This is a genomic window from Frateuria sp. sgz306004 (assembly GCF_057750885.1).
Map to the genome: position 1 here is coordinate 1 of NZ_JBYLFE010000013.1, position 45134 is coordinate 45134.

The 45134-nt window shown below is 64.2% G+C and carries 29 protein-coding genes; 11 read left to right on the forward strand and 18 right to left on the reverse strand.

The window, feature by feature from the left end:
* Window positions 1-241 precede the first annotated feature (241 nt).
* From AC3G2C_RS19490 to speA, 5 genes are all read right to left on the reverse strand, one after another.
* Window positions 242-4258, reverse strand: coding sequence for an autotransporter outer membrane beta-barrel domain-containing protein (locus AC3G2C_RS19490; RefSeq protein WP_488386289.1), 4017 nt, complete (start codon window positions 4256-4258; stop codon window positions 242-244).
* Window positions 4259-4655: 397 nt separating this feature from the next.
* A complete protein-coding gene (locus AC3G2C_RS19495; RefSeq protein ID WP_488386290.1) occupies window positions 4656-5516 on the reverse strand; it encodes an NAD(P)-dependent oxidoreductase in 861 nt (286 codons plus the stop codon).
* 16 nt (window positions 5517-5532) lie between these two features.
* Window positions 5533-6711 carry a DUF3734 domain-containing protein gene (locus AC3G2C_RS19500; protein ID WP_488386291.1) on the reverse strand — a complete coding sequence of 393 codons (1179 nt, stop codon included), beginning with the start codon at window positions 6709-6711 and terminating at the stop codon, window positions 5533-5535.
* A gap of 6 nt (window positions 6712-6717) precedes the next feature.
* Window positions 6718-7503 (reverse strand): 3-hydroxybutyrate dehydrogenase, encoded by a 786-nt coding sequence (locus AC3G2C_RS19505; RefSeq protein WP_488386292.1) that lies wholly within the window; start codon window positions 7501-7503, stop codon window positions 6718-6720.
* A gap of 197 nt (window positions 7504-7700) precedes the next feature.
* Complete coding sequence (gene speA, locus AC3G2C_RS19510; RefSeq protein ID WP_488386293.1) at window positions 7701-9590, reverse strand: biosynthetic arginine decarboxylase; 1890 nt, start codon at window positions 9588-9590, stop codon at window positions 7701-7703.
* Window positions 9591-9869: 279 nt separating this feature from the next.
* Here speA and speE point away from each other — a divergent pair, with 279 nt between their 5' ends.
* Complete coding sequence (gene speE, locus AC3G2C_RS19515; protein WP_488386294.1) at window positions 9870-10724, forward strand: polyamine aminopropyltransferase; 855 nt, start codon at window positions 9870-9872, stop codon at window positions 10722-10724.
* 55 nt (window positions 10725-10779) lie between these two features.
* Here speE and AC3G2C_RS19520 read toward each other — a convergent pair whose 3' ends face one another.
* Entirely contained in the window at window positions 10780-10980 is a 201-nt protein-coding gene (locus tag AC3G2C_RS19520) for an antitermination protein NusB (RefSeq protein WP_488386295.1), read from the reverse strand.
* Window positions 10981-11205: 225 nt separating this feature from the next.
* Between AC3G2C_RS19520 and AC3G2C_RS19525 the strand changes: the two genes are divergently transcribed.
* The 5 genes from AC3G2C_RS19525 (at window position 11206) to AC3G2C_RS19545 (ending at window position 15884) form a co-directional block, all read left to right on the forward strand.
* Window positions 11206-12168: a hypothetical protein gene (locus AC3G2C_RS19525; protein ID WP_488386296.1), complete on the forward strand. Its 963-nt coding sequence runs from the start codon at window positions 11206-11208 to the stop codon at window positions 12166-12168.
* A 67-nt stretch (window positions 12169-12235) separates the two neighbouring features.
* Window positions 12236-12868: a nucleotide-binding protein gene (locus tag AC3G2C_RS19530; protein ID WP_488386297.1), complete on the forward strand. Its 633-nt coding sequence runs from the start codon at window positions 12236-12238 to the stop codon at window positions 12866-12868.
* 39 nt (window positions 12869-12907) lie between these two features.
* Window positions 12908-13381, forward strand: a complete 474-nt coding sequence (locus tag AC3G2C_RS19535; RefSeq protein WP_488386298.1) for a SixA phosphatase family protein — start codon at window positions 12908-12910, stop codon at window positions 13379-13381.
* Window positions 13382-13396: 15 nt separating this feature from the next.
* On the forward strand, window positions 13397-13993 hold the full coding sequence (locus AC3G2C_RS19540) for a YceI family protein (RefSeq protein WP_488386299.1): 597 nt from the start codon (window positions 13397-13399) through the stop codon (window positions 13991-13993).
* 49 nt (window positions 13994-14042) lie between these two features.
* A complete protein-coding gene (locus AC3G2C_RS19545; RefSeq protein WP_488386300.1) occupies window positions 14043-15884 on the forward strand; it encodes a phospholipase D-like domain-containing protein in 1842 nt (613 codons plus the stop codon).
* A 205-nt stretch (window positions 15885-16089) separates the two neighbouring features.
* Here AC3G2C_RS19545 and AC3G2C_RS19550 read toward each other — a convergent pair whose 3' ends face one another.
* On the reverse strand, window positions 16090-16593 hold the full coding sequence (locus tag AC3G2C_RS19550) for an energy transducer TonB family protein (protein WP_488386301.1): 504 nt from the start codon (window positions 16591-16593) through the stop codon (window positions 16090-16092).
* Between the two features lie 31 nt (window positions 16594-16624).
* On the reverse strand, window positions 16625-17908 hold the full coding sequence (locus AC3G2C_RS19555; RefSeq protein ID WP_488386302.1) for an acetyl-CoA C-acetyltransferase: 1284 nt from the start codon (window positions 17906-17908) through the stop codon (window positions 16625-16627).
* Window positions 17909-18025: 117 nt separating this feature from the next.
* On the opposite strand from AC3G2C_RS19555, the gene AC3G2C_RS19560 reads away from it, so the two are divergent.
* Both AC3G2C_RS19560 and AC3G2C_RS19565 read left to right on the forward strand, forming a co-directional pair.
* A complete protein-coding gene (locus tag AC3G2C_RS19560) occupies window positions 18026-19153 on the forward strand; it encodes a hypothetical protein (protein WP_488386303.1) in 1128 nt (375 codons plus the stop codon).
* A gap of 132 nt (window positions 19154-19285) precedes the next feature.
* On the forward strand, window positions 19286-21751 hold the full coding sequence (locus AC3G2C_RS19565; RefSeq protein WP_488386304.1) for a sensor domain-containing protein: 2466 nt from the start codon (window positions 19286-19288) through the stop codon (window positions 21749-21751).
* A gap of 7 nt (window positions 21752-21758) precedes the next feature.
* On the opposite strand, the gene AC3G2C_RS19570 is transcribed toward AC3G2C_RS19565, so the two are convergent.
* From AC3G2C_RS19570 to AC3G2C_RS19615, 10 genes are all read right to left on the reverse strand, one after another.
* Window positions 21759-22214, reverse strand: coding sequence for a GNAT family N-acetyltransferase (locus AC3G2C_RS19570; RefSeq protein ID WP_488386305.1), 456 nt, complete (start codon window positions 22212-22214; stop codon window positions 21759-21761).
* A 6-nt stretch (window positions 22215-22220) separates the two neighbouring features.
* Complete coding sequence (gene ntrC, locus AC3G2C_RS19575; protein ID WP_488386306.1) at window positions 22221-23621, reverse strand: nitrogen regulation protein NR(I); 1401 nt, start codon at window positions 23619-23621, stop codon at window positions 22221-22223.
* Window positions 23614-24624, reverse strand: a complete 1011-nt coding sequence (locus AC3G2C_RS19580) for a two-component system sensor histidine kinase NtrB (protein WP_488386307.1) — start codon at window positions 24622-24624, stop codon at window positions 23614-23616. Before AC3G2C_RS19580 ends, ntrC begins: the two co-directional genes overlap by 8 nt.
* 57 nt (window positions 24625-24681) lie before the next feature.
* The gene (locus AC3G2C_RS19585) at window positions 24682-25608 is read right to left on the reverse strand and encodes a M14 family metallopeptidase (RefSeq protein WP_488386308.1); all 927 of its coding nucleotides are present in this window, start codon (window positions 25606-25608) and stop codon (window positions 24682-24684) included.
* A 168-nt stretch (window positions 25609-25776) separates the two neighbouring features.
* On the reverse strand, window positions 25777-26157 hold the full coding sequence (locus AC3G2C_RS19590) for an RcnB family protein (RefSeq protein ID WP_488386309.1): 381 nt from the start codon (window positions 26155-26157) through the stop codon (window positions 25777-25779).
* 289 nt (window positions 26158-26446) lie between these two features.
* Entirely contained in the window at window positions 26447-26770 is a 324-nt protein-coding gene (locus tag AC3G2C_RS19595; protein WP_488386310.1) for an antibiotic biosynthesis monooxygenase family protein, read from the reverse strand.
* 95 nt (window positions 26771-26865) lie between these two features.
* On the reverse strand, window positions 26866-29151 hold the full coding sequence (locus AC3G2C_RS19600; RefSeq protein ID WP_488386311.1) for an FdhF/YdeP family oxidoreductase: 2286 nt from the start codon (window positions 29149-29151) through the stop codon (window positions 26866-26868).
* A 134-nt stretch (window positions 29152-29285) separates the two neighbouring features.
* Window positions 29286-29726 (reverse strand): glutaredoxin family protein, encoded by a 441-nt coding sequence (locus tag AC3G2C_RS19605; RefSeq protein WP_488386312.1) that lies wholly within the window; start codon window positions 29724-29726, stop codon window positions 29286-29288.
* 107 nt (window positions 29727-29833) lie between these two features.
* Entirely contained in the window at window positions 29834-30016 is a 183-nt protein-coding gene (locus AC3G2C_RS19610) for a hypothetical protein (protein ID WP_488386313.1), read from the reverse strand.
* A 134-nt stretch (window positions 30017-30150) separates the two neighbouring features.
* Window positions 30151-30741, reverse strand: coding sequence for a hypothetical protein (locus AC3G2C_RS19615; protein ID WP_488386314.1), 591 nt, complete (start codon window positions 30739-30741; stop codon window positions 30151-30153).
* Between the two features lie 208 nt (window positions 30742-30949).
* On the opposite strand from AC3G2C_RS19615, the gene AC3G2C_RS19620 reads away from it, so the two are divergent.
* The 3 genes from AC3G2C_RS19620 (at window position 30950) to pbpC (ending at window position 44587) form a co-directional block, all read left to right on the forward strand.
* Complete coding sequence (locus tag AC3G2C_RS19620; RefSeq protein WP_488386315.1) at window positions 30950-35836, forward strand: autotransporter outer membrane beta-barrel domain-containing protein; 4887 nt, start codon at window positions 30950-30952, stop codon at window positions 35834-35836.
* Window positions 35837-36129: 293 nt separating this feature from the next.
* On the forward strand, window positions 36130-42150 hold the full coding sequence (locus tag AC3G2C_RS19625; RefSeq protein WP_488386316.1) for an alpha-2-macroglobulin family protein: 6021 nt from the start codon (window positions 36130-36132) through the stop codon (window positions 42148-42150).
* A 43-nt stretch (window positions 42151-42193) separates the two neighbouring features.
* Window positions 42194-44587: a penicillin-binding protein 1C gene (gene pbpC, locus AC3G2C_RS19630; RefSeq protein WP_488386317.1), complete on the forward strand. Its 2394-nt coding sequence runs from the start codon at window positions 42194-42196 to the stop codon at window positions 44585-44587.
* The last annotated feature ends 547 nt before the right edge of the window (window positions 44588-45134 follow it).

Here is a 45134-nt window from a genome sequence, read left to right on the forward strand (position 1 = left end):
CGCGTTCTACAACCACCGGCGTCCGCACCAAGCGCTGGGGATGAAGACACCCGCTGAGGCTTATGCTTTAGCGGCCTGACCTGCGCAGGAACTGCTGGGTCATTACACGTGTCGAAAGACACGGCCCTTCTGTTGATGGCAATCGATATTCAACGAGATCGGCGCCTGGAATGACGCGACCATCCCGGTCGTTCCAGGCTTTCCGGAGCGTGCGAGGCCAAGCCACGCTCCGGCCTTCGGATCAGAACTGCCAACGCAAGCCCAGGTTCGCGCTCCAGCCCTGCTGGCCCGAATTGCCCGCGCGACCTTGGTAATCGGCTTGGCCGAACACCGAGACTGTAGACGTGAGCGAACCGGTCACACCCGCCCCAACCTGCCAGGCTTGTCCCCACGTGCCCGTGGCAAAGCTGTCGCTGATGCCATAGCTGCTCAGGGTCACGCGACTGCGGGAATCGGCGCTACCCAGGTAGTTCACCCGCACCCACGGCGACCAATGCTGGTTCGCCGCGGTCGTAAAGGTTTTGCCCATCATTACGCCAACGCGGCCCAGCCATGCGCCCGTATGCCCAGGGGAAACGGTGAGGTGATCCGCGTCGCTGAAGCTATCGCTTCGCAGCGACTGATAGACCACCTGCGCCTGCGGCTCGATGCGCAAACCGTTGGCAAGCTGGATCGGATAGCCACTTTCCAGCGCATAGGTCCACCCATGCGTCTTCATACGCGCCATTTCGCTACCGCGATACGGCGTTTCCACACGCGTGTCGTAATAGCTGCGCGCCACGGTACCGTCCATGTAGAAACCTGTCGCATGCACGTACGTGCCCGTGAGCGCACCGGTACCCGCACGTACGCGCATCGCGCTGGCGCCATCGATAGCCCGCGGTGCAATGCGGGACGTACCCGTGCCAGCGTAAAGCCCCAGGCGCCAGGTTGCGTTATCGCTATCCTTACGCAGCCAGGTGCCACCGAGCTGGATGCCGCGATCCTTCTGCTCAAAGCCAAACCCCAGATCCGCAACGCTCCGATCGCTGTGGTATTGGTAGTTACCACCAAACGTGCGCGCGAAGAATTCATCGGCCACCGAAGGATCGCCTGCATGGTCGCCGTGGACTTCACCAAGGCGATCGTGAAGGCTCGCCACGCTACGCAAGCCATACGACAACAACGCCGTCGATACACTCAAGTACGACGGCACCTGCGGTACCACGACGTTGCGTATGGGTGCGGGCGGCGTCACTTCCTCAGGCTCGGGATTCTCTGGCGTTGGCGTTGGCGTTGGCGTTGGCGTTGGCGTTGGTGTTGGTTTGGGCGTCGGTGCTGGCTCAGGAGAACCAGGGTTCTCCACGTCCGGGGGAGGCACTGGTCCGGGTGGAAAAGAAGGTCCTTCCGGCAACAAGGCAACAGGCTGCAGGCGGTAGTCCCAATAGCCATCGTAACCTCCCACAACTGCGCGGTTTTCTTGGCTACTCGCGCCAGGCTGATAGGCCACCAGCTCGTAGCGCCATGCTCCTGCCGCTAGATAACCGCCCTGTAGAACAAATGACGAAGCATCCGCGCGTCCTGCTACTTGCGCCAAGGACACACTGTAGTCCGACGACGCATCTGCGACCGCATTCCCTGCCTGGTGAGTAAACCAAGGCACGGGCACGACAACGAGCGCAGTGGTGCCCTCTACATTGCCATCGACCAGCACCTGGTCACTCCACATCGCATCTCGAGGTCCACTCAGCAAGGCATTGAGCGCGATCACTCCTCCGTGGCTGACCAAATCGCCACGAACATACAGCGCTCGGGGCCTCTCCACCGGGTAAGGCTCTGTAAACACCACATGCCCCTGCAGGTCCAGTCGCGATCGCTCACCCCTTAGATCGCCTCCGGAGTTCGCGATATCGGAGTCGCCGGTTACATTCCACACGCTACTTGAGTCAATGGAAACGCTACCGAGATTCTGCGCCGCACCCGTCCATTCAGAGTCATTGGTGAGACCAATATCCACATGCCCCGGATATACAGAGCGCGCGTCACCTAACAAAGAGACATTGCCATAGGCTTCTAAACTGACCAGCGCGGCGTACGGATCGATGACGGCAGGCTCTGGATCCTCCCCTTCGGACGCTCGCGTCATGATGACGTTATCAAGAAGTACACCGTTGCCACCTGTGATCTTCGCCCCGCCGCCTATATAGAGCCGGTTAACGCCAGCATCAACGTGAATCGCGGCATCTTCGATCGACGTTACGGAACCGCCATACATGCTGAAACTATTGATCTCGCGCGACGAGGTTGAGTAGGGACCAAATGCAATGCCATAACGGGACCCGACGATATCTGTGTCCCTGATTGAGGCACTGCTATTCCTTAGAACGAGGCCATCCGATCCTTCGCCACTGGTCTTAACGGCCGCTCCCATTGCCAAGACGAACGAGTCATCCACGCCCACTAAACCGTGAGACCCCACGCCAGTCGTCTGGATAGTGCTTCCCTCATTGAGGAGAACCCTCCCTGCATTCCGAGCAAAGGCGCCAAATGCCCCGTCTCCAGATGTACTTGCCGATGCATAAAAGGTGCTGACATTGCCGCCAAGGCTCGCGACAAGACCATGAGCCTCGCCTCCAAACGTAGCCACGCTAGCGCCGTCATACAGGACGATCCGTCCCTTCTCCGCGTTCACACCCCACGATGCGTTGCCGCCTTTGTCGTAACCACCACGCGTTTGTATCTTGGTTCCCTCCGCAGCAATGAGACTCATCGCATCACTCGCGTCCAGGCCAATAGATCCGCCTCCATTGGTGGCAACATTTCCCCCAAAGAGATCAATCCTTGCCGACCCCACCGCAAGAACAGCGGAACTTTCATCTGCGGTCGTCTCGGCAGAGACATCGTGGGCGACTATTTGGGCGAGCTCGCCAATGGCAAACATCGCTCTAGAATGAACGCCGTTCGTTCTTATTGAAACGTCGCTCAAACGAACTTCACCACCGATATCAGCTTGCGCCCCTGCCGAGTAGAGGCCGTTCGTAACCACAGACACGTGGTCTGCATGGACACTGGTACCTCGGGCGTTTGCGTAGAGGCCTTTTGAATTATGGTTAAGGGTCTCGATAGCGCTGTCTCTTAACCACACACTGGCACCTTCTCCAATGGCTTGCACACCGTTTGAGGAACTGCCATTTGTCGTAATGCTTATGGCTTCGGCCGAAACGCTCGACCCCATGCCCAAGGCGCGCAATCCGTCAGACCGCTCATGCGTGACCACCTCTCCGCCAATTATCGATATGGCGCTGCCATACGCCGCTTCAATAGCATGAGACGATGCGCCAAAGGTGGTGATCGACGTGTTGCGCGCGACCACTTTCGAGCCTTCACTTGTAGCCAAAAGGCCACGCGAAGCATCACCCAAAGTCGTTATTGAGCTTGCGAGCAAATCGATTTCGGAAGTACCCGACAGGGAAAACACTCCTGAAGAATTCCACCCCACAGTGCGAACAGCTATGCCAGTTGCGGAGATATGTGATCCATCACCAAACGCTCTCAACCCGTCACTGTAGGATCCATGGGTGATCACCGAACCACCTAGAAGATCGATTCGCGCACCATAGTAGACGCTCGCTCCATAGGAACTCTGTCCATACATTTCAACGGCAGTGTTGTTCGCTCTCAGAATTGCCGACCCGTTGCCTTCGCCATCGCCTAAACCGTTGGCCCAAAGGCCAACCGAGCGATCGCCGTAAGCCTGCACGCGGCCCTGATTCATCGTAATTGCCCCGCCGTCTTCAACGACTATGGCGTATGCCTGCAGGCCTTGAGACTTGATCAGCAGATCGTTCGCTACCAGCTGCGATCCAAAAGAATGTGCTGATAAGCCCGAAGATCGGGAGCCTTCCGTTGAAACACTCCCTCCCGCCAGTTGTGCATATCCACCACCGGTGACATCGACTCCCGCCGCCCACACACCCGACGTCGTCAACACCAAGTTCTGCCCTAATAATTTTGAACCAGGGTCCAGAACTTTAATTGCCAGTTCGCCGTCGCGACTTGTCGTGACGGAGTCGCCACTCAGAACCGCATTTTGGCCGCCTCGTACAAATACCGTAGTCGTATAGTCCGCAGCCCAAGCCGTGGATGGGCTGGAAGCCAACGCCACAGCGATTACCGGCGAAGACACCAACGCCACGCGGCCATGGCTCTTGGCAAGTTCTGACGCGACCACCCAGGTCGACGTCACTTTGTTCCAGACAAGTCGAAAAATACGATTCACTCGGCACTCTCCATGCGATCGTCGCCATGCCTTCGCAAATCGAACCACGCTGGGTGCAGCGTCGATGACGGGAAGAACACGTTGCGAACAGGTAAATCGCAAATTATTGCGGATGGGGCGCCGGCGTGATCGGCGGAGTGCTGGTCATGAGGCCTATTTGTGTCAGCGCCTTTATCGTCTTCTTCTGTAGGTCTTCGCTATGTACGGCTGAGAATGACAAAGGCCGCACATAGAAGTGCGGCCTTTGCTTGGATCAACGAGTATCGCTGTACTCAGAATTGCATCTCATGAAGCCGTTGCGGCCGCGACGCGCAGATGCCGGATGCGCACGACGGCTTCAAGTCGCTGGATTCCTGCGATCGCAGGAATAACGAGCAGCGACTTGTTCAGGCCCTTCTTAGCTCTTGCGCTTGAGGCGGATCAATCCCGAGATGTCGTCGTCACCATAACCCTGGCTCATCAGTTCGGCGTAGTCGGCGAGCGAGCGCTCGATGACGCTGCGGTTGGTGCCGGCGTTTTCGGCAATGCGACGCACGATGCCCAGATCCTTGTGCAGCAGGCCCAGCTTGAAGCCCACGCTGAACTCGTTGCGCAGCATGGTGGCGCCGCGCTTTTCCAGGAACCAGTTGCCGGCCGCACCCGCGCCCAGCGTGGGCAGCAAGCGCTCCGGGTCCAGCCCCAGGGCTTCGGCCAGCGCGAGCCCTTCGCACACGCCCTGGGCAATGCCCGCCACCAGCACCTGGTTTACGGCCTTGGTGGCCTGGCCGGCGCCCACGTCACCCAGATGGGTGATGCGCAGCGCATAGGCTTCCAGCACTGGGCGTGCATGGTCGAGCACGGCGGCATCGCCGCCCACCATCACCGACAGCTTGCCGTTCTTTGCACCTTCCACGCCGCCGGATACCGGGGCGTCGAGGAAGTGCGCGCCCACGGCGGCAAGACGCGCCGCGGCCTGCTTGGCTGTATCCGGCGCGACAGTGGAGTGATCCACCACGATGGTGCCGGGCTTGATGTGCGGCACCAGCGCATCGACCAGCCCGAGCACATCGGCGTCGGCGGTGACGCATAGCGCGATCACGTCGCATTGCGCGGCGATATCCGCCAGCGACGGCGCGACCACGCCCAACTGCTGGGCGACGGCATCGGCGTTCGCCTGCGTGCGGCTGCTCACCGCGTGGAGCAGGCCGTGGGCTTTCAGATGGCCGGCCATCGGCGTGCCCATGGCGCCGAGTCCGATAAATGCTGCCTTGAGACTCATGAGTTTTCCTGGTGGTTCAGTCTTCACAATGAATGTCGTGCGTCACGAAGGGGTGCTCGGCGCTGGGCCGCGCGAACCACTGCGGCTCCGCCAGCGTGCACTGTACGTCCTCCATGCCACTGTTCCAGTGCTGGTGCATGCTGGCCAGACTGAACTCGTAATCCTTGTAGTGCCCTTCGTACGGCTTGTTGCGGTAGATGAGGTGGAACAGATTCACCAGCGCGCCGCCCGCGTGGATTTCCGCCTGGCGATAGGCCGGCTGCTGGCGTTGATCTTCCGGCACCAGGGCCATCACGTCTTGCAGCAGGCGTTGCTGGCGCTGGCGCAGGCTCATGTACTCGGTGATGAGGCGGGTGCGGCTGGAGTACTGGATGTCCTTGGCGCGCGAGGTCACCTCGGCAAGATCGCGCGGCACCTCGCCGCGCGCGCTCCATAGATCCACCTGGAAGATGAGCGAGTCGCGACAGTTGGCATCGGACAGCACTTTGTACAGCGGCGTGTTGGAAACCATGCCGCCATCCCAGTAGAACTCGCCGTCGATCTCGGTGGCGGGAAAGCCCGGCGGCAGCGAGCCGGACGCCATGAAATGCTCCACCCGCAGCGGGCCTTCGGTGTTGTCGAAGTACGCGAAGTTGCCGGTGCGAATGTTCACCGCGCCCACGGAGACGCGCATGGCGGTCTTGTGGTTGATGCGGTCGAAATCCACCAGCCGCTCCAGCGTGCTGCGCAAGGGCGAGGTGTCGTACCAGCTCGCCGTGGTGGGCGAGGCGCGCCACGGCAGCAGCGGAAACGGGCGCGGCGTGAAGAAACCCGGCTGCCCTTCGGTGAGCGCGCGCCACGCGGCCCAGCCACTCAGGCCGTTCTGCCAGGGCAGCTCCCACGCGCCCGGATCGAGCGGCAGCGTGGGCCACAACGGCAACAGCGGCGGGCGGCAGATGGTCTGCCAGAACTCGCGCAAGCGTTCCACCCGATGCTTGGGCGGATTGCCGGCGATGATCGCGGCGTTCAACGCGCCGATGGAGATGCCGGCTACCCAATGGGGATGGATGCCGGCCTCGTCCAGACTTTGATACACACCGGCCTGGTACGCGCCCAGCGCGCCGCCGCCCTGTAAAACCAGGGCGACGGTGCGGTAGTCACGCTTTACCGCCTCGGCCAGCTCCGCCATGGAGGGAACGTGCTTGGCGATATCCATGGCGGCTTACTGCATGTACCAGCCGTGGCTGACCACGATGGACTGGCCCGTGAGCGCCGCGGAAGGGAAGGTGGCGAGGTAGAGCGCGGTTTGCGCGATGTCCTCCACCGTGGTGAACACACCGTCCACGGTGTCCTTGAGCATGACGTTCTTGATCACCTCGGCCTCGCTGATGCCCAGCTCCTTGGCCTGCTCGGGGATCTGCTTTTCCACCAGCGGCGTGCGCACGAAGCCCGGGCAGATCACGTGCGAGCGCACGTTGTGGGCGGCGCCCTCTTTCGCCAGCGTGCGCGCCAGGCCCAGCAGGCCATGCTTGGCGGCCACGTAGGCGGACTTGAGCTTGGAGGCTTCGTGCGAATGCACCGAGCCCATGTAGATCACGATGCCGCCGCGATCATCCTTGTACATGTGCTTGAGCGCGGCCTTGGTGGTGAGGAAGCCGCCGTCCAGGTGGATGGCGAGCATCTTCTTCCAGTCGGCGAAGGCGAACTGATCGATCGGGTTGATGATCTGCACGCCCGCGTTGGAGATGAGGATGTCCAGGTGACCGAAAGCCGCGACGACCTTGTCGGTGCCGGCGTTGACCGCGTTTTCGTCGGTCACATCCATGGCGATGCCGATCGCCTTGCCGCCGGCCGCGTTAATCTCGGCCGCGGTCGCATCGGCCGCCTGCTGATTGATATCGGCAATCGCCACCGCAGCGCCGTTCTTGGCGTACAGCTCTGCGATCGCTTTGCCCAGGCCGCTGGCTGCGCCTGTGATGAGTGCCACCTTGCCGTCGAGACTTGCCATAACCACTCCTATCGATGGGGAACGGGGAAAGCAGAAACGGTGTCAGCTTGTCGCCTGTGCCGTCTTTGACGACAAAGGCTGTCATAGCTTGCGGTGTGCGGCCATGCGACGAATGGACAATTCAACCGTGGCCCGCCTGGTTGGTCATTCCCGCCGCATCAGAATCGACGCGCAGGAGGCGCAAGGCATTCGCCGTGTTAACGCACACCTTCGGAAAGGTAGGTATATCCCGTCAAACCTTCATTCAAGGTGACAAACAGCGCTTCGGCCGGCTCGCCCTGTACGCCCGCCGCTGCGATGCGCTCGCGGTAGCTGCGGCGCAGTGCCTCCAGGTCGTAGCCCACGTAATCGAGCATCAGGTCGGTGGTGTCGCCACGGCGCTTATGCGCGAACACGTACGAATCGCCATCCACGCGCACGTTCACCGCGTCGGTGTCGCCGAACAGGTTGTGGATGTCGCCCAGGGTTTCCTGGTACGCGCCGACCATGAAAATGCCCAGGCGATAGCTTTCCTCGTCCTTGAGCGCGTGCAGCGGCAGGCTCACGTCCACGCCTTCGGCATCGACGTAGTCGTCGATGCGGCCGTCGGAATCGCAGGTGAGGTCCACGATGACGCCGCGACGGGTGGGCTCTTCATCCAGGCGGGCAATCGGCGCAATCGGGAAGATCTGGTCGATGGCCCAGATGTCGGGCACCGATTCGAACACCGAGAAGTTGACGAAGTACTTGTCCACCAGCTTCTCGTCCAGCTCGTCCATCGCCTGGCGATGCGACCGCTCTGCCGGCAGCAAGCGCGTGCGCACGGCATTGGCGATGGCGTAGTACATGTCGTCCAGGTGCGCGCGGTCTTCCAGGTTGAGCTGGCCCAGCGCGTACAGCGCCTGGCCTTCGGCCAGGTGGTGCTGGGCTTCGTGGAACAGTTCCAGCGCGGGGCGCACGTCCAGTTCGGCCCAGGTTTCGCGCAGGCGACGCAGCACGGCTGGCTCGTGGTCGTGGGCCGGGGGAATCTGGCCGGGGGGCACCGGCTCCACTTCGGTCACGTTCACCACCATTACGGCGTGGTGCGCGGTCATGGCGCGGCCGGCTTCGGTGATGATGTGCGGCGCGGGCAGGTTTTCTTCCGCCACCGCCTCGGCCAGCGACTGCACGATGGTGGCCGCGTACTGCTCGATGGAGTAGTTGATCGAGTTGTGGCTGCGCGAGCGCGAGCCTTCGTAGTCCACGCCCAGGCCACCGCCCACGTCCACGATGTCCAGCGGCACGCCCATGCGCTTGAGCTCCACGAAATAGCGCGTGGCTTCGCGCATGCCGTTGGCGATGTCGCGCACGTTGGAGATCTGCGAACCCATGTGGAAGTGCTGCAGCTTGAGCGTGTGCTTGAGGCCCGCCTGCTCCAGACGCTCCACCAGGGTGAGCACCTGGCTGGGCGAAAGACCGAACTTGCCCTTGTCGCCGCCGGTGTTCTGCCACTTGCCCGCGCCGATGGAAGCCAGGCGCACGCGCACGCCCAGCAGCGGCTCCACATCCAGCGCCTTGGCTTCGGTAAACACGTGATCGAGCTCGGAGAGCTTCTCGATCACGATGTGCACGCGCAAGCCCAGCTTGAGGCCGATGAGCGCCAGGCGGATGTATTCGCGGTCCTTATAGCCGTTGCAGATCACGATGCTGCCGGGGCGGGCCATGGCCAGCACCGCCATCAACTCGGGCTTGGAGCCGGCTTCCAGGCCAAAACCGTGTTCGCCGGCGGCCACCAGCTCGCCGGCCACGCCGCGTTGCTGGTTCACCTTGATCGGATAAACGGCGGTATAGCCGCCCGCGTAGCTCCACTCGCCGATGGCCTTGGCGAAGGCGTCCTGCAGGCGCTTGAGACGATCGGCAAGAATGTCGGGAAAGCGCACGAGCAGCGGCAGGCGCAAGCCTTCGGCGCGGGCGCGGTCCACGATGGCCGGCAGCGACAGCGCCGGGCCGGTGGCGCCCTTGGGGCGCATCACGATGTGGCCGGCGTCGTTGATGTCCACATAACCGTCGCCCCAGTGCGGTACGGCGTAGGTATGGCGGGCAGCGTCAATGTTCCAGTGCTTCGACATGGAGGGTTCCTTGGAATGAAACGGGCGTGCAACACCCTGAACATGTCGTCGCAGCGGCGGAGCCTTGACGAAAGCAAAGTCAGCCGGCCGGAAGCCTCGCACGCCGCGGGGCCGGACAGACCTGACGGCCTGCGGCGACATCGCGCGGCAGTCCGGACGGCTATTGTAACGGCGTCTTGTGACAATGTGCCCACCGCCGTTCCAGCCGGTTCGACGGATATCGGCGCCAGTTCGGCTACAATTGGCGTTCTTTGACCCCATCGTTTGCAGGATCAACCCATGTCGCAGCACCCCACCTGGTTCACCGAAGCCCATCAGGCCTCCGGCTCCTCCATCGGTTATCGCGTGGAGAAGCTGCTGCATGCCGAGAAAACCCCGTTCCAGACGATCGAGATCTACCAGACCACCGACTGGGGCAACCTCATGGTGATCGACGGCTGCGTGATGCTCACCAGCCGCGACAACTTCCTCTATCACGAAATGATGACCCACCCGGCGCTGTTCACCCATGCGCGCGCCAAGCGCGTGGTGATCATCGGCGGCGGCGACTGCGGCACGCTGCGTGAAGTGCTCAAGCACGAGGAAGTGGAGCACGCCGTGCAGGTGGAGATCGACGAGCGCGTCACCCGCCTGGCCGAGCAGTATTTCCCGGAGCTGTGCGAATCCAACAACGACCCGCGCGCCGAGCTGCTGTTCATCGACGGCATCAAGTACATGGCCGAGGCGGAGCCGGAGTCGCTGGACCTGATCATCGTGGACTCGACCGATCCGGTCGGCCCGGCCGAAGGTCTCTTCAATGCCGCCTTCTACGCCAGCTGCTACAAGGCCCTGCGCCACGGCGGCATCCTGGTGCAGCAGTCCGAGTCGCCGCTGGCGCACATGGAGCTGATCAAGTCCATGCGTTCGGCCATGCGCACCGCCGGTTTCAGCGCGGTGAAGACGCTGCCGTTCCCGCAGCCGTGCTACCCCACCGGCTGGTGGAGCTGCACCATGGTGCGCAAGGGCGGCGACCTGGCCGGCTTCCGCGAGCGCGGCGCGCTGAGCAAGAACTTCCCCACCCGCTACTACAACGCCGACATGCACAAGGCGGCGCTGGCCCAGCCGGAATTCATGCGCGAAGCGCTGGGCGAGTAAACCCGTCCGCTCCAACGAGGCCCGCTACCGGCGACGGTGGCGGGCCTCGTCGTTTTCAGAACAGGGTCTGGCGAGCCTTGGGCAGCAGTACCAGCACCAGCGTGGCCAAGGGGCCGAACACCAGCGACAGCAGGAACCACCACAGGCCACTGCGATTCTTGCCCTGGGCCAACCCCGCGTTGATCAGCGCCAGCGTGCCCCAGCCCACGAACCACGGGGTCGCCCGGCCGTCGGCCAAGATGGAAAGCTCATTCACTACCTGTCTCCTGTGCTGCGCGGGATGACAGTTCATCCCGGGGCGTCGCTAAGCAGCCATGCTAACAAGCCAGGGGGTCATATCCCGGCGCGCCCCTTCCCTAGGATCAGGCGAGCTTAATGCTAGAGCGGTATGCTGGCCGCTTCGATGTCACAAGGAATTTCCATGCGTGGACGGCGCTTGCTAACAATCGGCCTGGTCTTGGCAACTCTCGCGGCTCCGGTCATGGCCGCCAAGGCCCCGGCCAAGGCGCCCGCGGTCGATAAGCAAACCGCTGCGCGACGCCAGGCCCTGCTGGCCTTCCAGAAGGATCTGGTCAGTGTCATCGCACCCCAGGCGGCGCCCCTGCCCCTGCTCGGCGGCGCCCTGTTGGCCCGCCCGCTCAACGACCTGCCCGAGTTCAACAGCTTTCACGCGCTGATTGTCCGCGCATCGCAGGCCGAGGGCGCCGGCCCGGAAATCAACTGGGTACGACTGAGCGACTGCGACGCCAAGGCCGACAGTTGCCCCAACGTGGATGCCATGAACACGCTGGTGAAGCAGGCCCCGGACAACGCCGCGGTATGGCTGCTCAAGATCGGCCAGGACCTGCGCGACAACAAGCAGGACGCCGCACGCGACGACCTGGCCAAGGCTGCCGCCGCCAAGCTTTATGACGACTACACCGGCGCCAGCCTCAAGGCACTGGCCACCACCGTCACCCTGCTGCCCCCGCCCGCGGCGGCCATGAGCCCGCTGGCAGCCAACGGCGCGGCCAGCATGCAGGTCATGATGGTGTTCGGTCTGGCCGAAACGCAGCCCCAGCCCGGCCTGCAGGCCACCGCACGATTGTGCGAGGAAGGCAGTAAAGACGCCGCGGTGAAGGCGGACTGCCTCAAGCTGGGCAAGGTGCTCGAATGGAGTTCCAGTCCGCTCGCCCGCTCGCTGGGCCTGCATCTGCGCGAAGTACTCACCGACGACACCGCCCAGCAAGACGACGCCCGTCGCGCTCGCCGCAATCTGGTTTGGCAGGTGCAGAACTTCGCCGAACTCTCGGGCCGCGCCCAAGGGGACGCCGCCGTGGCCCAGCACCTGCTGGCCCTGGCTCGCTCGGGCGGCACCGAAATGAGCCTGATGCTCACCGCGCTGCGCGACTACAACATCAACGTGGACGCCCCCGCCGACTGGCAGCCGAACAAAGCCAGTTGAACCCGCTTGCGTCGCTGCCCCAACCATCGTGTAGGCTTGGCCTCAGCTTGGTTACAGGGGCAGCGAGATGCTGACGGTACTGGTGGCAAGCAGCAAAGGCGGTTGTGGCAAGAGCACGCTGGTGACCCAGCTCGCTTCGCATTGGTCGCAAGACGGCAAGCGCACGGCGATCGTCGATGCCGACCGCCAGCTCTCCGGCTACCGCTGGGCCAGCCGGCGCCCGGACAACGTACCGGGCGTACTGGCGCTGGAGGGCGGCCGCCGCGCCTTGGACAAGCTCCCCCCCGACACCCAGCGCCTACTCATCGACACCCCCGCCGGTTCCCAGGAACGGGACCTTGAGCCCTACCTCGAAAAGGCCGACGTGGTGTTGGTGCCGGTGTTGCCGTCAACCTTCGACCTCGATGCCACGTTCGACTTCCTGCAGCACCTCGCGCAAATCAATCGCATCAAGCGCGGCAAACTGCCGGTAGGGCTGGTGGGCAATCGCCTCAAGCCCTGGACCAACGCAAGCCAGGAGGCCATGGCACAGGTGGCTGAGCAGTCCCCCTTCCCGCTGGTGGCGCAGCTGCGCGATAGCCAGGCCTACGTGCTACTGACGGCGCTGGGCAAAGGCATTTTCGACTACGCCTCGGAGAATGTCCGCAGTCACCAGGAGGATTGGAAACACCTCCTGCGCTGGATCAAGCGCCAGCATTGAATTATCCGGCCAACCAGCCGACCTAGGAGCACACACGCTATGCACGAACTTATCCTGTTGCGCCATGCCGAAGCCCAGCCGGCCACCAGCGGAGGGGATGACCCCAGCCGGCGCCTGAGCGGGCGCGGCGAACAGGAAGCCCGCGCGGCGGGGCAGTGGCTGGCAAAGCACGGCGTGAAACCCGATCGCGTGCTGTGCTCGCCCTCCGAACGTACACGGAGCACCGCCACCTTGGCGTTGGCGGCGCTACCGGGCGCACCGGCGCTGCAGCTGGCGGACGGCATCTATGAAGCCACGCCCGGCGAACTAATGGCGCTGCTCGACCAGCACGGCGATGCCGGCACTGTCATGTTGATCGGCCACAATCCAGGCATCGAGCGCCTGGTGGCGCTGCTGGTGGAAGGGCGCTCGGACGAATTCCGTGGCATGCCGCCTGCCGGCCTCGCCGTGTTGCACCTCAACGGGCCGCTGGAGCCAGGCAACGCGCGATTGGATGCGTTCTGGTCTCCCTGATCGAAAGGTTCGCGTGTGAGCTATCCGGCGTCGAGGTGGTCGCGTTACGGTCATCGGCACCGCTGGATAGCTCTGCTGCTCGCCCTGCTGGCTTGCCCAGCCTACGCCGCCGACTACCGCATCGACCCCGCCCGCTCGCACGCCGACTTTGGCGTTCGCCTGTTCTGGCTCAGCCAGATCAGCGGGCGTTTTGAGGAAATCGACGGCGACGTCACCCTGAGCAGCCTGCACGACACAGCCGTGGTGGACGCACGCATCACGGTGGACAGCATCCAAATGGGCTCGGACCGCATTCGACGCTGGGTGCTGGCGCCGGAGTTCTTCGATGTGCTGCGCTACCCGTCCATCCGCTTCATCTCCGAGCCCATCTCACTGAACATGCTGGAGAAGGGAGGCGACCTGGACGGCACCCTCACCCTGCGAGGGATCACCCGGCCGGCCCGTTTCGAGTTGCTGCCCTCGCGCTGCCCGCTGGAATCGCCGCAACAGTGCGTGATCGCGGTGCGCGGCACCATCCAGCGCAGCGACTTCGGCATGAACGGACACCGCACCGCGTTGTCGGACAACGTGGAACTGGGCCTGATGATCAGCCTGGATTACGCCAAGCAGTAACAACCATCCGTATCATCGCGCCATGCGCCAACGCGGGATCGCCCTTTCCATGTTGCTCGTTGCGATCCTGCTCTCGGCGGGATGCAGCGTGTCGCCTGCGCGCGTGCGCCGGGCGGACACCATCGTGGCCGACCAAAGCGACCGCACGCTGGACTGCCCGCGCCCTGACCACTGCGCCATCGACTCGCCCCTGCTCGATGCCGCGCGCCAGGCCATGAGCGACTCCACCGACGACGAGCCGGTGCACGTGGTGACCCTGCTCAACGATAGCGAGGCCGCCATGGTGGCTCGCCTCAACCTCATTCGGGCCGCCCAGCACAGCATCGACGTGCAGACCTATATCTGGGACCAGGACGACGCTGGCCAATTGGTGCTCAACGAGTTGCTCGCGGCAGCACGACGCGGCGTGAAGGTACGCATTCTTGCCGACCAGCTCTTTTCCTTCGGCGACCCCGTGTTGCTGCAACGCCTTGCCAGCGTTCACGAGAACCTGGAAGTGCGCCTGTACAACCCAACCTTCCACGAAGCGCAAACCTCCGCCGTGGAATTTGGCGCCGGCATCGTGTGCTGCTTTCTCACGTTCAACCAGCGCATGCACAACAAGCTGCTGCTGGTGGACGACACGATCGGCATCACCGGCGGCCGCAATTACCAGGACCGCTACTTCGACTGGGACAACGATTTTGACTACGTGGACCGCGACGTGATGGTCGGCGGCCCCGCGGCGCGCGCCATGGCAAGCAGCTTCGACACGTTTTGGCAGCACAAGCGCGCCGTTCCCCTGACACGGTTGCGCGACGTGAACCGCCGCATCCTCGACGACCCTCCACCCGGCCCTTGGCCCGCACCGCGCTACGCCCACCCGCAACGCGTGGCCCGCGTGCAGGAAGAGGCCGAGGACGACGACTGGCTTGAAGACGCCCTGGTATCGGAAACTTTGCGTACCGGCCGCGTGGATTTCTTCAGCGACTTGCCCGCCAAAACCGAAGACCCACAAAAGCGCAGCGCCCGCGAGTTCACCGCGCACGTCATGCGCCTGGTCAACGCGGCGCAGCACGAGGTGGTGCTGCAAACCCCCTACCTGGTGCTGAGCCAACGCGCGCAGGACATCTTCAGCCAGTTGCACCAGCGGCAGGCACCGCCGCGCATCATCGTCTCCACCAACTCGCTGGCGTCCACCGATGCATTCGCGGTCTATGCCATCTCCTACAAGCACCGCAAGCGCTACCTGAAGAACTACGGCTTCGAGATCTACGAACTGAAACCGCATGCCGCCGGCCCCACCGAAGACAACGCCGATGCCGCCGACGACGCTGGCCCCATGCCTTCGCTTGGCAGCGGGCAGCCGCAGGTGCGCCGGCGCGTAGGTACCGAGCGCGGCCTGCTGGGTAGTCATGGCAGCGCGCGCCGCAACCGCCCGGCGCCGCTCACCAGCGAAGGCCGCCGATTCGGCCTGCACGCCAAATCCATCGTGGTGGACGACGACTTCGCCATGGTTGGCTCGCACAACTTCGATCCGCGCTCGGATCACTACAACACCGAGGCCGGTGTGATCGTGTACGACGCACGCTTCGCGAGCGAACTGCGCGAGAGCATCCTGCGCGACACGCAGCCTGAAAACGCCTGGGTGGTGGCCCCGCGCCAGCAGAGCGAGTTGAGCATGGCCATCGGCGATCTTTCCGCCAGTCTGCCGGTGTTCGACCTGTGGCCCTATCGCTACGCCACCAGCTACGACCTCAAGGCTGGTTGCACGCCGATGCGCCCCAGCGACCCCGCGTTCCTCAGTTGCTACACGCCGGTGGGCGATTTCCCCGAGGTAGCGATTTCGTCCAAGCTGATCTACACACGACTCATCACCGCCTTTGGCGCCGGCGTGAAGGGCGTGCTCTAAATTGCGCTAGGGAAGGTCCGATAAATTGCCTTCTTGTCCGTCATTCCTGCGGACCCCAAAAAGGGGGCGAGAGCAGGAGGTGCTTTCTAACAGCCGAAGGGCTGGTCATCCAGTGCCTTTACGTTCAGCGATTTACAGGCACTGGATCCCAGCTCTCGCCCCCTTTTTGGGGTTCGCTGGGATGACGATCAAAATCAGAGCTTCCCTAAGGCGTTGGCACGCTGGCGGCGAAACGCATCACCAGGCGGCCACTGAGTCCTTGCGGGCGATCGGCCGGCACGGCAAAGCGCCAGCGCTGCACCGTGCGCACGGCGCGCGCATCCAGCCCATTGTCGCCACTGCTCTGCACCACGCTGGCCTGCTGTACGTGCCCTTCGCCGTCCACGCGCAAGCTCAGCTCCACCTTGCCCTCGCCCCAGGCGTCACGCGACCACAACGACGCGGGCAGCGGTGGCATCTCCAACGGTGTGAGTTCCGGCTCGGCGGGCAACGGCGCGGGTGACGACGCAGCCACCGGCGCGGGGGCTGGGGGCGCCGCAGCCGCGCGCGCATGTCGCCGCAGCATGGCGCGCACCTTATCGGGGCGCGGCGCAGCCTGCCCGGGCGGGCCATCCCATTGATCGGTGAAGGTACTGAGCCAGGCGGTGCCGGCAATGCCCACGCCCAACGTGAGCAAACTCAGGCCAACGGTGCTGCGCAGGCGCCACATACCCAGTCGCGATGCGCCTGACGCGAACCGCTCAGCGCTCGAGGATGGCGGTGACGCCCATGCCACCCGCCGTGCAGATGGAAATCAGGCCACGGCCCGAACCCTTTTGTTCCAGCATCTTGGCCAGCGTAGCGATGATGCGCGCGCCGGTGGCGGCAAACGGATGGCCCGCCGCCAGGCTGGAACCATTCACGTTGAGCTTGGCCGGGTCGATGCTGCCCAGCGGCTGGTCCAAGCCGAGGCGGTTCTTGCAGTAATCGGCGCTTTCCCAGGCACGCAGGGTGCACAGGACCTGCGCGGCGAACGCCTCGTGAATCTCGTAGAAGTCGAAATCCTGCAAGGTCAGGCCATGGCGCGCGAGCATGCGCGGCACCGCGATGGTCGGAGCCATCAGCAAGCCTTCGCCGTGCACGAAATCCACCGCCGACACCTCCGCATCGCGGAACCAGGCCTGCACCTTCAGGCCGCGCTGGTTCGCCCATTCCTCGGTGCCCAGCAACACGGCGGCCGCGCCATCGGACAGGCCGGTGGAGTTACCCGCCGTGAGCGTGCCGTGACCGGAGGTCTTGTCGAATGCGGGCTTGAGCGATGCCAGCTTTTCGAGGGTGCTGTCCGGACGCAGGAAACCATCGCGCTTCAAACCACGGAACGGCACCACCAAGTCTTCGAAGAAACCAGCGTCGTAGGCCGCCGCGAGCTTGCGGTGGCTATCGAGCGCCAACTGGTCCTGCGCCTGGCGGGTGATGTGCCACTCCTTGGCCATCTTTTCGCAGTGATCGCCCATGGACATGCCGGTGCGTGGCTCGGCCACGCCCGGAAACGCCGGCTTGAACTCCTTGAAGGAGAAACCCTGGGTGGCGGCGCGCAGCTTGTCCTGCCAGGTCTTGGCGCGGTTCATCGCCAACAGGCGCTTGCGCAGGCGCTCGCCCAGCACAATCGGCACGTCGCTGGTGGTATCCGAGCCGCCGGCAATGCCCGCCTCGATCTGCCCCGTGGCGATCTTGTTGGCGATGATGATGGCGTTGTCCAGCGAGGTGCCGCAGGCACGCGCCGTGGTGATGCCGGGGGTGGTGGGTGCCAGGCCCGAGGAGAGCACGGCCTCGCGGGCCAGGTTCCACTCCGAGGCGTGCTTGATCACCGCGCCCATGGCGACTTCGCCCAGCTCCACGCCATGCAGACCGTATCGCTCCACCAACGACCCAAGCACCTTCACCGACATGCCGAAGTTACCGACGTCGGCGTAAGCGGTGTTGTTGCGGCAGAACGGAATACGTACGCCGCCGATCACACCGACGCGCTTGAGCGTGTTGTCCATGGCTGGAGCAGTCCAAAAAAAGCCGAGTCACCAAGGCTAACCCGCTACGCCACCGTACGGAAGCCCAAAACCCCCTGGATGCTAGAATTTGGTTCTTTGCCGTTCGGGTTCGTCTCCGTGGAAGCTCAAACACTTGTCGCCCTGCCGGTGGTGCTGGCCCTGGAACTGTCCGCCGACGAGACGCCCGCCCACCGCACCCTCAGTCGCGACCAGGCCGCCGAGCTGGCCGCCCTCATCGCCGCTGACCTGCACGGACTGGTACCCGAGGTGGCCGAAGCCCGCCTGGCCGTGGCCGGCGCGCTGTTCGACGCGGTGGAGCTGCTGCGACCTGGTTTCCCGGTGTGGGCCACCCTGGACGAACTGGCTCGCCGCGTGCCGCGCGGCCATCTGGAAAACGTGGTCGCCTTTGGTACCCACGAGGGCCGCATGCCCGCCCAGCCGCTGGAGCCCGAAGCCGTCTATGCCGACGGCCCGATGCGCCTATTGCCCATCTCCCTGTTGGTGCCCGAAGCGCTGGCCGAAAGCCTCTCCGAACAGCTTGAAGTAGAGCTGGTGGGTCGCGGCGAAGCGGGTGCCCGCACGGCCGACTGGCTCATGCGCACCCTCGGCGCCCGCCTGGAGCACGCCCGCTACCTGAGCCGCAACGACCTGCTGGCGCTCACCTGCGTGCAGTACGAGCACGTGAACCTGGCGCCGCTATGGACCCTGCTGGAAGCCGCCTTGCTCACGCCCTACCGCGACGAAACCACCATGAGCGCACGCGGCCTCACCCTGCGCTACCACGAGGGCAAGGTGCACGCGCAGTCGCCCGCCGCCTGGCTGCGACAGCACAACAGCGCCGCCGAACAACGCGGGCACGACTTCGCCGGCATCGTGTTCGAGCTGCGCCAGTACGCCGCCCTGCTCGATGCGCACCAACTACCCCTGGTGCTGGAGAACGGTGACGCCACGCCCGGCTATCTGCTGGAAGCCCTCGCCGAGGCCGACCCCGCCTACGACGCGCCTGCCTTGTATGCCCACGAGGCCGCCGGCCTTGGCGTGGTGGCCGTGACCCTGGCGCAACGTGGGGAGGGTGGACAAGCCCGGGTACTCGCCCACGGGTATCCCCTGCACCCCAAAGCGCTGGGCCCCTTGGTGGCCGCGCTGGCGGACTGCTATCGCATCGCATCGGACCTGCATGCGCTCGGGCAGATCCTGCTGGACACGCAAGGCCAGCTCGGCGCACCGGCCACCCCACTGCACTGACCGTTCGGGGCAAACTGCGCGCCCCGGCGCGCAGTGCCCGCATCATCCCAAGATCATTCCTGCTGCACAGGCGGCCCCACTTGTCGCATCATCGCCGGGCAGGACGCGGGGAGCGTCAACAGCGGACCATCGATGGCGCCAAACGACAGCGAGTACGTACCCGCAGGTGGCGAGGCCCAATGGCCCGCTCACGTGCTGCAGGGCGCGCCTGCGCTCATCACCTATATCGACCGCCAACGCCGCTTCCGCTTCGTCAACGGCACCCACCAAGCCTGGATGGGCCTCTCCCCGCAGGACATGGTGGGGCGCACCGTGGAAGAGGTCATCGACCGTTGGAGCCTGGCGCGCGCGGGCTACTGCCTGGATCAGGCGCTGGACGGCGAGCCGGCGGTCTACGAGGGCGAGCTGTTCAGCGGCGCCGCCCGCTCCTACGTGCACGGCAACTTCCAACCTGACTTTGACGAACACGGCCAAGTGCGCGGCGTGTTCACCGTATTCATCGACATCAGCGCGCGCTATGCACTGGAAACGCAGTTGCGCGAAAGCGAGCAGCGCTTCTATGGCGCGTTCCAGCATGCCCCCATCGGCATGGCGCTGGTCACCGAAGAAGGACGCATGCTGCGCGTCAACGGCGCGCTTTGCCAAATGCTGGGCTACGGCGAGATGGAGCTGCTCTCGCGGTCTCTGCTGGACCTCACCCACGCGGATGACATGGCCGTGTCGCGCGACATGGCGCGCTCGCTGATCGAAGGCGAATGCGAGTCGTACCAGTTGGAGAAGCGCTACATCCACGCCGACGGCCATGTCGTGCATGTGATGTTGAGCGTATCGTTGGTGCGCAACGTGCAGGGCGAGCCGTACCACGCGGTGGCGCAGATCCAGGACATCAGCCAACGCAAAGCCTACGAAGAGGCCCTGTTCCGCGAACGCGAACTGGCCGAGGTGACCTTGCGCTCCATCGGCGATGCAGTGATCACCACCGACCTGCAAAACCGCGTGACCTCACTCAACCCCATCGCCGAAGCGATGACCGGCTGGACCCACGCCGAGGCCGTGGGCAAACCGATGAGCGAGGTATTTCGCCTGATCGACGCACGCAACCGCGAGCCCCTCAACAATCCCTTGATGGATGCCATTGCCCGCGACGCCATCGTGGAACTGAAGGGCAACGCCGTACTGCTCCACCGCAATGGCTTTGAAACGCCCATTGAGGATTCAGCAGCCTCCATCCACGACCACGCTGGCAGTGTTATTGGCGGCGTGCTGGTATTCCACGACGTGAGCGAAACGCGCGCCTTGGCGCTGAAGATGGCTCACCTCGCCCAGCACGACACGCTCACCGGGCTGCCCAACCGCAGCCTGCTCCAATCGCGCCTGGAACAAGTGCTCGGGGCCGCCATGCGCCGCCACGACCAGGCCGCGCTACTGCATATCGACCTGGATCACTTCAAACAGATCAACGACACGCTCGGCCACGTGGCAGGCGATGCCCTGCTGCGCAATTTCGCCAGCCACCTGCGCAACACGCTGCGCAACGAAGACACTGTCAGCCGAATCGCTGGCGACGAATTCGCCGTGCTGCTGTCGCACGTGGATGGACGCATGGGCGCGCGCCAGCTTTGCGAAAAACTGATGCGCCTGTGGCAAAGCTCTGCCGCCAGCAAGATGGGCGACTTCGACGTTACCTTCAGCGTCGGCATCAGCGTCTACCCTGAGGATGCCGGCGACGCCGAAGGCATGCTGCGCAACGCCGATACCGCGCTATACGAAGTGAAAGTGCACGGCCGTAACGGCTACCGCATCTACACCCCGTCCATGAGCGAGCGCCCGGCAGCACGCCTGCGCATCGAACAGGACCTGCGCAAGGCACTGCAACGCGGCGAGCTACGCCTGCATTACCAACCCGAGGTCGATGCCCGCACTGGCACCATTGTCGGCGCCGAGGCCCTGCTGCGTTGGCAGGTAGACGGCAACGAAGTTTACGCGCCCGACCAGTTCATCCCCATCGCCGAAGAAACCGGCCTGATCGTGCCACTGGGCGAATGGGTTATCCGCGAAGCCTGCCGGCAGGCCGGCGAGTGGTATCGCCTGGGTACGCCCATCGTGGTGGCGGTGAATGTGGCCGCGCCACAGTTCCAGCATGCCGACTTCCATGAAGTGCTGCGCTCCTCACTGGCGGACGCGCAGCTACCGCCATCGCTGATCGACCTGGAACTCACCGAGCGCATGGTGATGTCCGCCGGCGACCAGAGTCGCGCACTCATGCAGCGCATCAAAGACCTGGGCGTAGGCCTGACGCTGGACGACTTCGGCACCGGCTATTGCAGCCTTTCCTACCTGAAGTACTTCCCCATCGACGCGTTGAAGATCGACCGCACCTTCGTGCGCGACATCGCCACCGACCCCGACAACGCCGCCATTACCGACGCCATCATCGCCATGGCGCGCGGACTGGACATGATGGTGGTGGCCGAAGGCGTAGAAACACCTGCCCAGGCCGAACACCTGCGCCGCGCCGGCTGCACGCTGATGCAAGGCTATCTGTTCGGCTCCGCGCTGCCGCCCGAAGAGCTCGGGCGGCACCTGCTCCCAGGCTGAGCCTCGCTCAGCGCGCGAATTCCGCTTCGTACATGAAGTAGTGGCAGCGCTCCATGCCGAGCCCGGCATAGGTGCGCTGCGCGCGCTCGTTCTCGGTTTCCACGTATAGGCGCAAGCCCACCGCGCCTGCCGCCTGCGCGCGCTGCTGCACTTCGTCGTAAAGACGGCGGAACACGCCCTCGCGACGTGCCGACTCAACCACGTAGACACTCTGGATCCACCAGAAATCGCCTGCGCGCCAGTCGCTCCATTCGTAGGTAACGAGCAGGCAACCACAAGGCTCTCCATCACGCTCGGCTATCAGGTAGAAGCCACGGCGTGGCTCGTCGAACACCGCGGTGACGCCGCGTGCGAGCACGCCGCTGTCCAGTGCCTTAGCTTCGGTTTCCCAAGCCATGGCGCGGTTCCATTGCGCAATGTGATCAATGTCGGTACGTACAGCGAGGCGAACAACGATGGTCATGCGTGGTTACTCGGGCTTGTTTGGACGTCGGGTGCGCGATGCACCCAGCTTGCGGGTCAACGTATTGCGCCCTACGCCGAGCGCGGCGGCGGCATGCTGGCGATGGCCCTCATGCGCCGCTAGCGCCGCTTGCAGCAGGGTGTGATCCAGCGCCTCGCGGGCGCGGGTATGGATATCCATCTCGCCATCGGCAATGGCTTGTGCGGCCCATTCGCGCAACGCATCGGTCCAGCCGCCCGCCGATCCGGCCGTGGGGGCACTGCCAAGATCCGAGGGCAGGATCTCCGAGCCCGGCGCAATGACCGCCAGGCGTCGGCACAGGTTCTCCAGTTCACGCACATTGCCGGGGAAGTCGCGTTGGGCGACGGCCTTTAGCGCCGACTTGGAAAAGCGCTTGGGTGGCAGCTTCAGCTCCTGGGCGGCCGTTGCGAGAAAGTGCTCGGCCAGCAGCGGAATATCGCCGCGGCGTTGGCGCAACGGTGGCAACTCGATGCGCACCACATCCAGGCGATGCTTGAGATCGGCGCGGAACTGCCCCGCTGCCACGCGCACATCCAAGTCCTGATGCGTGGCGGCAATGATGCGCACGTTGCCGCGGATCAACTCGCGCCCACCCACGCGATAGAACTCCCCGCCAGCCAGTACCCGCAACAACCGCGTTTGCAAGGCTAGCGGCATGTCGCCGATTTCATCGAGAAACAGCGTGCCGCCTTCCGCCTGTTCGAAACGACCGGCATGCCGACGCGTGGCACCCGTAAATGCGCCGGCTTCGTGACCGAACAGCTCACTTTCCAGCAACTCACTGGGAATAGCTGCCGTGTTGAGCGCGATGTAGGGCCTGTTGCGGCGCGCGCTTTCCTCGTGCAAGGCACGCGCCACCAGCTCCTTGCCCGTACCGGTTTCGCCAGTGATCAACACATTGAGATCGCTCGCGGCAACGCGACCGATCAAACGAAACACCTCGCGCATGGCCGGGCTCTCACCCAGCAAGGCATGCGTTGACACAGTCGGCGCAACCGTCGCGGTGGCCACGGCGGGCGTATCGGCCAGCGCACGCTGCACCGCGGATACCGCCTGATCCAAGTCGAACGGCTTGGCGAGGTAATCCACCGCGCCCGCGCGATACGCGGCGGCTGTCGTGGCCACATCGGTATACGCACTCATCACGATCACCGGCCCCACACCTTGTGCGGTGAGCGCTTCCAGCAAAGCCAGACCACCCTCACCCGGCATGCGCACGTCGGTAAGCAACAGCGCGGGACGCGATTCGCGCAGAGCGGCGCGCACATCCTCACCGTCGCCGAACTCGCGCACCTGCAAGCCTGCGTCGCGCAGTGCTTCGGCCAGCACGAAACGCACGCCGCGGTCGTCGTCGGCTATCCATATTTCGTGGTGTGGCTCAGTCATGTGCGTGGCCCATCGGCAGATAAAGGGTAAACGCCGTTTCGCCGGCACGGCTGGCGTAGCGCAATTCGCCACCATGCTCCCGGGCGATCTCGCGCGCCAATGCCAGCCCCAGGCCGCTGCCATCCGCGCGGCCGGATACCAACGGCTCGAACAAGGTGTCGCGCAAGGCGACAGGCACGCCCGGACCATCGTCGATCACATCCACCCGCAGCGCCATGCGCACAACGCGATCCCCGCATCGCACGGCGGCCTCGGCGCGGGTGCGAAAGGTAAGCGTGCGCGCACCCGCTTCGACAGCATTGCGTGCGAGGTTCAACAACAACTGCAAGAGCCGGTCCGCGTCGCCGTAGATATCCGGCAGGCTAGGGTCGTAGTCGTGACGCAAACTCGGTGGCGATGGCTCGGCCAGCAGCAGGTCGCCCAGCCGCTCCAGTTGTTCATGGATATTCACGGGCCCCAAGTGGGCCGCGCCGTCGTGATGCAGCAAACGGTTGGCGAGCGCCCCCAGACGATCCGCCTCGGCGATCACCAAGCCAGCCAATGCGCGCAACTGCTCGTCATCCACCCGCCGTTGCAATAGCTGCGCGGCGCCGCGCAAGCCGGCCAGCGGGTTCTTCACTTCATGCGCAAAGCCGCGCAAGGTGGCGGACAAGGGCGTCGGCGCGGATACCGGCGGCGCGAGCGCATGCACCTCCACCAGCAGTTCACCGCTGGGCAGGCCCTGCATCGACACATCCATGCGCACACCATCGCCGCGCGTGGATGGCAGCTCGATGCCCCGTAGCTGCAACGGCGCCGGCTCCTGCAACGCACGCGCCGCCAGCGCCATCCATTCGGGTTGATGCAGCAGCACCGCCAGCGATTGGCCCACCGCGCTGCGGGGACCGATCGCCAGCAACTCCGCCAGCGCCGGGTTCACCCACAACAGGCGCAACTGCCCGTCCGCCAGCGCCACCCCGGTCGCCAACGGCTCCGCCCACGCACGGCTGACCGAGTCACTCATTGCACCATCATGGACAATGCGCCGCTGTGGTGCAACGATCCGGTCAAGAATGCGACGTCAGCCTTGGGGATGCCCCAGCGCGTAATCAATGGCGGCACAGATGGCGGCGACCTGGGCATCGTTGCACTGTTGCGGCGTCGCGCGAGGGCTGTCTGGGTAGACCTCGGTGGTGGTGGCAAAGCGTGCGTTGGTAATGCCGGCGCATAGCGCCCATTGCTTCACCGGGAACTTGATCACGCCCGGAATCAATAGCGGCGCACCGATAATCTCGCCACGCGCATCCGCATCGGCGATATGCGTGACCTTGGCCACCGCCTCGATCACCGCTTGCTGGAAAGCGGGCTGCGGGTTGTCGGTGTCATCCACCAGGTAGAAGCCATCGGGCACTTCGCCCGGCTCGAACGGCTTGCCATCACGCGCAGCCAGCGCGGGGCGGAATTCGGACTCATCGGAGTCGGTGGTTTCGTGCAGATCGATATGCATGAGCACCCGATCGCTGAGTGGCTTGAGCAGCTTCACCAGCGCCGCCGACTCGCCGGCGGGACTGTCTTCGCGAAAATTGCGATTGGGGTCCAGTGCGTCGGGGTTCCAGCGATGGATGCGCTCATACGCCCACGGGCTCACGCAGGGCACCACCAATACGTTGGCGCGACCATCGTAGTCGCGCCCATGCTGGGCCAGGAACTGCAAGGCACCATGCACACCGCTGGTTTCATATCCATGCACGCCACCCGTCACGACCAACACCGGAAGGTGTTCCTGCCATAGCCGGCTGCGCACTGCGATCAACGGATAGTGCTCAACACCGTAGTGCAACGCACCGTACTCGCTCACCTCGAAGGTGTCGCGCAACGCGCGGATGGGGCTCAACACATCATCGGCGTAGCTGCGCTGCTTGCTCTGCCGCGCCAGCCATGCGGCTCGCTCTGCTGCGTCCCAAGGTTGACCGGGAGTGCCGATGGGGTAGAACGCGTCGTTGCTCATGGTGTCGCTGCCTGGAGGGGTACCGCGTACTTTAACACCCTCCAACATCCCACCCCACGAGGACGGATGTGCGATAGGCCCACGCCACGATTGTGTGACGTGGGCCATTGCGTTCAAAGCGGTATGCCGCAGATCAAACGCGCCATCCATGGCGACGCATGTTGCGCATCAGAAGCCCGTGGAAATATCGATAACAACGCCGCTGGATATCAACGTGAGGTAGAACTGGCCTTGATCGGCACGCACCCAGCGATAGCCCGGCGGTGGCGCACGCAAGTGGTAGCGTTGATAGTCTGTCACATAGTAATCGCGCGAGTAGTAGCGATCGGGCAAGCGGTCGCCCTTCTTGTACCAGCCATTGTGCCTGCCGTTGTCGTGACGCCCCTCGTCCTTCGGGTTATGCCCACGATCATGGTCTTTGTCGTTCCAATGCGCGTTATCGCCGTGCCCGCGATCATGATCGCCGTGATCGTCCTGCGGGGAAGCCATCACCAGCCCACTGCCTGCGATGAGAGCTGCGGCGATGAAGAGGGTATGTAAGCGCTTCATGGGAACTCCTACACGTGAAGTGAAAGCTGCGGATTGCCATGGCGGAGAGTGGCTCGCTTCGACGCAAGCCGCATCGCCATGCGTCAACAACATGGCACAGAAAGCCCGACGTAGCGTTCTGTTACATAGCGCTGAAAACCCTGCATTCAGCTTGTGATCCTCCTTGGATTCAGCCACACGACCCTTGCGCGCATCAACATGGCCTTCACGGCCGCCGCCCAAGTGGCACTGCGTAGTCAGTCCATGGGCATTTCATACTTGCCCGTCTCACCTTTTGCGCAAAGGCCCCCTAGGGGAGAGGCGCCAGAAAATCGGACACTGGTTCCAGGATCAACTCGGGCAAACTTTCGGCAATGGCCGCCCGCAGCTGCTGCCAGGCTTCAACGTCGACGGATGGTCGCGCGAGCCCTTCGGCCTTTGCCTCCGCCGAAGGCCATTGCGTATAGCTGTACCAAATATCGTCGGGGCCCCGGTGAAGCCGTGAGCCCAGCGAACCTCGCTCTGTCAGCAGAAGCTCCGTAATGCGCGACCACGCCTTGACGAACGAGGCCTCGGAACCCGGGTGAAGTCGCCAGCGATAAATGGCGCAGAAAGCTGGAGTTGCATTGTCCATGAGCCTATCCATGTGTGGTGATCATTCGCTTGCGACGTGGCTTACACGCAACCATGTGGAGCATGGCGTGCGCACACCGTATCCCACGGAACCGACTACGCCACCTGCGCACGCGATATGCGCACCGGCACGGACTTGTAGGACGGAGTGCCGCTGGCTTGATCGTGGTAGTCCAGCGGCACCAGGCAATTGCCCTCGGGGTAATAGGTTGCTACCGAGCCCTTCGCTATCTCATAAGCCACGGCGATCACGTTGACCAAGCGCCGCTCCTGACTCAGGCCGAGAGCAGTTTCCACCAGTATTTCGTCACCGTGTTGAATGCCACGCTCTGCCAGGTCGAGCGCATTCATGAACACCACATCACGGCGACCGAAGATCCCTCGGTAGCGATCATCGAAACCATAGATGGTGGTGTTGTACTGGTCGTGGCTGCGGACGGTGGTCAACTTCAGGACGGAAGGGTCCGCCGATGCGGGGTCTTCCTCCAGCCCCGCAAAGCAAATGAACTCGGCCTTTCCCGATGGCGTATTCCAGACCCGTTCGGTCGGCGGCAACGGCAGTCGAAAGCCGCCCGGTACGCGAATGCGTTCGTTGTATTGAGCGAACGCGGGAAACACAGCTTCGATAGCATTGCGAATACGATCGTAATCCGCGATCAAGTCCGTCCACGGCACGCGACTCTTGGGCAAGGTGGCCATGGCGATGCCGGCGATTATCGCCGGCTCGGAGCGCAACGCTTCGGAGGCGGGCGCCAGCTTGCCGCGCGAGGCATGCACCATGGACATCGAATCTTCCACCGTCACAGCCTGCGGCCCAGTTGCCTGCAGGTCACGCTCGGTACGCCCCAAACACGGCAAGAGGAAGGTGTGCTTGCCCGTGAGCAAGTGAGAGCGGTTGAGCTTGGTAGCCACATGCACTGACAAATCGAGCTTGCGCATGGCGGCAAAGCACGCTTCCGGATCGGATAGCGCCACCGCCAGATTGCCACCCAGGCTGATCAAGGCTTTGGATCGCCCATCGAGGATGGCCTGCATCGCCTCCACCGCGTTGTGACCATGCGACGCCGGCGGTCGAAAGCCAAAGGCTTTCTCGATGCCGTCGAGCAAGGCATCGTTCGGCTTTTCGGTAATGCCCACACTTCGATCGCCCTGCACGTTGGAGTGGCCACGTAACGGACAAATACCTGCACCGGGCTTGCCGAAGTTGCCACGCAACAGCAACAGGTTCGCCACCTGCTGCACGTTCTGCGTGCCTGTGCGGTGCTGGGTCACGCCCATGCCGTAGGTGACGATGGTGGCGTTGGACGCCGCATACGCCGCCGCTACCGCACGCAGGGCTTCCTCGCCAAGGCCGGAGGTTTCTTCGATCGCGCTCCACGGGGTTGCCCGCAGGTCTTCCACCCATGCGTCGAAGCCTCGCGTGTGCTCCCGGATGAATGCGTGGTCAAGCACGGTCGATGCCGCACCTGCCGCCTCATCCAGTTCGACCAGCGCCTTCATGATGCCCTTGAGGGCTGCCGCGTCGCCGCCCACTTTCACCTGCAAATAGGTGGACGCAATAGCGGTGGAACCCAGCGTGGCCATTTCCAGCGGCGCCTGCGGATCGGCGAAGCGCTCCAACGCACGCTCGCGCAAGGGATTGAACACCACAATGGGCACGCCGCGTCGTGCGACTTCGTGAAGCGTGCCCATCATGCGGGGATGATTCGTGCCGGGGTTGTGCCCCAACGCAAGGATCAACTCGCAATGATCGAAATCATCCAGCGACACGGTGCCCTTGCCGATGCCGATGGACTGCGGCAGGCCCACGCTGGTCGCCTCGTGGCACATGTTCGAGCAGTCCGGGAAATTGTTGGTGCCGTATTCCCGCGCAAAGAGCTGATAGAGAAAGGCCGCCTCGTTGGAGGCCCGCCCCGAAGCGTAGAACTCCACCATATCTGGGCTTTCGAAGCCGCGAAGAAGGTTGCCGATGCGAGCGAAGGCCTCGTCCCAGCCGATGGCTACGTAGATATCCTTTTCCGCGTCGTAGACCATCGGATGCGTCAAACGACCCTGGTCTTCCAGTTGGTGATCCGTCCAGCCAAGCAGCGATGTCACCGTATTGGCTGCAAAGAACGTGGGCGGCACACGCTTGTGGGTGGCCTCCCAGGTCACTGCCTTGGCGCCGTTCTCGCAGAACTGGAATGTCGAGGTGTGCTTCTTGTCGGGCCAAGCACACCCTGGACAGTCGAAACCCTCCGGCTTGTTGGTGCGCAGCAGCGTAACGGCAGCCTCTCTGGCATCCATCTGCTCGCGAATCGCCCGCGCCGTCGCACGAAGCGCACCCCAGCCACCGGCCGCGCTCTCGTAAGGGCGAACGCCCGGGATATCCTTTTCAGCCATGGATGCGCCTTGCCGACAAACGGGGGAGTTGGGGAGCTTAAGGTGCCACAAAACCCGACGGACTGATGTCTGCGTAATGCCGCGACGTCAACGAACCCGCGCCGACTCCCCTCCGGCAAACGCCACGTACTCCCTCAATGCCCGGCCGCCACCGCGACACGCTTACCTGCGCCATCCACCACGCCATCCTGGCGTAGCTGTGCGCCAATACCCGCTGCGTAGAAGCCACGCATAAGGTGATGGCGCGTGATGATCACGGGTGTGCCTTTCTCCTTAAGCTCGTTGAACATCCGCATGGCATCAGGCGATTGGTCGATCACGTAGTCGGTGTAGGCGATATCGTGGGCAACGAAGTATTCGCGCGCTTGCTTGCAGTACGGGCAGGTGGAGAGCGAAAGCATCACCACGGGCGTACCGGCCGCCTGAATGTAGGACGCGTAATCGCCCGTTTCCACGGGTGGCCTCGCCGCAGCTGGCGGGTGCAGCCAGGTGCCGAGGCGTGGCCCAAGCAGGCTGCCCAATAGCGCGCCGCCCACCAGGAACAGCGCCACCACAACAATCCCTTTGAATTTCATCGCACATCCTGGGCCGCGACAACGGCGGCAGCGATAGATGGAGGGGCTTGCATTGCGTGCATGGCACCACGGGGCACCTTTTGGTACCCCGTGATGCGGCGATCACATCAGTTGCACTCGAACTGGCAAGCCAGGTACTGCTGCAGGCTGCAGCCCTGCGGGCAGTGCAGGTGCTCACAGTCGATCACGCACTGCGAAACGGGTACGGTGATGGCGCCTGCCGCCGAAGCGAAGGTCATCAAACCCAGACCAAAAGCGAAAGCACAAGCTGCAAGATATTTGAGTTTCATCGTGAATCTCATCCTTTTGTCAGTACTTGTGGAATGTCCTCATGGACATCGTCGGTTGCTGCACCAGACGTCTGTGTGGTGCCAAACGACCCGTTGACTTCACCTGCGTGAAGAAGCGTTGGTATGGCGATGTTTCAATAGGATGGGCAGGCTGACTTGGTGATGGTTTGAGGTACGCCACCGCCCTGATGAAGGAGATAGATCGGGCGACCCTCGCCATCCACGGCCTTGTAGATGCCATAGAGGCTGGCCGCGGTGATCGGCTGCGCCACCGGCGTGCTGCCGCTGACATAGCGGTTGCCCACACGTTGGACGTAGTGCGTCTGAGCCTGCTGCACATAGCGGCTCAAGCCGTTGCTGATCTTGATATGCAGCCCATTGCTCACCGCTTGCAGCTCTTCGCTGGTGGCGCGCTTAAGCACCACGCCAGAGGCGAGCGGATTGCGCTCGTCGATCAGCTGATAGGTTCCTGCGCCGTTGGCGCGCACTTCGTAGTAGAGGTTGTAGCGGCTATCGGTGGCGGCGAAGCAGCCTACGAAGCGATCGGAGTCCTTGTCTTCGACGCGTGTGGTCTGCACGTCGGCGCCTTCACAGGGCGTTTCCTGGTAGGCCACCGCACCAGCTTTGGTGCACTTGTAGATGTCAGCGCGTACGCCGGTCGAGGCTGCCAAGGTCAGCCAAAGGCACACGAGCGCGGCCAGTCCATTGCCAGTTCGAAGCTCCACAACTCCCCCGAGTTGAATGCTGTTCGTGCCGCACCGTGCTGCCGCGGCCAAGCTCACGCATGAAACCTCAGCGCAGCATGCATGGCAAGTGCGGACACAAACAGCAAGAACCTGCGATCACGTTTCAACCACCGTAGCGGTGTTACTTACAGGCCGGGGGAAGGTCGCGAGGGGTCGCCATGGGTCGACGACGCTCGACAGGTGCTCTATGAGCTTGAAGGTTCGTCGTGCCGCTAGCCTTCCCTATCCCCACCCCATACCTCTTCGTACGACCCTGTTGCTGGCAAGCCTGTTGGCCGCGCTACCTGAGGCGGCTGCTGCCAATTGCGCGCTGCAGAGCGACGGCACCACGGTGATCTGCGACAGCACCTCGCCCAACCCATTCACCAGCAGCATCAACGCCATTGCGTCGGGTTCGGGCACTTTGCTGATACCCGCCAGCGGGGCCGTGGTGAACATCCAGTCCGGCGCGAGTGTTTCCACCAGTGGCGCGGCGGTACAGGTGAATAACAACAGCACCGTGACAAACGCCGGCAGCATCAGCACCACGTTCATTAACGCCTATGGCATCTGGGCGGGCGATCCAGGTAATTCCACCAGCACAACGGCGGGCTACGGCAATACGCTGGAGAACGATGGCACCGTTACCACCACAGGCAATAATTCGGTGGGCCTGTTCGCGCGCACGTACAACAAGACCAGCGGCAATACGCTGATCAATCGTGGAAACATTCAAACCTCCGGGGGCATTTCGGGCACCAGCAATCGTTCTTCGTCGGCGGGTATCCGCTCGGAGAGCGTCGTAGCCAGCACCATCGACAACTATGGCGTAGTGGCGGCACACGGGGCATACAGCACCATCGGCACCGGCAATGTCATGGCCATTGCCGGCAATGGGGTGGAAATGGCCGGGCCTGGCACTTTTATCAACGAGGCTGGCGCCAGCGTGACCAGCGACAACGCGTATGGCTTCTACGGCAATGGCGCCAATGCAAACGGCATTACGGTGATCAATGCCGGCGCGCTCAGCGGCGGACGCGGCGCGATCCTGTTCGGGCCGGGGCAATCGAACAACACGGTGGTGCTTAAAGGCGGCTCCACCACCACTGGGTCGATCGATGCGGGCGTTGGCGGCAGCAACAATGCGCTGGTGTTCGACGGCTTCAGCTCCACCGGCTTTGCCAACGCCATCCTCAACTGGCAGATGGTGACTCTGCGGAACAGCGCCAATGTCACGTTCAACGGCGCCAGCTACGCGCTGGTGAATATGGGTATCGACGGCACCTCGGCCGCCACCTTCACCACCGCGCCGCTGACCATAAGCGGGCAAATTACCGATAACGGCGCACTCACCTTTGCGGTGCCTGGCAACGTCACGATCGCGGCAAGCATCCAGGGCAGCGGAGCGCTCACCCAACGGGGTACGGGCACGCTCACGCTAACCGGCGCAGGCAGCTACAGCGGTGCCACCACGGTGGCGAGCGGCGTATTGCTGGCGGGTGCGAGCAATATCTTCTCTAGCGCCAGCGCTTATACCGTGGCAAGCGGCGCCGCACTGGATCTCGGCAACGCCAATCAAGCCATTGGCAGCCTCGCTGGTGGCGGCCAGGTGCTGTTGGGCAGCGGCAACCTCACCACCGGCGGCCTGGGCAGCTCCACCACGTTCAGCGGCGTCATTAGCGGCAGCGGCGCCCTTATTAAGAATGGTGCGGGGACCTTCACGCTTGCCGGAGGTAATACATATACCGGCGGCACCACCATAAGCGCGGGAACACTACAGTTGGGCAACGGCAGCACGGATGGCAGCATTGTCGGCAATGTGACCAACAACGGTGCATTGGTGTTTGACCGATCGGATACCAACACCTTCGCCGGTGTCATCAGTGGCTCGGGCAGCGTGGCTCAGGCAGGCAGCGGAACCACCGTGCTTACCGCTAGCAACACCTATATCGGCGGCACCACCATTAGCGCTGGGAGCTTGCAGCTCGGCAACGGTGGCACCACTGGCAGCATCGTTGGCAACGTGACCAACAACGGTGCATTGGTGTTCAACCGGTCGGACACGAACACCTTCGCGGGCGCTATCAGCGGTTCGGGTAGTACGACTCAAGCAGGCAGTGGCACCACCCTGCTTACGGGCGACAGCACATACACCGGCGGCACGACCATAAGCGCGGGCACCTTGCAGTTGGGCAACGGTGGTGCCAGCGGAAGCATCGTTGGCAACGTGACCAACAACGGTGCTTTGGTCTTCAACCGCTCGGACACCAACACCTTCGCCGGCGTTATCAGCGGCGCGGGTAGCGTGAACCAGATAGGTAGCGGCACCACGGTGCTTACAGGCGACAGCACATATACCGGCGGCACCACCATTAGCGCGGGCACTTTGCAGTTGGGCAACAGTGGCGCCAACGGCGGCATCATCGGCAATGTGACCAACAACGGTGCATTGGTGTTTGACCGCTCGGACACCAACACATTCGCCGGCGTTATCAGCGGCGCGGGAAGCGTGACTCAATCTGGAAGTGGAGCCACGGTACTTACGGGCGATAGCACGTACGCCGGCGGCACCACGATCAGCGCAGGAACGTTGCAGTTGGGCAATGGCGGCACCACGGGAAGTGTCGTGGGCGATGTTACCAATAGCGGCGCCTTGGTCTTCAACCGATCGGATACCAATACGTTCGCCGGTGTCGTCAGTGGCTCAGGCAGTGTGGCTCAGGCGGGCGGTGGAACGACCGTACTCGCCGCCAACAACACGTACGCCGGTGGCACCATGATCAACGCGGGTACGTTGCAGCTGGGCAATGGCGGCACCACCGGAAGTATCTTGGGCGATGTCACCAACAACGGTGCTTTGGTCTTCAGCCGCTCGGACACCAACACCTTTGCCGGCGTTATCAGCGGCACGGGTAGCGTGAACCAGATAGGCAGCGGCACGACAGTACTCACCGGCGACAACACTTACTCCGGCGGCACCACGATCACCGCAGGCATGCTGAAGCTGGGCGACGGTGGCGCGACGGGCAGCCTGGTAGGTAACGTGGCAAACAATGGTCGTTTGATTTTCGATCGCGTCGACACTGTGACGTTCCCTGGAGCCATCAGCGGCACGGGGAGCGTGAAACAACTGGGCACCGGCACCACCATCCTCACCGGCGCCAATACCTACAGCGGCGGCACGGTGATCGCTGGCGGCGCTTTGCAACTCGGCAATGGCGGCACCAGCGGCAGCATGGTGGGTGACGTGCAGAACGGCAGCCTGCTGATCTTCAACCGGTCCGACACGGTGACGTTCAGTGGCGTCATCAGCGACTGGACGCAGACCACGCCCGACCCCATCGGCGCTGTCACGCAGAATGGTAGCGGTGTGGTGATACTCGATGCGGTGAACACGTACAGCGGCCTCACCAGCGTCAACGCGGGTACGTTGGTGGTGGGCGACGCGAGCCATGCCAGCGCAGCGCTGAGCGGTGGCGGTGCGGTAAGCGTGGCCGCCAATGCCAGCTTTGGTGGCTATGGCAGTACGGCGGGCGACGTGAATAACCAAGGCACGGTCGCCGTTGCCAATGCGTTGCCTGTACTTGCCAGCGGTGCAGTGGGCAGCTTCACCATCGGCGGAACGCTGAACAACGCTGCCTTGTTGCAGTTAGGCGGCAACGGTGTGGGCAACACCCTTGTCACCGGCAGTTACGTGGGGCAGAACGCCCGTATCGCACTGAACACCGTGCTTGGCGGCGACGGCTCACCGTCCGACCGGCTGGTGATCAACGGTGGCAGTGCCAGCGGGCAGACCACGCTCAATGTCACCAACGTGGGCGGCCTGGGCGCTGTCACCGAAGGCAACGGCATCCTGGTGGTGCGGGCCAGTAACGGCGCCACGACGACAGCGAATGCATTCACCCTGGGAAATTACGTTGAAGCGGGCCCTTATCTCTACACGCTGTTCCAGGGATCGCGTGACAGCAACTCGCCGTCATCCTGGTATCTACGCACGGACAACCCCGCCCCGCCAGTGGGCGTGGTGCCACCGACGACGACACCCACGCCTCCCCCGACCTCGCCACCTGGCAGCGGCAACCCACCGGTGACACCGCTACCGCCGGTGGTACCGAATTATCGCGCCGAGGTATCGCTCTATACCGCCCTACCATCGATGATGCTGCGCTACGGCACCACGCTCGTCGGCACCCTGCACGAGCGCGCAGGCGCCCAGGAAAGCACGCGCGGATTGGTGAACGACGACGGCTGGGGCGCCAGCCAGGCCTGGGCGCGCGTGCCGGGCGAGGACGGCGAATGGAATGCACGCACGGGTGGCATCTATCGCGACGGGCCCTCCTTCGACAGCTACCTGCTCGCCCTGCAGGCCGGCCTGGATCTGTACCGCGGCGAACAAGCCAACGGCACCCGCGATTTCGCCGGCCTGCTGGGTTCGGTGGGGCATGGCCACGGCGGTGTGGATAACTTCGACAACACCTCGGCTGGCAACGATCGTTTCGACGCTTACTCGCTGGGCGCTTACTGGACCCGCTTCAACGCCAGCGATGCCTACCTCGACGGCGTGGTGCAGGCCACCTGGTACAGCGCCAAGGCGCGTTCAAACGAGCAGCAGAACCTTTCCACCGACGGTTTCGGGGCCACTGCCTCGCTGGAGGGCGGCTACCCGTTCGCCTTCGCCAACGGTTGGTCGTTGGAGCCGCAGGCACAGGCGATCTACCAGAGCCTGCACCTGGACAACGCCTCCGATAGCTCCGCGCAGGTGCGCTTCGGTCACGCCGATTCGCTCACCGCACGCATCGGCAGCCGCCTGGCCAACCAGTGGCAGGGCAGCGATGCCAGCCAGCAGTACACCGGCTGGGTGCTCGCCAACCTCTGGCATGAGTTCAACGCCGACCCGCGCACCGCCTTCTCCTCGGCCGATGGCTGGGTGCCGTTTCGCTCGGACCTCACCGGCACCTGGTGGGAACTGGGCGGCGGCCTGAATGCGCAGCTGAGTGCGAACACGGCCATCTACGCCACGCTGAGCTACCAGAAGGGTTTCGGCAATGGCGTGAAAGCGTTCAACGGCGACCTGGGCGTGCGCTTCCACTGGTAGCCCACGCGCGGCCAGGCGTCGCACGGACCAAAGGCGACACAAAAGTTGTGTACGCTAGCGGCCGCTTGTGTGCGATCCACGCGCGGAAACCGAGGCCTTTGCGGCGGTTCGACCGCCCGCGCCGTGCCAGAATTCCGGCCGCGCTTCACCATGGATCACGCGCAAGCTATCAGTGGGGATATGGACTCATGCCGGCTCCGCTTCGCAAGAGGCGGGGGTTTTGACGTATCCGGCAGGCCCCCTTTTGCGCGGCAGCGACGCCGCGCCCAACGTTCGACCTTCAGGAAAGCATCATGGATCTGTTGCGATTTCTGGTACTGCTGCCGTGGCGCCTCGTGCGTGGCTTGTTCATCGGCATCGGCCTGCTCCTGCGCCCCCTTGTCGGCCAGCTTCAGTGGTCCGCGCCGGCGTGGATGCCCGCCACCGGCGGCTGGATCAAGCGCCGCCCCCTGCAGGCGGCCGGCGCGCTGCTCGCGGCCGTGGTGCTCGGCCTGGGCGGCTGGTTCGGCTGGCAGTGGTATCAGAACCGGCCCAAGCCGGTGGAGCCCTCGCGCATCGCCATGACGGTGGATGCCCCGGCCATCACCGACTACACGCAACAGCCCATCACCATTCATCCGCTCACGGTGAACTTCAGCGGTTCGGCGGCGCCGATCGAGCTGGTCGGCAAGCCGGTGACCAACGGCATCGTGATGCGGCCCGCCGCCAAGGGCCAATGGACCTGGGTGGACGATCACACGCTGCGCTTTATGCCCGCCGAGGATTGGCCGGTGGGTGTCCATTACGACGTGCGTTTTGACGTACCCAAGGCCTTCGCCGCGCACGTGCTGATGGCCGACGACCACGTGAGCTTCGGCACGCCGGCCTTCGAGGCCAAGCTGGGCAACGGCGAGTTCTACCAGGACCCGCAGGACGCCACCGCCAAAAAGACCATCCAGCCGGTGAACTTCAACTACCCGGTGGATACCGCGGAGTTCGAAAAGCGCATCCAGGTGAGCCTGGCCCAGCGCGGCAGCAGCGACACCGCGCTCAAGTACACGGTGACCTACGACCCGACCAAGCTGCACGCCTGGATCCACTCCCAGCCGCTGGCCCTGCCGCGCGACGAGGGCAGCGTGCGCTATCAGATCGGCAAGGGCCTGCGCAGCGCGCGCGGTGGTGACGGCACGGGCGCCGAGCTCCATGGCGCGGTGCGCGTGCCGGGTCTGTACAGCCTGGCCATCGACAGCATCACGCCCACCCTGGTCGACAACGAAAAGTACGAACCCGAGCAGGTGCTGGTGGTGAACGTGGGCGGCACCGTGCGCGACAGCGAGGTGGCCGGCCTGATCAAGGCCTGGGTGCTGCCCGCGCGCAAGCCCGGCGTGGACCAGAACGAGGACGAGCCGCCCTACGACTGGAGCGTGTCGGAAGTGGGCGACGCCCAGCTGCGCCAGGCGCAGCCGCTCAAGCTGGAACTGGTGCCCACCGAGAACGACTTCGAGACCGTGCAGAGCTTCAAGTTCCAGGCCGCCCCGGGCCAGCGCATTTACGTGCACGTGGACAAGGGGCTGAAATCCTTTGGCGGCTATGTGCTCGGCAAGCCCTATGCTGCCGTGGTCACCGTGCCCGACTACCCCAAGCTGCTGCGCTTCATGGCAGACGGTTCGCTGCTGTCGCTGTCGGGCAGCAAGCGCATCTCGGTGGTGTCGCGCAACCTGCCGGGCCTGCGCATGGAAATCGGCCGCGTGCTGCCGGACCAGTTGCAGCACCTGGTGAGCTTCAACCAGGGCACTTACGCGCGCCCCGAGCTGAGCTACGCCTTCAGCGAGGATCACATCGTGGAGCGCTTCGAGCAGAAGCGCAGCTTCCCCAAGGGTGATCCGGCCAAGGCCCACTACGAAGGCATCGACCTGGGGCAGTATCTGAAGGACGGCAAGCGCGGCGTGTTCCTGCTGCACTTGTCCAGCTACGACGCCGCCGCGGAAAAGAAGCAGGAAGACGCCCGCAAGGCCGCGGAGAACCAGCCGCAAGCCGCCCCGCGCAACGACGACGGCGACAGCAACGCCGAGGGCGAAGGTGACCAGGGCGAGATGGGCGAAGGCTCCGGCGATGACAGCAGCGCCGTGCCCACCGACACCCGCCTCATCGTGGTCACCGACCTGGGCATGCTGGTCAAGCGTGCGCTCGATGGCAGCCAGGATGTGTTCGTGCAATCCATCCGCAGCGGCCAGCCGGTAGCAGGCGCCAGCGTGGCGGTGCTCGCGGTCAACGGCCAGACGCTCTACAGCGAAACCACCGGCGCCGATGGCGTGGTGCATTTCCCCACCTTCAAGGGCCTGGAGCGCGAGAAGCAACCCACGCTCTACGTGGTGAAGAAGGCCGACGATCTCTCGTTCCTGCCGATCGGCAGCTACGATCGACGCCTGGACTTCTCGCGCTTTGACGTGGGTGGCGAACGCAACGCGCAGAACGAAGGCCAGCTCTCCGCTTACCTGTTCTCCGATCGCGGCATCTATCGCCCGGGCGACACCTTCCATGTCGGCCTGATCGTGCGCGCGGCCAGCTGGACGCACAGCGTGGCCGGCATTCCGTTGCAGGCGGAAATTGTCGACCCGCGCGGCATGACGGTGAAGCAGCTGCCCATGTCGATGGACACCTCCGGCTTCGGCGAACTGGAATACGCCCCGGCCGAAACCGCGCCCACCGGCACCTGGACGATAAACCTCTACATCGTCAAGGACGGCAAGGCGGGTGCGCAGATCGGCAGCACCACCGTGCAGGTCAAGGAGTTCCTGCCTGACCGCATGAAGGTGGAAGCCAAGCTCGCCGGCCAGGTGCAGGAGGGTTGGGTGAAGCCCGATGAGGTCAAGGGCATCGTCGATGTGATGAACCTGTTCGGCACGCCGGCGGCGAACCGCCGCGTGGAAGCCTCGCTCACCCTGCGCCCGGCCTGGCCAGCCTTCCGCAGCTGGCCCGATTACCACTTCTACGACACCCGCCGCGCCAAGGAGGGTTACGAGGAGCCGTTGCAGGACGGCAAGACCGACGACAAGGGTCACGCCGAATTCGACCTGGACCTGAAGAAGTACGCCAACGCCACCTACCAGCTGTATTTCCTGGCCAAGGCATACGAACCCGAAGGCGGTCGCAGCGTGGCCGCGGCCGCGCAGACGCTGGTGTCCAGCAACGACTGGCTGGTGGGCTACAAGGCGGTCGACAACCTCGACTACATCAACCGCGACACGCCGCGCAGCGTGCACCTGGTGGCTATCGACCACACCGCCAAGTCCATCGAACTGAAGGACCTGAAGGCGCGCCTGATCGAACGCCGCTACATCTCCGTGCTCACCAAGCAGGATTCGGGCGTGTTCAAGTACCAGTCCAAGCTCAAGGAAGTGAGCTTGAACGAACAGCCGCTCACCCTGCCCGCCGCCGGCCTGGACTACAAGCTGCCCACCGACAAACCCGGCAACTATGCGCTGGTGGTGCTGCGCGCCAGCGATGGCGTGGAAGTGAACCGCGTGGAGTACTCGGTGGCCGGCGCCGCCAACGTCACCCGTGCGCTGGATCGCAACGCCGAACTTCAGCTCAACCTGAGCAAGCAGGATTACGCCCCGGGCGAATCGGTGGATATCGCCATACGCGCGCCGTACGCAGGCAGCGGCCTCATCACCATCGAGCGCGACAAGGTGTATGCGCACGCATGGTTCCACGCCGACACCACCAGCTCGGTGCAGCACATCACCGTGCCTGCCGATTTCGAAGGCAACGGCTACATCAACGTGCAGTACATCCGCGATCCGTCGTCGGACGAGATCTTCATGAGCCCGCTGAGCTATGGCGTGGTGCCCTTCTCGGTGAACCTGGACGCACGCCGCAACGCCATCACGGTGGATTCGCCCGCGCTGGTGAAGCCGGGCGAAACGGTCACCTTCAAGCTGCACGCGCCGCAGCCCACCCGTGCGGTGGTGTTCGCGGTGGACGAAGGCATCCTGCAGGTGGCGCGCTACAAGCTGGGCGATCCGCTGAAGTTCTTCTTCCGCAAGCGCATGCTGGAAGTGGGCACCTCGCAGATCCTCGACCTGATCCTGCCGGACTTCGAAAAGCTGATGGCCATGGCCGCACCAGGCGGCGACGCCGATGGCGCCATCGGCCGCCAGCTCAATCCGTTCAAGCGCAAGCGCGACAAGCCGGTGGCGTTCTGGTCGGGCATTGTCGAGGTCAACGGCGATACCGAGCTGCGTTATCAGGTGCCCGATTACTTCAACGGCAAGCTGCGCGTGATGGCCGTGTCCGTGTCGCCCGAACGCATTGGCACCTTCGAGGGCGCCACCACTGTGCGCGGCGACTTCGTGCTCTCGCCCAACGTGCCCACCACGCTCGCCCCCGGCGACGAGGTGGACGTGAGCGTGGGCGTGGCCAACAACCTTACCGGCCTGGCGGGCAAGCAGGTGCCGGTGGCGGTGACGCTCAAGACCGGCCCGCAATTGCAGGTGATGGGTTCGGCCACGCAGAGCCTCAATCTGGGCGAGATGAAGGAGGGCGTGGTGAACTTCCGCGTGAAGGCCAGCGACAAGCTCGGCTCGGGCAACCTGAGTTTCAGCGCGGGCTACGGCGACAAGTCGGCACGGCAGAGCGTGGATGTGTCGGTGCGCCCGGCTTCGGCCTACCGCACCCAGGTCGACGTGGGCCGCGTGGACGCCAACAGCAAACTCGACCAGCCGGACCTGCGCCGCATGTACAGCGAGTACGCCTCGCGCGATGCGGCCATTTCCAACATCCCGGTGGTGCTCTCCGGCGGCCTCACGAGCTACCTGGTGAACTTCCAGCATTACTGCAGCGAGCAGATCATCAGCTCGGCCATGCCGCGCCTGGTGATGTCCAAGTGGCCGCAGGTGAAGGTGTTCGCCGATGCGCTGCAACCCAAGCTGGAAGGCAAGGCCATCAGCAACGACGAAGCGCTGGCGCAGTTCCTGGACATCCTGCACGCGCGCCAGAACAGCCAGGGCGGCTTCGGCCTGTGGTCGGCCACGCCGGATGCCAACCCGTTCGTCTCCACCTACGCCATGCACTTCATACTGGAAGCGCGCGAGCGCGGGTTGAACGTGCCGCGCGACATGTTCGACGCTGGCAACACCTACCTGCGCCAGCTCGCTGCCGACGACAGCCTCGATGGCCTGGACATGCTGCGCCAGCGCGCCTACGCGGTGTACCTGCTGACCCGCCAGGGCAACGTCACCACCAACGACCTGGCCGCCGTGCAGAAGCGCCTGCAAGAGGCGTATCCGCAGGAATGGAAGAACGACCTGGCGGCCGCGTGGCTGGCCGCGTCCTATCAGCTGCTCAAGCAGGACAAGCCTGCCGCGCAGCTGATCGCCGGCCCGCAGAAGCTGCTCGAACGCACCAACGTCGAAAAACGTTATAGCTACGGCTACTACTACGACCCGTTGATCCGCGATGCCACCACGCTGTACCTGCTCAGCAAGCACTTCCCCGAGCGGGCCAAGGCGCTGTCGCCGCGCGTGATGGAGAACATCACCGAGCCGATGACGCGGGGCTGGTACAACACGCTGTCGTCGGCCATGACCATGCTCGCGCTGGATACCTACGCCAGTCAGACCGTGGGTGAGGTGGACAAGCTGCGCATCGACGAAGTGCATGCCGATGGCAGCGTCAAGGCCATCTCCACGCTGCAAGGTAATCTGCTGCAGGGCGCGAGCTGGGATGCGGCGGTCAATCGCCTGCGCTTCACCAACGGCAGCAGCCTGCCGGCATGGCGCATGGTGAGCCAGGGCGGCTACGACCGCGACGTGGCCACCAAGGCGATCAAGGAAGGCCTGGAGATCACCCGCGATTACACGGATACCAACGGCAAGCCGATCGATCAGGTCACCCTGGGCCAGGAGATCGACGTGCACGTGAAGATCCGCGCCACCGGCAGCGACGGCATCAGCAATGTCGCCATCGTCGACCTGCTGCCGGGCGGCTTCGAGCCGGTGATCCAGCCGCCGCCGCCGGTGACGGACGCGCAACAGAACGACACGCCCGCCGAAGACGCCGGCGGCGACAGCACCGCCAAGGCCAACGCGTGGCGCTCGCCCATCGGCGTGGGCAACTCCAGCTGGCGCCTCGAGTACGCGGACGTGCGCGAGGATCGTGTGGTGCTCTACGGCACGGCACTGCCGGACGTGGGCGAGTTCGTGTATCGCATCAAGGCCACCAATGCCGGCAAGTTCATCGTGCCGCCGGCCTACGGTGAATCGCTGTACGACCGCACGGTGCAGGCGCGCACGGCCGGTGGCCGCACGCTCACCGTGGTTCGCCAACCCTGACCGCCGCGCGCGCCCCTGCGGGGGCGCGCCGGCTGCGTGACGCATGACCGTGCCCCCGCTGATCTCTCGTTGGTGCCGCGCCGTGGGGCACTGGCTGTATCGCTGGCAGAACTGGCTGGTGGGCGCCGCGCTGGTCGCGGTGTTGCTGGTGGGCTGCCGGCTGTGGCCGCACAAGCCGCTGCACGACTGGCTGCCCTCCTCCACCGCCGTGTACGACGATCACGGGCGCCTGCTGCGGCTCACCCTTGCCAGCGACGATCGCTATCGCCTGTGGGTGCCGCTGCAGGACATGTCGCCTGCCTTGGTGGACGGCGTGCTGCTGCACGAGGATCGCTGGTTTCGTTGGCACCCGGGCTTCAATCCCTATGGCTTGCTGCGCGGCGCATGGGTGACCTACGTGCGCCACGGCGATCGCCAGGGTGGTTCCACCGTGACCATGCAGTTGGCACGCCTGTTGTGGCGGCTCAACACGCGCACGCCGATGGGCAAGCTGCGCCAGGTGGCGCATGCGGTGCAGTTGGAACTGTTCTACTCCAAGCGGCAGATTCTGGAGGCCTACCTCAACTACGCGCCTTACGGTCGCAACGTGGAAGGCGTAGGCGCCGCCAGCGTGGCGTATTTCGACAAGCCCGTCGCCGCGCTCAGCCTGCCCGAAGCGCTCACCCTCGCGGTGATTCCGCAGGACCCCACCCGCCGTCTGCAAGCGGGCGACGATAGCGCGGTGATCGGCGCACGCCTGCGCGACTCGCGCAATCGCCTGTACGCCAAATGGGTGCGCTCGCATGCACAGGATCGCGCACTGCAGCCGCTGTTCGCACTGCCGCTGCGCCTGCGCCCGCTCGCCCGCCTGCCGTTCGAGGCGCCGCATGCGGTGGACCAGGTACTGGCGGCGCGACGCGGCGCCACGCAAAACCAGGACAGCCGCGTCACCACCACACTGGATCTACGGCTGCAGCAGGTGCTGGAGCGGCAGGTGTCGCGCTACATCGAGCGCAACCAAGGCCGCGGTATCCGCAATGCCAGCGCCATGCTGGTGGATACGCGCGACATGGGCATCAAGGCGCTGGTGGGCTCGGCCGACTACGGCAACGCGGAGATCCAGGGGCAGGTGAACGGCACGCTGGCCAAGCGCTCGCCCGGCTCCGCGCTCAAACCCTTCATCTACGCGCTGGGCTTCGACCAGGGCGTACTGCATCCGCAGACGGTGTTGCGCGACGTACCCACGGCGTTTGGCCCGTATGCGCCGGAGAATTTCGACGGTCATTTCCTCGGCCCGGTCACCGCCACCGAAGCGCTGGTGCGCAGTCGCAACATCCCCGCCGTGTGGGTTGCCTCGCAATTGCAGCAGCCGAGCTTCTACCAGTTCCTGCGCGAGGCCGGCATCAGTCGCATGGCCAGCGAAAAGCACTACGGCCTGGCCCTGGTGCTGGGCGGTGGCGAGGTCACCATGCAGGAGCTTGCCGACCTCTACGCCATGCTCGCCAACCGCGGCGAGTTGCGCCCGCTGCGCTTGCTCGCCAGCGATCCATCGCCCGAGGGCACGCGCCTGTTGAGCGAGGAAGCCAGCTTCATGGTGATGGACATGCTGCGGCAGAACCCGCGCCCCGACGAAACCACCGGCGCGCAACCCAATCGCTTGCCGGTGTATTGGAAAACCGGCACGTCCTGGGGCTTTCGTGACGCCTGGACCGCCGGCAGCTTTGGCCCCTACGTGCTGGTGGTGTGGATCGGCAACTTCGACGGCAGCAGCAACCCGGCCTTCGTGGGCGTGGAAGCCGCCGCGCCACTGTTCTTCCAGATGGTCGACGCCATCACCGCCGCCCAACCCGGCCTCGCCGAACCCATCCACCACATGCCGGCCAACCTGCGCCGCGTGGAGATCTGCCTCGCCAGCGGCGACCTGCCCAATCAGTGGTGCCCGCAACGCGGCAAGACCTGGTTCATTCCGGGCAAGTCACCCATTCGCGTCAGCCAAGTGCATCGCCCGGTGGTCATCGACGATGCCACCGGCCAACCCGCCTGCCCGCCTTATGCGAACAAGCACACGCATATCGAGGTGTACGAGTTTTGGCCGTCCGAACTGCAACGCGTGTTCGTGCAGGCCGGCATGCCGCGCCGCACGCCGCCACGCAACGAAAGCTGCCTCAACAGCGGCGACCCGGTAGGCGAACCACCGGCCATCAGCTCCCCCCTGCGCGGCAGCACGTATGCGATGCGCCTGAAGGCGCCGAACGACAGCCGCATTGCACTCAGCGCGAATGCCGATGCGGGCGTGCGCGAGATGTATTGGTTCGTCAACGATGCGTTCGTTGGTCGCTCGGCGCCGGGGGAGTCGTTGTTTTGGCAGCCGGGGGCGGCGGGGAGTTATGAGTTGCGGGTGGTGGATGATCGAGGGCGCAGTGATGTGCGGCCGTTGCGGGTGGGTGTGGTGGATTAAGAGGCTGCGCTGTACGTGTGGTTGGCGTGTGGTGTTGGTGCTTGCGTCTTCTTAGCGGCGTCGTCGCAGCGAACCCCAAGAAGGGGGGCTAGCGCTGGAGGCGCTTTTCAACAGCCGAAGGGCTGGTCACCCAGTGACTTTCGCATTTGACATAGCGCTACCGCGACCGAGCTCGCTTACGACCGAAGGGAGTTTCCGTGGGACGGCGGGCTTTCGACCTCCAGCTGGAGACCGGGCCACTTACTCTTGCTTGCGTAGGAGAAAGTAGCCAAAGAACAGGTGCCTGCGCGCCCTCCTACAACGTCGTCCCAGCGGAAGCTGGGACCCAGTGACTTTCGCGGTTGATGTGGCGTTGCCGTGATCTGGCTCGCCTGCCGCGGGCTTCCGACCTCCTGCCGGAGGCCGGGTCACTTTCTCTTGCTTGCCCAAGAGAAAGTAACGGCGGTCTCTAACATCAAGTGCAACACCCCAATGGAGGTGATGCATGGGTCAGCACTACAGTCATCTGAGCGCCGAAGAGCGAGGCGCCATCATGGTGGGCAAGGCG

Excerpts from the sequence above, each read along its gene's own strand:
- AC3G2C_RS19495 (WP_488386290.1), bottom strand. The coding sequence starts at position 5,516 with ATGAGTCTCAAGGCAGCATTTATCGGACTCGGCGCCATGGGCACGCCG.
- AC3G2C_RS19500 (WP_488386291.1), bottom strand. The coding sequence starts at position 6,711 with ATGGATATCGCCAAGCACGTTCCCTCCATGGCGGAGCTGGCCGAGGCG.
- AC3G2C_RS19505 (WP_488386292.1), bottom strand. The coding sequence starts at position 7,503 with ATGGCAAGTCTCGACGGCAAGGTGGCACTCATCACAGGCGCAGCCAGC.
- speA (WP_488386293.1), bottom strand. The coding sequence starts at position 9,590 with ATGTCGAAGCACTGGAACATTGACGCTGCCCGCCATACCTACGCCGTA.
- speE (WP_488386294.1), top strand. The coding sequence starts at position 9,870 with ATGTCGCAGCACCCCACCTGGTTCACCGAAGCCCATCAGGCCTCCGGC.
- AC3G2C_RS19525 (WP_488386296.1), top strand. The coding sequence starts at position 11,206 with ATGGCCGCCAAGGCCCCGGCCAAGGCGCCCGCGGTCGATAAGCAAACC.
- AC3G2C_RS19530 (WP_488386297.1), top strand. The coding sequence starts at position 12,236 with ATGCTGACGGTACTGGTGGCAAGCAGCAAAGGCGGTTGTGGCAAGAGC.
- AC3G2C_RS19535 (WP_488386298.1), top strand. The coding sequence starts at position 12,908 with ATGCACGAACTTATCCTGTTGCGCCATGCCGAAGCCCAGCCGGCCACC.
- AC3G2C_RS19545 (WP_488386300.1), top strand. The coding sequence starts at position 14,043 with ATGTTGCTCGTTGCGATCCTGCTCTCGGCGGGATGCAGCGTGTCGCCT.
- AC3G2C_RS19550 (WP_488386301.1), bottom strand. The coding sequence starts at position 16,593 with ATGTGGCGCCTGCGCAGCACCGTTGGCCTGAGTTTGCTCACGTTGGGC.
- AC3G2C_RS19555 (WP_488386302.1), bottom strand. The coding sequence starts at position 17,908 with ATGGACAACACGCTCAAGCGCGTCGGTGTGATCGGCGGCGTACGTATT.
- AC3G2C_RS19565 (WP_488386304.1), top strand. The coding sequence starts at position 19,286 with ATGGCGCCAAACGACAGCGAGTACGTACCCGCAGGTGGCGAGGCCCAA.
- AC3G2C_RS19570 (WP_488386305.1), bottom strand. The coding sequence starts at position 22,214 with ATGACCATCGTTGTTCGCCTCGCTGTACGTACCGACATTGATCACATT.
- ntrC (WP_488386306.1), bottom strand. The coding sequence starts at position 23,621 with ATGACTGAGCCACACCACGAAATATGGATAGCCGACGACGACCGCGGC.
- AC3G2C_RS19580 (WP_488386307.1), bottom strand. The coding sequence starts at position 24,624 with ATGAGTGACTCGGTCAGCCGTGCGTGGGCGGAGCCGTTGGCGACCGGG.
- AC3G2C_RS19585 (WP_488386308.1), bottom strand. The coding sequence starts at position 25,608 with ATGAGCAACGACGCGTTCTACCCCATCGGCACTCCCGGTCAACCTTGG.
- AC3G2C_RS19590 (WP_488386309.1), bottom strand. The coding sequence starts at position 26,157 with ATGAAGCGCTTACATACCCTCTTCATCGCCGCAGCTCTCATCGCAGGC.
- AC3G2C_RS19595 (WP_488386310.1), bottom strand. The coding sequence starts at position 26,770 with ATGGACAATGCAACTCCAGCTTTCTGCGCCATTTATCGCTGGCGACTT.
- AC3G2C_RS19600 (WP_488386311.1), bottom strand. The coding sequence starts at position 29,151 with ATGGCTGAAAAGGATATCCCGGGCGTTCGCCCTTACGAGAGCGCGGCC.
- AC3G2C_RS19605 (WP_488386312.1), bottom strand. The coding sequence starts at position 29,726 with ATGAAATTCAAAGGGATTGTTGTGGTGGCGCTGTTCCTGGTGGGCGGC.
- AC3G2C_RS19610 (WP_488386313.1), bottom strand. The coding sequence starts at position 30,016 with ATGAAACTCAAATATCTTGCAGCTTGTGCTTTCGCTTTTGGTCTGGGT.
- AC3G2C_RS19620 (WP_488386315.1), top strand. The coding sequence starts at position 30,950 with ATGAGCTTGAAGGTTCGTCGTGCCGCTAGCCTTCCCTATCCCCACCCC.
- AC3G2C_RS19625 (WP_488386316.1), top strand. The coding sequence starts at position 36,130 with ATGGATCTGTTGCGATTTCTGGTACTGCTGCCGTGGCGCCTCGTGCGT.
- pbpC (WP_488386317.1), top strand. The coding sequence starts at position 42,194 with ATGACCGTGCCCCCGCTGATCTCTCGTTGGTGCCGCGCCGTGGGGCAC.